Source organism: Streptomyces sp. NPDC006174, assembly GCF_040614075.1.
Classification (GTDB): Bacteria; Actinomycetota; Actinomycetes; order Streptomycetales; family Streptomycetaceae; genus Streptomyces.
Map to the genome: position 1 here is coordinate 114,823 of NZ_JBEXTJ010000015.1, position 56,412 is coordinate 171,234.

Sequence of the window (56,412 nt, forward strand, 5' to 3'; positions counted from 1 at the left end):
GTGCTTGAGCGCGGTGTCCTCGAAGACGGCCTCGATCACCGCGTCGCAGCCCGCGAGGTCGGCCGCGTCGCCGGTCGGCGTGATCCGGGCCAGCAGCTCGTCGCGCTTCGCCTCCGTCGTACGGCCCCGGGAGAGCGCCTTGGCGAGCAGCTTCTCGCTGTACGCCTTGCCCTTGGCGGCCGCCTCGGCGGAGACGTCCTTGAGGACGACGTCGATCCCGGCCTTGGCGCAGGAGTAGGCGATGCCCGCGCCCATCATCCCGGCACCGAGCACGGCGACCTTGCGGACCGGCCGCTCGGGGATGTCCTTCGGGCGGTTGGCACCGGAGTTGACGGACTGGAGGTCGAAGAAGAACGCCTGGATCATGTTCTTGGAGACCTGGCCGGTGACCAGCTCGGTAAAGTACCGGGCCTCGATGGTCAGGGCCGTCTCGAAGTCGACCTGCGAGCCTTCGACGGCCGCCGCGAGGATGTTGCGCGGCGCGGGCATGGGCGCGCCCGCGATCTGCTTCTTCAAGTTGGCCGGGAAGGCAGGGAGGTTGGCGGCGAACTTGGGGTTGGACGGGGTGCCGCCGGGGATGCGGTAGCCCTTGACGTCCCAGGGCTGCTGGGACTCGGGGTTGGCGTCGATGAAGGCGCGGGCCTTCTCCAGCATCTCCTCACGGGTGGCGACGACTTCGTGGACGAGGCCGTTCTCCAGGGCGCGCTGCGGCGTGTACTGGGTGCCCTGGAGGAGCACCTTGAGCAGTGCGTCGGTGATGCCCATGAGGCGTACGGTACGGGTGACGCCGCCGCCTGCCGGGAGCAGGCCGAGGGTGACCTCGGGGAGGCCGATGCGGGAGCCGGGGGCATCGAGCGCGACGCGGTGGTGGGAGGCGAGCGCGATCTCGTAACCGCCGCCGAGGGCCGCGCCGTTGATGGCGGCGACGACGGGCTTGCCGAGGGTCTCGATGCGGCGGAGCGAGCGCTTGATGGCGGTGCCGGTGTCGAAGGCGGCCTGGGCGTTCTCCGGGCCGACCTTGATCATGTCCTTGAGGTCGCCGCCGGCGAAGAAGGTCTTCTTGGCGGAGGTGTAGATGATGCCGCGGATGGAGTCCTTCTCGGCCTCGGCGCGGTCCGCGATGGCCGCGATGGAGTCCTTGAAGGCCTGGTTCATCGTGTTGGCCGACTGGTCGGGATCGTCGAGGACGAGGGTGACGACGCCGGTCTCGTCCTGTTCCCAGCGGATGGTGGTGCTCTCGGTCATGTCGGTGTCTTCTCCGTAAGCAGGTGTGGCCGGGAACAGGTCAGATGCGTTCGACGACGGTCGCGACGCCCATGCCGCCGCCGACGCAGAGCGTGACCAGGCCGAACCGCTGGTCGCGGCGCTCCAGTTCGTCGATGACGGTGCCGAGGATCATCGCGCCGGTCGCGCCGAGCGGATGACCGAGCGCGATGGCGCCGCCGTTGACGTTGACCTTGTCCAGGCTCAGGCCCATGTCCCTGACGAAGCGCAGGACGACCCCGGCGAAGGCCTCGTTGATCTCGACGAGGTCGATGTCGTCGATGGTGAGCCCGGCCTTGGCGAGCGCCTTGCGGGTGGCGGGCGCCGGGCCGGTGAGCATGATGGTGGGCTCGGAGCCGGAGACGGCGGCGGAGACGATGCGGGCGCGCGGCGTGAGGCCGTAGCGCTCGCCGACCTCCTTCGAACCGATGGCGACGAGGGCGGCGCCGTCGACGATGCCGGAGGAGTTGCCCGCGTGGTGGACGTGGTCGATCTTCTCGATCCAGTGGTACTTCTGGAGCGCCACCGCGTCGAAGCCACCCATGTCACCGATGGCGGCGAAGGACGGCTTGAGGCCGGCGAGCGAGTCGGCGGTGGTGCCGGGCCGCATGTGCTCGTCGTGGTCCAGGACGAGCAGGCCGTTGCGGTCCTTGACCGGGACGACGGACCGCGCGAAGCGGCCGTCCTTCCAGGCCGCCGCCGCGCGCTCCTGGGAGAGGGCCGCGTACTCGTCGACATCGCGGCGGCTGAAGCCCTCGATGGTGGCGATGAGGTCGGCGCCGATGCCCTGCGGAGCGAAGCCGGTCTCGAAGCTGGTCATCGGGTCCATGGCCCAGGCCCCGCCGTCGGAGCCCATCGGCACCCGGGACATCGACTCGACGCCACCGGCGAGCACCAGGTCCTCCCAGCCCGAACGGACCTTGGCGGCCGCCAGGTTGACCGCTTCCAGGCCCGAGGCACAGAAGCGGTTCTCCTGGACGCCGGCGACGGAGTCGGGCAGGCCGGCCGCGATGGCGGCGATCCGGGCGATGTCGGAGCCCTGGTCGCCGAGCGGGCTGACCACGCCGAGGACGATGTCGTCGATGGCGGCCGGGTCCAGGTCCGGGAAGCGGCCCTGGATCTCGTGGATGAGGCCGACGACCAGGTCGATCGGCTTGGTGCCGTGCAGGGCGCCGTTGGCCTTGCCGCGGCCGCGCGGGGTGCGGATCGCGTCGTAGACGAATGCTTCGGTACTCAAGACAGCTGCCTTTCGAGGGTGGTTGAGGAGAGATCGAGGAGGTCGTCAGGCGAGCAGCGAGCGGCCGATGATCTCCTTCATGATCTCGGTCGTGCCGCCGTAGATGGTCTGGATACGGCCGTCGGTGAACGCCTTGGCGACCTTGTACTCACTCATGTAGCCGTAGCCGCCGTGGAGTTGGAGGCAGCGGTCGGCGACGCGCTTCTGCAGTTCGGTGGCCCACCACTTGGCCATCGAGGCGTGGACGGCGTCCAGCGTCCCGTCGGAGTGGTCGACGATGCACCGGTCCAGGAAGGTGCGGGTGACGGCGCACTCGGTGGCCATCTCCGCGATCTCGAAGCGGATGTGCTGGAGCTTGGCCAGCGGCCGTCCGAACGCCTCGCGCTCCTTGACGTACTGCGTGGTGATCTCCAGCAGGTGTTCGGCGGCGGCGATCCCGGCGACCGCTATGCCCATGCGCTCCTGGGCCAGGTTGGTCATCAGGTGGATGAACGCGCCGTCCAGCTCACCGAGGAGGTTCTCCTTCGGCACACGCACGTCGTTGAAGAACAACTCGGCGGTGTCCTGCGACTTCTGGCCGATCTTGTCGAGGTTGCGGCCGCGCTCGAAGCCCTCCGCACCGCGCTCCACGACGATCAGCGAGAGCCCCTTGGCACCGCCGTCCGGCGTGGTCTTGGCGACGACGATGACCAGGTCGGCGAGGATGCCGTTGGAGATGAAGGTCTTCGAGCCGTTGAGCAGCCAGTGGTCGCCCTTGTCCTCGGCGGTGGTGCGGATGGCCTGGAGGTCGGATCCGGCGCCCGGTTCGGTCATGGCGATGGCGGTGATGGTCTCGCCGGAGCAGAAGCCGGGCAGCCACCGCCGCTTCTGCTCGTCGGTGGCGAGGCCGGTGAGGTACGGGCCGACGATGTCGTTGTGCAGGCCGACCGCGAGACCCGGCGCACCGGCCCTGGTGAACTCCTCGGCCAGGACTGCGCTGTAGCGGAAGTCGGTGGAGCCGCCGCCTCCGTACTCCTCCGGGACGGCGAGGCCGAGCAGCCCGGCGCGTCCGGCGGCGAGCCAGGCGTCACGGGAGACGATGCCGTCCTGTTCCCACTGCTCGTAGTACGGGAGCACCTCCTTGGCCAGGAAGGCCCGGACGGTCTCGCGGAACGCGTCGTGCTCCTCGGTGAAGATCTGGCGTTGCACGGGGTCTCCTAGTCGTGTGAGGTGGGCCGGAGCCTCGGTACGTCCCAGTCGGCGGCGACCGCGTCCGTGTCGGCGCCCGGTTGTGCGGGGCCGCTGCGGACGGAGACGGTGGTGGCGGAGAAGCGTGGAGCGGGGGCGGGCTGGGTGATGCCGCTGTGCTCGACGTAGGTGGAGCGGGCTGCGAGGTGCGGGTGGTGCGGTGCCTCGCGGAGCGAGAGGACGGGAGCCACGCAGGCGTCGGTGCCTTCGAAGACCTCGGTCCACTCCGCACGCGTACGGGACAGGAAGCGCTCGGTGACGGCGGCGCGCAGCTCGTCCCAGCGCGCCAGCTCCCACCGGTCGGGGAAGGCGTCGGCCAGGCCGAGGAGGCCGATGAACTCGTCGTAGAACTGGCCCTCCAGCGGGCCGACCGCCATATGGCCGCCGTCGGAGGTGGTGTAGGTGCCGTAGAACGGGCAGCCGCCGTCCAGCAGGTTGGCGCCGCGCCGGTCCTGCCAGCTTCCGGCGGCCAGCATGCCGTGGATCATCGAGGCGAGGTGGGCGGCGCCGTCGACGATCGCCGCGTCCACCACCTGGCCCGTACCGCCCGGCGTACGGGCGTGCTGGAGCGCGGCGAGGACGCCGACGACGAGGTAGAGCGAGCCGCCCGCGTAGTCGCCGACCAGGTTGGCCGGGACCACGGGCGGCCCGTCCGGGCTGCCGATCATGGAGAGCGTGCCGGTGAGCGCGAGGTAGGCGACGTCGTGCCCGGCCCGCTGCGCCAGCGGCCCGTCCTGGCCCCAGCCGGTCATCCGCCCGTAGACCAGCTGCGGGTTGCGCGCGAGGCAGGCGTCGGGTCCGACGCCGAGCCGTTCGGCCACGCCGGGACGGTATCCCTCGATCAGGATGTCGGCGCGTTCGGCCAGGTCGAGGACGCGGCCGGCGCCGCCTGGGCCCTTGAGGTCGACCAGGACGGAGCGCTTGTTGCGGTTGGTGATGTCGTACGCCGGATCGATGCCGAGACCCGCTCCGCCGGGCCGGTCGACGCGTACGACATCGGCGCCGAGGTCCGCCAGCAGCATCGCCGCGAACGGTCCCGGGCCGATTCCCGCCAGCTCGACGACGCGGACTCCTGTCAGCGGGCCGTGCCCGGTCCTAGTCATCCTTGAGCCCCCAGGGATGTGACACAACCGATGTAACATCAATGATGCTAAGAACGCGCCCCGCCCGGCACAACCCCCTGAGCCGAGCAAGCGCTTAGTTCTCTCCGGCGATCCTCTCTCATCACCGCCGGACCTTCCACGCGGCCACGCCCACGCCCCGCCCGGCCGCACGCCGCTCTCCTCCGCTAGCCTGCCTGCCACGTCTCCACCCGTCACCGCCCTCCCGGAGGTACTCGTGAACAGGCAGAACGGGGCGGCACGCCCCTTGGACGTCGTCCTTTTCGGCGCCACCGGCTTCGTGGGCGTGCTCACGGCCGAGTATCTGGCGGCGCACGCACCCGAAGGGCTGCGCTGGGGGCTGGCCGGCCGCAGCCGCGCCAAGCTGGAGCGGCTGCGCGAACGGCTCACCGCGATCGAACCCGCCTGCGCCGAGCTGCCGTTGATGGAGAGCGACGCCGACGACGAGGACGCGCTGCGTGAACTCGCCGCATCCGCGCGGGTGGTGGCCACGACCGTGGGCCCGTACATCCTGTACGGCGAGAAGCTCGTCGCCGCCTGCGCCGAGGCCGGGACGGACTACCTGGACCTCACCGGCGAGGCGGAGTTCATCGACCAGACGTATGTGCGCCACGACGCACGGGCCCGGGAGACGGGCGCCCGGATCGTGCACGCCTGCGGATTCGACTCCGTACCGCATGACCTCGGCGCGTACTTCACGGTGAAGCAGCTGCCGGAAGGTGTGCCGCTGACCGTCGACGGGTTCGTCCGCAGCAACGCCGTCTTCTCCGGCGGTACGTTCGCCTCGGCGCTTACCGCGATGGGCCGCGGCCCGCAGACGGTGCTCGCGGCCCGGGAGCGGCGCCTGCACGAGCCGCGCCAAGTGGGCCGCCGCGTCCGCACACCTGCCGGCGCACCGCACTTCAACGGGTCCACGGGCACCTGGGCGCTGCCGCTGCCGACCGTGGATCCGGCGATCGTGGGCCGCTCCGCGCGGGCGCTGGAGCGGTACGGCCCGGACTTCCGCTACCGCCACTTCGCCTCGGTCAAGACCTTGCCGATGGCCCTCGGTGGCCCGGTGGCCATGGGTGCGCTGGTCGCCGCCGCGCAGATCGAAGGCGTACGGGAGTGGCTGATGGGGCGGTACGAGGCGGGACAGGGGCCGGACGCGGAGCGCCGCGGGCGGAGCTGGTTCACCGTCCGCTTCGTCGGGGAGGGCGGGGGCCGGCGGGTCTTCACCGAGGTGTCCGGCGGCGACCCGGGTTACGACGAGACGGCCAAGATGCTCGCCGAGTCGGCGCTCTGCCTCGCGCTGGACGAGCTCCCGGAGACCTCGGGCCAGGTCACCACGGCGACGGCGATGGGCGATGCGCTGCTGGAACGGCTGACGGCGGCGGGGCTGCGCTTCCGGGTGGCGGCGGTGCGATGAGGCGCCGGACGGAGGTCTAGAAGATCCAGCCGGCCAGCGTGTAGAGCATCGCGCCCAGCCAGACGAGACCGACCACCCCGCCGAGGGCCATACCGAGCGCGATGCGGCGCTGGGCGGGGTCGAGGGGCGCGGGGCGGATGGCTGTGCGAGAGGCGTTCATGCGTTCAGCCTGCCCAGCAAGATCGATTTATGCCATCCGTACAGATACTCAATCGAATCCGGTGGCAAGCGGTGGTCCTCAGGCGGTCGCTTCCCGCAGGGTCTGCCGGGACAGGGCGTCCGCCCGGCGGGTGCTCTCCGGCTGGCGGAAGCGGCGGGCCAGGCGGAGGGTGTGGGCGCAGGCGTTGTCGAGGCTGATCCGGTGGCCGACGGAGACGAAGATGGGGTTGGTGTTCTCCTGGGTGCGCAGCGCCCGGCCCACCACCTCGTCGCCGTCCACCAGCGGCGAGAAGTCGCCGCGCCGCGGGCCGGGAGCTTCGTACGAAAAGGTGAAGGGGTTCTTGCCGACGCCGATCACGGGCAGCCCGGTGAGCACGCCGAGGTGGCTGGCGAGGCCGAAGCGGCGCGGGTGGGCGAGGCCGTACCCGTCGCAGATGACGAGGCCGGGGTCGACGGTGAGCGACTCCAGGGCCTCCAGCACGGTCGGGAGCTCGCGGAAGGCCAGCAGACCAGGGACGTAGGGGAAGGCGACCTTGCCGACGGCGGTGGCCTCGTCCACGGTCTCCAGCGTCTCGGCGTCCAGCACCACGGCGGCCGCGACGACGACGTCCTTCTCGTCGTCGTACGCCACGTCGACGCCGGTCACCAGGCCGCTCCCGGGCGCCGGGCCCGGCTCGTCCAGCACCACCAGGCCGCGCAGGCGGTCCTGGATCGCCCGGCCCTCGGCTTCGTCTGCGGGGGTCTCGTGGGCGGGAGGCGGCTGATTCGTCATGACCTGCAGCTTAGGCGGTTTCCGGGCTGCCTCCGTCCCGTAGCCTGGCGATCATGTTCGTACTCGAGTTGACCTACACGGCCCCTGTCGAGCGCGCGGACGCGCTGATGCGGGAGCACATCGCCTGGCTGGACGAGCAGTACGCGGCCGGCGTCTTCATCGCCTCGGGCCGCAAGAACCCGCGGGACGGCGGGGTGATCCTCGCCGTCGGGGAGGACCGGGAACGGATCGAGGAGATCGCCGCGGCCGATCCCTTCGCCGCGCACGGGGTCTGCGCCTACCGGATCACCGAATTCGTCGCGACCAGGACCGCACCCGAACTGGCCCCCTTCAAGCAGGAGTTGCCCGCCCAGTAGACCGTACGTGCCGCCCCTTCTCCGGTTTTCCGCAGGCCGGAACGTCTGCCGGTCAGGGTGCGCGGCCCAGAAGCGGGCAGGAGGGCGAGGGTGCAGGAGAGCGCGGAGGAGTAGCGGGGCGTGGGCGGTGACGCAGCTCACGCCACCCGCCGGTGCACGGATCGATGCGTTCCGTCGTCTACTCCAATGCCGGGAACCGTTCACCCAGCCGCGAGAGGGAGCAGGTCTTGTCCAGCCTTATCGAGCAGTCCGTGCAGGCCCGCATGGTCGCGTCCGCCCCGCGGATGGAAACCCTGCCGGCCACGCTGAGTTACGACCGCAAGGACCCTTTCGCCGTGCGCATGGCGTTCCCGGCCCCGGCGACCCTGGAGGGCACCGAGGTGTCCTGGGAGTTCTCGCGTGAGCTGCTGACGACAGGCGTCGACACACCTGCCGGAGAAGGCGACGTCCGGGTCAGGCCGTTCGGGTACGAGCGGACGGTGCTGGAGTTCCACGCGACCGAGGGCATCGCCATGGTCCACGTACGCACGGCGGAGCTGCGCCGCTTCCTGGAGCGGGCGCAGGAGCTGGTGCCGGTCGGCGACGAGTACCGCCATCTGGATCTGGACCGGAGCCTGACCGATCTGCTCGGCGGCACCTGCTGACCGGCGGACCGCCGGTGTCGTAGCCGAAGAGCGGAAATAACCGTTTGCCGGGGCGTGCGCCCCGGTTCTACCTTCGTGATGTTCCTGTTGTCGTCGGATCGGAGAGGGACGTTGCTGATCTGAGTTCCTCGCACCGCGCAGCGCCCGCCACGCCTGGTCGTGGCCACAGGCGCCCGTGTGCGATCTCAGCTCGTCGGCCGTCCTGTCGCCCTCCTTCGACGTACACGGGAGATCCGTATGTCTGCTTTTGATACCCACATCAGCTGTGCCTCGCTCTCCTTCTCCTGGCCCGACGGCTCCGAGGTCTTCTCCGGCTTCGACCTCGCCGTGGGCCCCGGCCGTACCGGACTCATCGGGCTCAACGGGTGCGGCAAATCGACTCTGTTGCGGCTGATCGCCGGTGAACTCGCCCCGTCGGAAGGCGATATCAGAGTCCGTGGCGGCCTCGGCCACCTGCCGCAGACCGTGACGCCGGCCACCGCACTGCCGGTCGATCAGGTGCTCGGCATCGCGGAGCGGCGCGCGGCGATCGACGCCGTCGCGGCGGGTGACGTACGCGAGGCGCTCTTCACCGTGATCGGCGACGACTGGGACGTGGAGCAGCGCGCCCGCGCCACGCTGGACGGCCTCGGCCTCGGCTCCATCGGGCTGGACCGCACCGTCGGCGAGATGTCCGGCGGCGAGTGCGTGCTCCTGCGGCTGGCGGCCCTCCTGCTGGCCCGCCCTGGGGTACTGCTGCTGGACGAGCCGACGAACAACCTGGACGCGGTGGCCCGCAGGCGGCTGTACGACGCGGTCGACGCCTGGACCGGTGCGCTGCTCGTGGTGAGCCACGACCGGGAGCTGCTGGAGCGGGTCGACCGGATCGCGGATCTGCGCGAGGGCTCGGTCACCTGGTACGGCGGAAACCTCTCCGCGTACGAGGAGGCGCTCGCCGTCGAGCAGGAGGCGGCGCAGCGCATGGTGCGGGCCGCGGAGTCCGACGTGCAGCGGCAGAAGCGCGAACTGGCCGATGCTCATGGGAAGTTGGCCCGGCGCAGGCGGTACGGGCAGAAGATGTGGGACACCAAGCGCGAGCCCAAGGTGGTGATGGGCCAGCGCAAGCGGTCCGCCCAGGAGTCGGCCGGCAAGCACCGCATCCTGCACACCGAGCGGCTGGCAAAGGCCCAGGAGCGGCTCGGCGAGGCGGAGTCGGCGGTGCGCGAGGACGAGGAGATCCGTATCGAGTTGCCGACGACGCGCGTACATCCGGGCAGCGAGGTGCTGCTCCTGCGCGATCCGGTGCCGCCTTACGGGCCGCCGCTGCGCGGTGAGTTGACGGTGCGCGGGCCCGAGCGGATCGCGCTGACCGGGCGCAACGGGGCCGGCAAGACCGCGTTGCTGCGGACGATCGCGGGCGAGCTGGCCCCGCTCTCCGGTGAGGCGGTGACGCCGCTGCCGCTGGGTTTCCTTCCGCAGCGGCTGGACACGCTGGACGACGCGCTGTCGGTGGCGGACAACGTGAAGCGGTCGGCCCCGGGCCTGAGCGACAACCGCGTCCGGGCCCGGCTCGCGCGCTTCCTGTTCAAGGGAGGCGCCGCCGATCACGCGGCCGGGACGCTGTCGGGCGGAGAGCGGTTCCGGGCGACGCTGGCGATGCTGCTGCTGGCGGATCCGGCGCCCCGGCTGCTGTTGCTGGACGAGCCGACGAACAGCCTCGACCTGGCTAGCGTACGGCGGCTGACCGAGGCCTTGGAGGCGTACGAGGGGGCGCTGATCGTGGCGAGCCACGACGTGCCGTTCCTGGAGGCGATCGGGATCACCCGGTGGCTGCGGCTGGACGGAGAGCTGCGGGACACGACTCCGCAGGAGGTGCGGGCCGGGAGGTGAACGGCGGGAGATCCGGGGAAAAGGCGACAGAAGCTGTCGGGTATCCCGCCTAGCGTCGCCGGTATGGATCACAGCACCGCCACGAACGGCCACCACCTCACCGAGCGCGCCATCGTCATCACCGGAGCGCACGAGAACAATCTGCGCGACGTCTCACTGGCCCTGCCCAAGGACCGGATCACCGTCTTCACCGGGGTCTCCGGCTCGGGGAAGTCGTCGGTCGTCTTCGACACGATCGCCGTGGAGTCCCAGCGGCAGCTGAACGAGACCTTCACCTCGTTCCTGCGCAACCGGCTGCCGAAGTACGAGCGGCCACGGGCGGAGTCCATGGAGGACCTGTCCGTGGCCGTGGTCATCGACCAGAAGCCGCTGGGCGGCAACATCCGCTCGACCGTGGGCACGGCGACGGACATCTGGTCGGTGATCCGGGTCCTGTTCTCCCGGTACGGCACGCCGAGCGCCGGCGGAGCCACCGCGTACTCCTTCAACGACCCGACGGGGATGTGCCCGGAGTGCGACGGAGTGGGACGCACGGTCCGGCTCGACCTGGACCGCGCGGTGGACTGGTCGAAGTCGCTGAACGAGGGCGCGCTGCTGCTGCCGGGGCTCGGGGTCGGCAGCTGGGAGTGGAACCTGTACGGCGGGTCGGGACGGTTCGACAACGACCTGCCGCTCTCCGAGTACGGCGATGAGGAGCGCGAACTCCTGCTGTACGGCTCCGGGTTCACCGTCCGGGTCGACATGCGGACGGCCTCGGCGGACATGCGGTTCGAGGGGGTGGTGACGCGGTTCGAGCGGCTCTACCTCAAGCGGGACACGGCGTCGCTGTCGGACAAGCGGCGCGCGGCGGCCGACCGGTTCACCGTCGAGCGGGTCTGCGCCTCCTGCGGCGGTGCGCGGCTGAGCGCGGCGGCGCTCGCCACCCGCATCGGCGGGCTCTCACCGGCCGACTACGGGCGGATGGAGGTGGCCGATCTCGTCTCCGTACTGGCCGGCATCGACGATCCGGTGGGCGGTCCGATCGCGGCGGCGGCGCGTGAGCGGCTGGAGCGGCTCGTGGGGATCGGGCTCGGCTATCTCAGCCTGGACCGGGAGACGACCACGCTCTCCGGCGGTGAGGGCCAGCGGCTCAAGATGGTGCGGCACCTGGGGAGTTCGCTGACCGGGCTGACCTTCGTCTTCGACGAGCCGAGCGTCGGGCTGCATCCACGGGACGTCGGGCGGCTCGGCGATCTGCTGGTGCGGCTGCGCGACAAGGGCAACACGGTGCTGGTCGTCGAGCACGACCCGGATGTGATGGCCATCGCGGACCACATCGTCGACATGGGCCCGCGCGCCGGGGCGGAGGGCGGGCATGTGGTCTTCGAGGGTCCGTTCGACCGGCTGCGTGAGGCGGACACGCTCACCGGCCGGTGCCTGCGTCAACGCACCAGCATCAAAAGCGAGTTCCGCTCCCCCGCCGGTCAACTCCCGGTCCGGAATGCCGATCTGCACAACCTGAAAGAGCTCGATGTGTCGTTCCCGGCCGGAGTGCTGACGGTCGTGACAGGCGTCGCGGGTTCGGGCAAGTCGACGCTGGTGTCGGTGTTCACGGCGGCCCACCCGCAGGCGGTGGTCATCGACCAGAGCGCGATCACCGCCTCGTCCCGCTCGACCCCGGTCTCGTACATCGGCGCACTCGACACCATCCGCAAGATCTTCGCCCGGGAGAACGGCGTGGACGCCGGGCTGTTCAGCTTCAACTCCGCCGGTGCGTGCCCGGGTTGCTCGGGGCGCGGGGAGATCTCCACCGACCTGGCGTTCATGGATCCGGTCACCACGACCTGCCAGGAGTGCGAGGGCCGCCGCTTCCACGACGACGTACTGAAACACCGGGTCGGCGGCCGGTCCATCGTGGACGTGCTGGAGATGACGGCGGCGCAGGCGGTCGACCTGTTCGAGGACCGCGCACTGCTGCGGAAGCTGCGCACGCTGGACGAGGTCGGCCTCACCTACCTCACCCTCGGGCAGCCGCTCAGCACGCTCTCGGGCGGCGAACGCCAGCGCATCAAGCTCGCCACGCAGCTGCACCGCACCTCCAGCGTGTACGTCCTGGACGAGCCGACGACCGGGCTGCACCTGGCGGACACGGGCGCGCTGGTGGATCTGCTGGACCGGCTGGTCGACGCGGGCAACACGGTGATCTGCGTCGAACACAATTTGGAGGTGCTCAAGCGGGCGGACTGGGTGATCGACCTCGGGCCGGACGGCGGGAAGAAGGGCGGCGAGCTGGTCTTCGAAGGCACACCGGAAGAGCTGCTGGCGGACCGCACCTCAGTTACCGCCCGGTATCTGCGCCGAGACCTGGGCCTGCTCGAAGGCCTGCCCGAGGAGCGTCACTGACCTGCGAAGACCCTCCCAGAGCCACTATGAGCTGCGCGCATGACGGTACGTGATCGGGCGTCGGCGGGGACGGGCTTGGCTTTGCCCTTACGGTCGCCTTAACCTACGGTCACGTAACCTACGAAGGCGTAAGTAATCTCCGTCCCCACTCCCGTCCCCAGGAGCTCCCCGTGACGATCACCTCTCCCCACCTCGGCAGTTCGAAGGCGTGGACCGACGCCCAGCTGCTGTACGCGCTGGAAGAGGTGGTGGAGAAGGAACTCAACCGCCATCTCAAGGTCGCCAAGGACTGGATGCCCCACGAGTACGTCCCCTTCTCCGACGGCCGGAACTTCCCCGGCATCTTCGAGGACGGCGAAGCGTGGGCGGCCGACCAGTCCAAGGTCACCGACATCGGCAAGATCGCGCTCGTGGTGAACCTCCTCACCGAGGACAACCTCCCCAGCTACCACCACGAGATCGCCTCTCTCTTCGGCCGCGACGGCGCCTGGGGTACCTGGGTGCACCGCTGGACGGCGGAGGAGGGCCGCCACGGCATCGTGATGCGCGACTACCTGCTCACCTCGCGCGCCGTGGACCCTGACAAGCTGGAGCAGTTCCGCATGGCGCACATGGCGGAGGGCTTCGAGTCGGACAACCGGCACTCGATGCTGCACTCGGTGGCGTACGTCGCCTTCCAGGAGCTGGCCACCCGCGTCTCGCACCGCAACACCGGCCACCAGTCCGGTGACCCGGTATGCGACCGGATGCTGGCCCGGATCGCGACCGACGAGAACCTGCACATGGTCTTCTACCGCAACCTCCTGGGCGCCGCCTTCGAGCTGGCCCCGGACCTGACCATGCAGGCCGTGCGCGACGTCGTCGTCAACTTCCGGATGCCCGGCCACGGCATGCCCGGCTTCGAGCGGGCCGCCGCGCAGATGGCGATCGGCGAGATCTACAACATGCGCATCCACCACGACGACGTGATCCAGCCGGTGCTGCGCTTCCTGAAGGTCATGGACATCGACGGACTCGGCCCTGAGGGCGCGAAGGCGCAGGAGGAGCTCGGCCTGTACATGGGCGGGCTGGACAGCGAGGCGTCGAAGTTCGACGAGAAGCTCGCCGCCCGCAAGGCGCGAATGGTGGCCCGCGGCCGCGCCTGACGGCGCCGATTCCCTCACTCCACCGCGGTGACCTGCGCGTACGCCACATCGCGCACATCGCCGCAGGGATGCTGGCGGAGCATCCGCAGCTGCGTGCGCCACGGTCCGGCCCACGCGGTGCGCCGGCCGCAGGCCACGGTCAGTTCGGCGGCGAACAGCCCCTCGGCCGGGTCGCCGGTCCCGGCCAGCCGTGCCACGACGACCAGCAGGGTCTCCGGATCACCGGCGTCCGCGCCACGAGCCGAACCGGCGCGCTCACCGACGGTCTCCGCGGTCCGGGCCGCCAGAGCGGGTCGGCCGGTGTGCAGAGCGGCCAGCTCCACCAAGGCCGCGTGCAGCGCGTCGGCGTCCGTTCGGTGGCCGGAGCCGCCCCGGCGAGGGCGTAGGCGGCGGACCGCCATGCTCCGCGCCGGTCCGGGTCGGTGAGCGCCTCGACCAGGACCGTCGCCGCTCCGGGCGCCCAGGGCAGCCACCGGACCAGCGCGTTGTACCCGAGAGCGAGGAGCTCGTCGTCGTCCGACCCGCACACCGTCCGGACGAGCTCGGCGTAGCGCGGACGGTGGCCGGGCGCCAGCTCGGCCGGCTGCGTGCGCAGTACGGCGGTACGCAGCGCGCGTCCGCCCGTCGCCGCGTCCGCCAGCACCTCCCACATCCGCTCGTCGCCGAGCAGCGCCGTACCGGAGGCCACGCAGGCGGCCCGCACATCGGAGTGCTGGTCCGGCTGCGCGTACGCGTCGGCGAGGAGGGCCGCCGCGTCGGACGGCGGCAGCAGGACCGCGGCCAGCCGGACCGTCTCCTTGCGGCTGGTCACCTTGCCGGTGCCGGGTGCGGTGCGGGCGGCGAGCAGGGCGCGGAGCCGAAAGGGGCGGGTATGCGCGGCGGCGCGGCCGGCCGCGTACAGCGCGACGCGGGCCCGGTCGTCACCGGCGTGGGCCAGCAGGTCGGGCAGCGTCTCGGCAGGCCGGTCGGTGTGCGCGAGGGCGGCCAGCGACGCTTCCGCGAGCACCACGTCCGGAGCGTCGGCCCAGGCCCGTACGGCGTCGGCGCCTGTTCCGGGAAGCGCGGCGAGCCGGCCGAGCGCCGCCGCGCGCACGTACAGCGGGAGCTTCCCGTCCGCGACCGTACGCTCCAACTCCCTCTGTACGGACCGCTGCTGGCGCGGCACCCAGTGGGTCCCGGCGGAGTCTGTGGCGATGGTCCACATCGTGCCGGCGGTGAGGAAGCGGCCCCATGGCGGAGTCTCGGTACCTCCGCGCGGACGGGTCCGGCGGCGCGACCCGGCGAGGGCCGACGCGGTGAGCGCTGGTGCGGTCAGGGCTGGTTCAGCCCTGTTCCCGGTCCTGCCTGCGCAGCCGCTCGCGCTCCTTCTCGGAGAGCCCGCCCCAGACGCCGAACCGCTCGTCGTTGGCGAGTGCGTACTCCAGGCAGGCCACGCGTCCCTCGCACGCTCCGCAGAGCTGCTTGGCCTCGCGCGTCGAACTGCCTGGGGCCGGGAAGAAGAACTCGGGTCCGGCCTGCGCGCACAACGCGGTCTCCTGCCAGTCGAGCGCGTCCTCGGTCACCGTATTGATCAGCATGGGTCACACGGTGCCCGGGCTCGATAAACGACTGATCAACGATCCATCAATCAACCGGCGCGCCGAGGGCGTGCTTCTATCCCTGCCGCGGCTGGGGCTTCATCAGCGCGAAGACCGCTCCGAACGGATCGGTGACGTTGGCCATGGTGCCGACGCCCGGCACCTCCATCGCGGGCAGCGCCTCCGCGCCGCCGAGCCGCTTGGCGGCGTCCACCACGGCCTCCACGTCCTCGACCGCGAAGTACGGCATCCAGTGCGGCCCGCGCGGCGCCTCGGCCGGGACGTCGCTCATCGTGACCAGGCCGCCGAACGACAGCTCGGGGCCGGTGCCGGCGGGATGGACCGTCGTGTAGACGTACTCGGTGCCCTCCACCTTCATCGCGTCGGTCTTCCAGCCGAAGACCTCGCCGAAGAAGGCGGCCGCCGCCGGGACGTCCGGGGTGTACAGCTCGGCCCACAGGAGCGAGCCCGGCTGCTGGATGACGCCGAGGCCCGGGTTCTGCCGCGGCTGCCAAACACCGAAATAGGCTCCGGCCGGGTCGGTGAAGCCGCCCATCCGACCGTAGTCGAGGACGTCCATCGGCTCGAAGGCGGAGCGGCCGCCGGCCTGGTTCACCAGCTGGGCGGTGGCATGGGCGTCGGGCGACTGGAAGTAGACGGACCAGGCGCTGGAGGACTGCTCCTCGGGAACCGCCATGACCCCGCCGACGCTGTGGCCGCCCAGCGTGAACATCCCGTATCCGCCGACCTCGGGGCCGCCCGGAGCGAGCTCCCAGCCGAGGAGGCCTCCGTAGAAGGCGGCGGCCCCGTCGACGTCGGGCGTGCCGAGGTCGACCCAGTTGGGTGCTCCGTCGGGGAAGGTGGGGTTGAGCATGGCGTGCTCCTTCGGCGGATCCCTCGGCCCGCGCGCGGTGGCGCGAGGGCTGTTTTCCCTGTCCCGCCGAGTCTCGCACCGGCCACTGACAACCGCAGGCCGCGCGCGGCCGACCGGGGTGTGCACGGCCTTCGGGGGCCGGGGACTTGTCAGTGGGGCGTGGGACGATGGCGGGCCACGACGAGACGACCACTTCCGACGGCGGCGAGAGCGATGAAGAGCGAGACGGCGGCCAGGTCCGCCCGCCCGGCGGCCACCGGCCGGGCCGCCCGGGAGCTGCTGGCCGAGACGGAGGCGCTGCTCGGCCGGGCCCGGGCCGTACGGCAGGACCATGCCCGCGCCGTCGATGCCGTACGCGATGTGCTCGGCCCACTCCTGGCCTCTCTGGTCGACGGGGAGCTGGCCGCCATCCCGGTCGCCCGGCTGAAGGACGTCACGGAGGGCCGGCTGCGCCTCGGCGCGCTCGAACAGGCCGGGTTCACGACCGTCGGGCAGGTCTACGGCACGGCCCGCTACGAGCTCCGGCTGATTCCCGGCGTCGGCGCGCACACCGCCGACCAGGCGCTGGCGGCGGCCGGGCAGATCGCCGACGCGGTGCGCGACACCGTCTCCGTACGGATCGACATGGACGCCCCGGACGACACCACGACCGCGCTGGTCGTCGCCCTGCACCGGCTGGTCGAGGCCGGTCCGGACGCGCGGCGTGCGGTGGAGGCGGCGCAGCGGCTGGCCGAGCAGGTCGAGCCGCTGGTGGCCGCCGCCGCACCGGCCGGGAGCCGGCTGCGGATGCTGTTCAGCGGCAAGGAGGTAAGGGGACGGGCGGCCGGCGGCGTGGCCGGGCTGCTCACGGCACTCGCGGAGGCCGCTGAGCAGGAGCTGGCGATGCTCTTCGGCCAGGTCTCGGTGGATCTGCTGCGGGCGCCGGAGTCTGCGCCCGGCGCCTGGGTGGACTTCGAGCTGCGGTCCGCCGAGTACTACAGCCTGCTGGCCGAGCTGTCCGGCAGCGGCCCGGACCGGGACGCCGCCGAGGGGTTCCTGCCGGCCGGGATCGCGGACCGGGTGCGGGCGCTCCGGCTGGACGACTCCCGGCTACGGGTCTCGCTGCGCGGCTACCAGTCGTTCGGGGCGCGGTTCGCGCTGGCGCAGAAGCGGGTCATCGTCGGGGACGAGATGGGGCTCGGCAAGACCGTGCAGGCCATCGCGGCCCTCGCCCATCTCGCGGCGCGCGGCGAGAGCCACTTCCTGGTGGTGTGCCCGGCGAGCGTGCTGATCAACTGGAGCCGGGAGATCCGGGCCCGCTCCACCTTGCGCGCACTGCCGGTGCACGGGGCGGAGCGGCTGGAGGCGTACGCGGAGTGGCGGGCGAGTGGCGGAGTCGCGCTCACCACGTTCGACGCGTTGCGGACCCTTCCCGAGGCCGCAATCGACCTGCCGATGCTCGTCGTGGACGAAGCCCACTTCGTGAAGAACCCCGCGACCCTGCGGGCGCAGGCGGTCGCCGCGTGGGCGGAGCGCGCCGACCACGTGCTGTTCCTCACCGGAACGCCGATGGAGAACCGGGTGGAGGAGTTCCGGAGCCTTGTCCGTCAACTCCGCCCGGATCTGGCCGATGTGGTGTCGTCCACGCACGGCGCCGCCGGTTCACAGGCCTTCCGGCGGGCCGTCGCTCCGGCCTATCTGCGCCGCAACCAGGTGGACGTCCTCGCCGAACTCCCGGCGCTGGTGCACGTGGACGAGTGGGAGGAGTTCAGCGCCGAGGACTTGGTGGCGTACAAGGAGGCGGTGGCGTCGGGGCAGTTCATGCGGATGCGCCGGGCCGCGTACGCCGCGCCCGCCACCTCCGCCAAGCTGGAGCGACTGCGCGAACTGGTCGACGAGGCACGGGACAACGGGCTGAAGGTGGTGGTGTTCTCCTACTTCCGCGAGGTGCTGGCCACGGTCGGCGAGGCGTTGGGCCCGAACGCGTTCGGACCGGTCTCCGGGAGCGTCCCGGCCGCGCGGCGGCAGGAGTTGGTGGACGCCTTCTCCGCCGCCGACGGACACGCGGTGCTGCTGAGCCAGATCCAGGCCGGAGGCACCGGGCTCAACATGCAGGCCGCGTCGGTGGTCATCCTCTGCGAGCCGCAGATCAAGCCGACGCTGGAGCACCAGGCCGTCGCGCGCGCCCACCGGATGGGCCAGGTGCGCACGGTCCAGGTGCACCGGCTGCTGGCGGCGGACAGCGTCGACCAGCGGATGGTGGAGCTGCTGGCCCGCAAGGACCGGCTCTTCGACGCGTACGCCCGGCGCAGCGACCTCGCGGAGGCCGCACCGGACGCCGTCGACGTGTCCGACGGTGAGCTGGCCCGGCGGATCGTGGAGGAGGAGCAGCAGCGACTGGCCCGCCCGGAGTGAGAGGCGCGCCCGAACGCTCCGGTCAGTGCTGGTGCTCCGCCGCGCCCTCCTCCTCGGCGGCCTTCTTCTCCGCTCCGCCCGCCACATGATGCGGCTCGTACCCCGGAATCGTGCCGTCCGGCTTCTTGATCAGCAGCAGTCCGGCCATCCCCATGTCCGAGTGGCTCTGCACATGGCAGTGGTACATCCAGGCGCCCGCGCCCACGCGTTCACCCGCGATGATCTGGAGGCCGAAGGAGTCGGCGGGCCCGCAGATCTTGTTGTCGATGACCCGGCTCGGGTCCTCGGGGCCGGTGAGGATGCCGGTCCGGTTGTCCGCCCAGCGGTGACCGTGGATGTGGAAGGTGTGGTAGTACTCGCCGTGCGTGATCATCACGAATTCGAGCCGGTCACCCACCGTGGCCTCGAAGTTGACGCTGTTGTGAGCCGTCTTGTTGTTGATCATCATGTCGTTGAAGACGACCGTGCACGTCTGATCGGGCAGCAGGTCGCCCTTCCTGCGCACCACGAGCGGCCCGTACAGCCCCTTGCGGATGCCGCCGGTGCCGTGGTCGGTACCGACGACGTGGTCGTGGTAGTGCCAGTAGCCCGCACTGCCCGGCTCGTACGTTCCGTCCTTCCGGCGGCCCGGCTTGTGCGTGCGCCAGGTGTACGTACGGCTGCCGCCGGGCTCGACGTGGCTCTTGTTCATCCGGGTGCCGTCGTTGGCGATGTCGTAGTCGACGCCGTGGACATGGAGGCTGGCGTCCACGTCGGTGAGGTTCTCGAAGTCGATGTGCAGCGTGTCGCCCTCGTTCAGCTCGATGAGCGGGCCGGGGATCGACGCCTTGCCCTTCTCGAAGCCGTAGCCGAGCTCGCCGTTCGGCAGCTTCTCGGCGTACATCTTGATCCGGCGCACCGCTCCGCCGTCCGGGGCCGTGCGCGGCGGGTTCTCGGCGGAGCTTGCCTCCACCGCGCCGAGCGACAACGATGTCACACCGGTGGCCGCCGCGGCCGCGCCGCCGATCAGCATCCGCCGGCTGAAGGTCCTTCGGTCCATGTCGAACTCCCCACTGGGATAAGGAAACTGGCGGAGACGGAGGCCCCGGGGCTACCCGGAACGGGCCACACCGTAGCCGGGGGCCGAGCGTTTATCCACACTCAGGACAAAGTTTGTGCGATTGCTGCCATAGCTATTGGCGGGTCACGAAAAGAGGTCTAGCTTCGTGCGCTGTCGTAGTCAACGCTCCAGTGACCACAGAAGGGTTGGGTGACCCACATGCAAGGCGCATCGCATCACCGGTCCAGATCACGACACCGACGCGGCCTCGCGGCGGCCGTGGCGGCCGGCGCACTGACCGTGTCCTTGCTGAGCGCGGGCGGTCCGGCCAACGCGGGCACGTCGCCGGACCGGGACTTGGTCGAGAAGATGGCGACAACGTTGTCCCTGCCGTCTCCGCCGGGCGCGAAGAACCTGGTGAAGGTGCTGGTCTTCCACGCCCCGGCGGCCGACGAGGCACCGTACACGGACGCCGGGATCGCGGCGATCGAGAAGATCGGGCAGACCGGTCCGGAGGCCGGCCGGTTCACCACCGTGGCCACCGCCGACCCGAACGTCTTCACCAACGGCAAGCGGCTCGGCTCCTTCCACGCGGTCGTCTTCCTGACCGGCGGCGGCGATGTCCTGGACCCGGAGCAGGAGGCGGGCCTGGAGGCGTACATGGAAGCGGGCGGCGGCTTCCTCGGCATCCATGACGCGGCGCGCACCGAGCCGTACTCGGACTGGTTCACCGGCCTGGTAGGCGCCCGCCCGGCGGCGAACAGCCCGACCGCCGTGCAGCGGGCCACCGTCGAGATCGGCGACCGGGTCCACCCGGCGACCAAGAGCCTGCCGCTGGAGTGGAAGCGTCCCGACAAGTGGCTGAACTGGACGAAGAACCCGTCCGGTGAGGTCCACACCGTGGCGCGCGTAAGGGAGTTGACGTACAAGCCGGGTGCGAGCGCCAACGGCTGGGACCATCCGGTCTCCTGGTGCCGCGACTACGACGGCGGGCGCTCCTTCTACACGGCGATGGGCGGTACGGCGGACAGCTTCGCCGAGACCGACCTCCGCGACCATCTGCGCGGCGCGCTCGCCTGGACCAACCGGACCTCGCAGGCCGACTGCAAGGCGACCATCACCTCCAACTACACGGCCGAACGCCTGACTCAGCCCAACCAGCCGGGCCAGAACGACCAGATCGGTGAGCCGCACGGCCTGGTGACCGCGCCGGACGGCAAGGTCTTCTACATCGGGCGCGGCGGCGCCGACAGCTCCAAGCCGGTCGTCACGGACTGGAGCAACCCGAACGTCGGCAAGGGCAAGGGCGAGATCCACGTCTACGACCCGACGACCAGGAAGGTCACCCTCGCCGGTGCGCTGGACGTCTTCGGCAACAAGGGCGGCGGCGACGAACTCACCAAGAACGAGGAGGGGTTGCTCGGCATCGAGCTGGACCCGGACTTCGCCTCCAACGGCTGGGTCTATCTGCACTACACCCCGCACGCGAAGATCGACCGGGACAAGCGCATGGCGACCCGTCAGGTCTCGCGCTTCACCTTCGACCCGTCGTCCGGGAAGCTGGACCTCGCCTCGGAGAAGGTGCTGCTCGGCTGGCCGGTGCAGATCCACAGCTGCTGCCACGCGGGCGGCGGCATGGCGTGGGACTCGAAGGACAACCTGTACATCGCTACCGGTGACAACAACTCCTCCGGTTTCAGCAGCGGTTACTCCGGCAACAACCCGGAGCCGAACTACAAGGGTGTCTCCTTCGCCGACGCCCGCCGCACCTCCGGCAACACCAACAACCTCAACGGCAAGATCCTGCGGATCCACCCCGAGGACGACGGCACCTACACTCTCCCGTCCGGCAACCTCTTCACCGGCAAGGAGCCGGACGAGGGCGGCGGTAAGACGCGCGGTGAGATCTATGTGATGGGCGTACGCAACCCGGCCCGGATCTCCATCGACACCTCGACCGACACGCTGTACGCCGGCTGGGTCGGCCCCGACGCGGGTTCGGCCTCCACCACCTGGGGTCCGGCGAAGTACGACACGTTCGCCGCGATCACCAAGGCGGGCAACCACGGCTGGCCGTACTGCATGGGCAACAACCAGCCCTATCGGGACCGTAATCTGCCGGACCCGTCCAAGCCGCTGGGCTGGTACGACTGCAAGACGCCGAAGAACGAGTCGCCGAACAACGACGGCCTGGTCAAGCTGCCGCCGGTGACGCCGAACACCATCTGGTACTCACCGCAGGGCGGCGGGGTCGACTACCCGCGCGACGCCAACGGCGTGCCGAGCTACAAGGCCGAGGAGCAGAAGGAGTTGCTGCCCTGGCTGAAGGGCGGCGGCCAGGCGACCATGAACGGCCCGGTCTACCGGTTCGACGCGCAGAGCGACTCGACCGCCAAGTGGCCCGCGTACTGGGACGGCAAGTGGTTCGTCGGTGACTTCTACGACGACACGCAGCCGCGCCACGCGGTGATCACCGACCCGAAGACGGTCGGAATGGGCGGACTGCCGGTGCACGCCGAGTCGTTGAAGAAGATCATCCCGGTCGGCGCGGACGGCATCCGCAACCTCATGGACTGGAGGTTCGCACCGGACGGCTCGCTGTACGTCCTGGACTACGGGCGCGGCTTCTTCACCTCCGACTCCAAGTCCGCGCTCTGGCGCGTGACCTATAAGGGCGGCGCGGCAACTCCGGCCGTCACGGAACTGGTTGGAAAGGCGGCAGCGCAGTGAGACACCCCACGTACCCCGCCCGGCGGCGGCATCGGCCGTCCAGCTTCTGGGTGGCCATGCTGGCCTCCCTGCTCATGGTCCTCGGGCTGACCTCGACGGCCGCGTACGGCAAGGGTGATGACGCTCCTGCCGCCGAGGCCGCCGACCAGGTGCTGACCTGGACGGCCGGCGACCCGATCGACCACTATCTGACCGCGCCGGAGACGGCGGTGGCCGGCAAGGCGACCATCGTCTTCGAGAACAGCACGGCCACCGGCAACACCACGAGCATGCCGCACACGCTGACGTTCAGCGTCTCGGACCCGGAGCACAACAACGACGTCCAGGTGAACATCCTGGCCAACCCCGGTGACTCCGAGGGCGGCAAGCACAGCGTGGAGGTCACGCTGACACCGGGCACGTACCTCTACTACTGCACGATCCCGGGCCACGGCGAGATGAAGGGCGTCCTCACCGTCACCGAGGGCGGTGGCGAGGAGGACACCGAGGCTCCCGCGACCTCGGCCAAGGTCGACGGCGACCAGAACGGCGACGGCGCGTACATCGGCCAGGCCACGGTCACCGTCGAGGCCACCGACGCGGGCTCCGGCGTCGACACCGTCGAGTACGCGCTCGGAGCCGACGGCGCGTGGCAGCCGTACACCGCGCCCGTCGTGGTGAACGAGGTCGGCGACCATACGGTCCGCTACCGGGCCACCGACAAGGCGGGCAACGTGGCGGCGGAGAAATCCGTCGACTTCGCGGTCGCCGCGCCGCCGACCGACGACGAGACACCGCCGGAGACCTCGGCGACCGTCTCGGGTGAACAGGACGGTGACGGCGCCTACTTGAGCATGGCCACGGTCACCGTGACCGCGTCCGACACCGGGTCCGGCGTCAACACCATCGAGTACGCGCTCGGCGCGGACGGCGAGTGGAAGCCGTACACCGCACCGGTGATGGTCCACGAGGTGGGCGAGCACACCGTCCGCTACCGGGCCACCGACCGGTCGGGCAATGTGGCGGCGGAGAAGACCGTCGCGTTCACCGTCGTCGAGCCGCCGTCGCAGGACAAGACGGCACCGGAGACCTCGGTGAAGGTGGAGGGGAACAAGAACTCCGACGGCGCGTTCATCACCAGCGCCAAGGCCACGATCACCGCGACCGACGACGACTCGGGCGTGGACAAGGTGGAGTACTCGCTCGACGGCGGCCCCTACCTCGCGTACACCACGCCTGTGATCGTCGACCGGGTCGGCCACCACACGGTGGCGCACCGGGCGACGGACAAGGCGGGCAACACCTCCGAGGCGGAGAAGGTGTCGTTCACCATCGCTCAGGGCGGCGGAGTTCCGGCGCCGAACTGCGCGGAGTTCGACGAGCGGCACACCGTCTTCGTCGGCACGGTCGACACGGGCGTCCCGAACCGGATCACCCGTAACCGCTGCACGATCAACGAGCTGATCGAGGACGAGAAGGACTGGTCCTCGCACGCGCTGTTCCTCAAGCACGTGACGGCGGTCCTGGAGAAGCTGAAGGCCGACGGCGTCATCGACCAGCGCGAGCGCAAGGCGATCAACCAGGCCGCCAAGCAGTCGGGCATCGGCAAGCCGGGACAGTCCGAGGGATACACCAAGCTCTTCGACGGCACGGCGGCCTCGCTCGCCAAGTGGAGCCACGTCGGCGGCGGACAGTTCGGGCTGAACGAGGAGGAGGAGTCCATCACCAGCTCCACCACCGTGGGCGGCATGGGCATGCTCTGGTTCCCGACCCGTGCGTACGGTGACTTCTCGCTGAAGCTCCAGTGGCGCGACGACGCCCCGGGCTCCGGCAACGCCAACGGCGGGGTCTTCGTCCGCTTCCCGAAGGTCCACGACCATCCGGAGGAGTCGCGTCCGGAGTGGGTCGCCATCAAGTACGGCCATGAGATCCAGGTCAACGACCGGCCGGACGGCGACATGTACAAGACCGGTTCGGTCTACGGCTTCGACCGGGTGGGCCTCGGCGGCGCCGGGGTCACGCCCAAGGGCACCTGGAACGACTACGAGATCAAGGTGGTCGACCAGCACTACGAGATCTACCGCAACGGTGTCCTGATCAACGAGTTCGACAACACCGGCGGCCAGCTCTTCGAGCCGCCGCGCGGTGACGACCCGGGCACCGACGGCCGGCGGTTCGCCTCCGGTTACATCGGGCTCCAGGTCCACGGGGTCACGGACGTCATCTCGTACCGCGACATCCGGATCAAGGAGCTGTAACCCGCGGGAACAGGTCTCAGGAGGCCGTGGCCGCATGCTCAGGCGTGCGGGCGCGGCCTCCTGGATGTCGGTGGCGCCACACCCAGAACACCGTGCAGGAGACCAGCGCCCAGGCGGCCAGGACCAGGTACGGGAAGAGGAACTGGTGGCCCTGGTAGTAGACGGCGGTGTGCTGCGCGTTGACGGAGGCGCCCGGCGGCAGCCAGCGGCCGATGTGGCCGAGCGCGGACGGCAGCAGCGGCCAGGAGACCGCGCCGCCGGAGGACGGGTTGCCGAGCAGCACCATGACGCCCCAGGTCGGGATCATCGCCCAGCGGCCCATCAAGGTGTTGAACATGGTGAAGACCATGCCCGAGGTGAACATCGTGAACGCCAGGATCAGCCAGGACTGGACGAACGGCAGGTTCACCGCGCCGAGCCACCAGTCCACCGCCGCCGCGATGGCGAACCCGCCGAGCAGCGCGTACGCGGCGGTGAACGCGATGCGCTCCGCCGGATTGAGGCCGTGCGCGTGGACGCTGAGCTGGATCGCGCCGAGGAAGCCCATGATGACGGCGGCCAGCGAGATGTAGAAGAGCGCGAGTCCGCGCGGGTCGCCTCGCTGGAGCGGCTTGACGTCCCGGACGGTGACCTCGACCCCGGTGGCATCGCCGACCTCGAGCCCCGCCTTGCCGAGTAGTTCGGCCACGGAGGCGCCGGACGCTCCGGCCACGTCGAGCGCCACGCCGTCGTCGGAGGCGCGGACGATCGCGAAGACCTTCTGTTCGTCCAGGGCGCGGCGGGCGTCGGCGACGTCCGGATAGTCGCGCAGTTCGAGCGAGGCGTCGAGCGCCTTCTCCATCCCGGTGACGAACGCCTCGCCGCGCTGCACTGCGGGCTGCGTGACCAGGGCCGCCGGAATGCGGTGCGGAGTCGGTTTGGCCATCGCGTACGTGTAGGAGCCGGCGAAGAGTCCGGCCGCGGCCGCCACGATGAGAACCAGGACGGTGGCCGGGAGGAACGGGCTGTTCTTGTACGCCTCCCAGCGCTCGCGCACCGTCAGCGGGCGGCCGTGGGCGCCGTGCCTCTCACTGCTCCCGCTCCCGCTCACGCCATCTCGCCCTCGTCGTCGTGCCGGGCGCGGCTGGGCTGGACCCGCTTCGGTTCGCCGGGCATCTTCGGATACTCCGGCGGGTACGGCATGTCGCCGAGCCCGCGCTCCTTCTCGTCCCGGTCCGCCAGCTCCAGCAGCCCGTCCAGCCGGAACGCCTCCTGGTCCATGTCCGCGTGGACGTCACCGAGTTCGGCGTAGCGGACCGGCAGCGTGCGGATGTCGAAGTCGCGCGGTTCGGCGTCGTCGATCTCCTCCCAGCGCAGCGGCGCCGAGACCGGCGCGTGCGGGAAGGGGCGTACGGAGTAGGCGGAGGCGATCGTGCGGTCGCGGGCGGTCTGGTTGAAGTCGACGAAGATCCGCTCGCCGCGCTCCTCCTTCCACCAGGCCGTCGTCACCCGCTCCGGCATCCGCCGCTCCAGCTCGCGCCCGGCGGCGATGGCGGCGCGCCGGACCTCGGTGAAGGTCCAGGCGGGCTCGATGGGGACGAAGACGTGCATCCCGCGCCCGCCGGAGGTCTTGGGCCAGCCGCGTACGCCGTGGTCCTCCAGGACGGAGCGCAGCTCGTGGGCGGCGGTGACCGCGTCGGCGTAGTCGGTGCCGGGCTGCGGGTCGAGGTCGATGCGGAGCTCGTCCGGGTGGTCGGTGTCGCCGACCCGGACCGGCCAGGGGTGGAAGGTGAGGGTGCCGAGGTTGGCGGCCCAGATCACGGCGGCGAGTTCGGTGGGGCAGAGCTCGTCGGCCGGTCGGCCGCTCGGGAAGGCGATGCGGGCGGTGGGGATCCAGTCGGGAAGGTTCTTCGGCGCGCGCTTCTGGTAGAAGAAATCACCCTCCACGCCGTCCACGAACCGCTGGAGCGTGGTCGGCCGGTGGTTGAGCGCACGGGTGATCCCGGGGCCCACGGCCAGGAAGTACTCGGCCACGTCCCTCTTCGTGTAGCCCTTCTCCGGGAAGTACACCTTGTCCGGGTTGGAGAGCCTCACCGCTCGTCCGCCCGCGTCCAGCTCCACCGCAGCTCCCATGACGGCCACCGTAGGCCGGTCGCACATATGCCGCACATCGGGAGACATGAGCGTGCCCGGGCGTCAGAATCGGGCCATGGACCTGCCGGTGATGCCGCCTGTGAAGCCGATGCTCGCCAAGTCGGTGGCCAAGATCCCGCCGGGCATGGGTTACGAGGCGAAGTGGGACGGCTTCCGGGCCATCGTGTACCGCGACGGCGACGAGGTCGAGATCGGCAGCCGTACGGGCAAGTCGCTGACCCGCTACTTCCCGGACCTGGTCCACGCCGTACGGGAGAATCTGCCGCCGCGCTGTGTGATCGACGGCGAGATCGTCATCGCGTACGGGGGGCGGCTCGACTTCGAGCGGCTCAGCGAGCGCATCCATCCGGCCGACTCCCGGGTGCGGATGCTGGCCGAGCGGACTCCGGCGAGCTTCATCGCCTTCGACATCCTGGCGGCCGACGACACCGCGCTTCTGAGCACTCCGCAGGTGGACCGCCGGGCCGTCCTGACGGCCGCGCTCTCCGGCGCCTCCGCGCCCGTACTCCTCGCTCCGTCCACCACGGACATCGAGCTGGCCCGCGAGTGGTTCGACCGGTACGAGGGAGCGGGGCTGGACGGGATCGTGGCCAAGCCGCTGGACCTGCCGTACCGGCCCGACACCCGCGTGATGTACAAGATCAAGCACGAGCGGACCGCCGATGTCGTGGTGGCCGGCTACCGCGCGCACAAGAGCGGCCCGATCGTCGGCTCGCTCCTGCTCGGCCTGTACGACACCGAGGGCGTCCTCCAGCACGTCGGGGTCTGCGCGGCCTTTTCCATGAAGCGGCGCGCCGAACTGGCGGAGGAGCTGGCTCCGCTGCGGTGTGCGTTCGCCGACCATCCGTGGGGTGCGTGGGCGGATGCGGCGGCGCACGAGGCCTCGCGGCTGCCGGGGACGCAGAACCGCTGGTCGGGCAAGAAGGACCAGTCGTGGGTGCCGCTGCGGCCGGAACGGGTCTGCGAGGTGGCGTACGACCACATGGAAGGGGACAGGTTCCGCCATACGACGCAGTTCCGGCGGTGGCGCCCGGACCGGGACCCGGCCGGCTGCACGTACGGGCAGCTGGAGGAGGTCGTCTCCTACGACCTGGCGCGGGTGTTCGCGGGCGGCTGATCCGGTGGGACCGCCTCCGCGTACATGAGCGGCGGTGACGGGGGCACCAGGCTGCGGCGGGGTGTATCGAGGAGAACGGGGAACGAAGCGATGACCGATGGTCCTACGACCGACCCGGCGGAGCTGCTGAAGGGGCTGACCGTCGACGGACGGCGGCCCGAGCAGCCGGTGCTGCTCGACGAGCGGGGCCGCCCGCTGGAGACCTGGCGGGAGAACTATCCGTACGAACAGCGGATGCGGCGCAGGGAGTACGAGAAGGAGAAGCGCATCCTCCAGATCGAGCTGCTGAAGCTCCAGCGCTGGGTGCGGGAGAGCGGGCAGCGGATGGTGGTCCTGTGCGAGGGCCGCGACGCTGCGGGCAAGGGCGGGACGATCCAGCGGTTCACCGAGCGCCTCAACCCGCGTGGCGCGCGTGTGGTCGCGCTGGACAAGCCGACCGAGCGCGAGAGCGGTCAGTGGTACTTCCAGCGGTACGTGTCCCATCTGCCGACCGCCGGTGAGATCGTCTTCTTCGACCGCTCCTGGTACAACCGGGCCGGTGTGGAGCGGGTGATGGAGTTCTGTACGCCGGAGCAGCACGAACATTTCCTGGAGCAGGCGCCACTGTTCGAACGGATGCTCGTCGACGACGGCGTCCTGCTGGTGAAGTTCTGGTTCTCGGTCTCGCGCAACGAACAGCGCACCCGCTTCGCGATCCGGCAGGTCGACCCGGTGCGCCAGTGGAAGCTGTCGCCCACCGACCTGGCTTCGCTCGACCTCTGGGACGACTACACCGCGGCGAAGGTCGACATGTTCCGGGCCACGGACACCGAACACGCGCCGTGGACGGTGGTGAAGAGCAACGACAAGAAGCGCGGCCGGGTGGAGGCGATGCGCAGCCTGCTGTGGCGGTTCGACTACGACAGCAAGGACGACAAGGCCGTCGGCACCCCGGACCCGCTGATCATCGGCGCCGCCGACACGCTGCTGGAACCGGGCGAGGAGCGCTCGGACCTCTCCCCGACCCCGCTGGCCAGCCGGACCCACGGGCCGGGCGACCATCCGGAGCAGGCCTGACGGCGTGGCGGGCAGGTGAGCCGTAGGGGGGAGCCAGGTATGGAGGTGGCGCCTGAGGGAATGCGGTGGTTTCTACCGGAGTGGAAAGAGATCGACGGCACGGAAGGAGGTACGGGCGTGTACAGCACCCCTCCCGTACGTCACACGGACGGCACCCCTGCGGAAATGCCCCGGACCGCGGGCGAGGCGCGCGATGTCGTGACCCGGCTGCTGGCGGCGGAGTTCGACGAGTTGTCGGACGAGATCCTCTCGAACGTGGTCGTCGCGGACGCCCTGCTGGTGACCTCGGAGATCGTGACCAACGCTCTGCGGCACGGCGGTGGCCTCACCGGCTTCTCGGCCCGGATCACCGACAGCGGGCTCCACCTCGTCGTCGACGACGCGGACCCCCGGCATCCCGTGCTCCAGGACCCGCCGCCCGGGTCGGTCGGCAAGGGCGGTTACGGCTGGTCGCTGGTCCACCGGCTCACCCGGCAGCTGTCCGTCATCTCGCACGAGGGCGGCAAGCGCATCGTCGCCGTGGTGTCGCTGTTCTGAGCCGCCGCAGCCGCCCGGCTCGGTGCCTGGCGGCTGCGGCTCAGGACAAGGGTGACGGGCGCTGCTCGGTGGACGGCGTCGCCTCGCCGACGTTCCGCCGGTCCTCCTGCGAGGCGAAGAGGTGCTGGATTCCGGTGATCCGCATGATCCGGTCCAGGAACGGCGGCGCGTCCTGCACATGCAGGTACACGCCTTGGGCCGCCGCGTCCCGGTGGACCTGGAGCAGCGCGGAGACGCCCATGGAGTCGCACAGCCTCAGCTCCGCGCAGCTCAGGTACAGGTCGCTCAACTCCGGCCGGACGGCCAGCCAGTCCCCCGCACGCACCACCAGCTCATGGCTCGTGTCGTAGTCCAGGTCCCCGGTGAGGCGCAGCCGGACCCAGCCCCTGCCCTCCTCGGCGGTGACGGTGAAGTACGGCGTGGGCAGGGCGGTCATGCGGAGGCTCCGGGTGGCTGGTCGGTGGTGGGCACGGCCTCGTCCAGGTGGAAGCACGCGCGGGCGAGCATGCGGGTGGCACGCGGGAAGTCCTTGAGCTCGGTGCCCAGGGCGTCCAGCGCGGGGCGCAGGGACCGGGCGGGCACGTTGCGGGCCGTCAGGACGGTGGCGGTCCACCGGATGAAGTCGGTGAAGAGGTCGTCGCTGTCGGTGTAAAGGGCGACGCCGAGGAACTCCACGATGTGGGCGATGTCCTCGGCGGTGCGCTCGCGCTGCGGGCCGGAGTACTCCGCCATCGCCGGAACGTTCTTCTCCAGGTACGCCAGCACCACCCGGACGAGCCGGGCTCTGGCCCGTACGACCAGGGTGTACTCCTGGTCGGTGAGGTGCGCCAGATCGTCGGTCTCACGCCGGCCCACCGCCGGGTCGGGGGCCGGGATGCCGTCGGCCAGCCGCCGGGCCGCGGCGCGCGCGTCGGGCGCCCAGGCGTCGGCGCCGAGCAGCCGGGCGTAGCGGCCGTCCGGGCCGAACGCCGCGCCGCCCGCCAGCACCGGCACGCCGACCGCCTGGCACGCGGTGATCGCGGTGTGTGCGGTGGGCAGCCGGGTGGCGAGGGACGAGGAGAGGGCCACCGCGTCCGCGCCGGTGTTGTGCAGATGGGTCACGAGGTGCGGGGTGGGCACCTGCGCGCCGAGGAAGTCGACCCGCCAGCCGCGCAGGGTGAGAACCTCGGCGAGCAGCCGGGCGGGCAGGCTGTGCCACTCCCGGTCCACGCAGGCGACGGTGATGCGGCCGCCGTAAGGGGCGGGCCGGTGAGCTGGGTGGTGCGCGAGCGCGGCGATCACGCGCTCGGCGATCGCGGTGGCCGCGTGCTCCTGGGCGACGGTCAGCCGGTCGGCCTGCCAGGCGTTGCCGACCCGGGCCTGGACCGGGGCGATCACGTCGAGCAGGACGGACTCGGCGGATGTCCCGGCGTCCAGGGCCCGCAGCACGATGTCCGCGGCCCGGTACTCGTCCCGGCCGGTCACCGCGGTCCACAGGTCGGCGCGCAGCGTGTCGAGACCGGGGGCGTCGACGGTGGTGGTCATGAGGTGTACCTGCCCCGTGTGTGGCCGTCCACCGCACTGAGATGGGTGGTCCGCGGTGCGGTGACGGCGACCACCGCCTGATCGTCGTGGCCGCCGTCGCCCAGCCACTGCGAGGTGAGCATCCGGATGTGCTCCACCATCGCCTCGCCGGGCATGCCACCGCACTCGGCCAGCGCCCGCTTCAGCCGTTGCTCGCCGAAGAGCTCATCGCCGAACGGGCCGCCGCGCGCCTCGGTGACGCCGTCGGTGTAGAGCAGGCACGTGTCGCCGGGGAGCAGAGCGGTCTCGACGGTCCGGGCCGTCACGTGGTCCAGGGCTCCGACCAGGCTGCCGTGGGTGGGGACCTCCTCGACGCGGCCGTCGTCGCGCACGACCAGGGGCGCCGGGTGGCCGGCCGAGGTGAGGCGCAGGCGCACCTGGTTCTCCGCGCGCTGGACGGATGCCAGGACCAGCGTGGCGAACCGGGTGTTGTCGGCGTTCAGCAGTGCTCCGTTGAGGAGTTGCAGCACCCGCTCGTGGTCATCGGCCATCGGCATCAGGGCCTGGAGCGTGTTGCGGATCTTGCCGGTGAGGACCGCGGCCTCCAGACCCTTGCCGCAGACGTCGCCGAGCACCACCAGGGACGGGTCGGAGGGCGTGGGGCCGGGGTGGACGTCGTAGAAGTCGCCGCCGACCCGCTCGTGCGAGCTGGACGGACGGTAGCCGCCGGCGAACTCGACGCCGTGCACCCGGTGGAGACGCGGTGGCAGCAGATCGCGCATCAGCGTCCGGGTGATGCTGTGCTGTTCGGCGTAGAGGCGGGCCGCGGACAGAGCGGCTCCGGCACGGGCCGCGAACAGCCGGGCGAACGTCTCCTCGGTCTCGCTGAACCCGCTGCGGGTGTCCGCGCGGAGCAGGATCAGCGCACCGGCAGGCACGCCGTGGCCGGGCAGCGGGGTCACGACGACCGAACCGACCGTCGTACCGAAGCCCTCGGGCATGAGCCAGTCGGGCAGTGACGTCGGGTCGATCCACCGCGACGGGACGGGCGGGAAGCCCCTCAGCGCCTCGGCGAGACCCGGTACGTCGGAGGGATCGGCCGCGATCAAGTCCTGCTTGGCGTCCTGGCCCTGCACGGCGCGGGTCACCGGCAGTCGGCGGCCCGCCGCCGGCGCCACCACGACGGCCGCGTCGGCCAGAAAGCCGGCGGCCAGCCGGGCGGTGGCGGCCATGCACCGCTCGGAGTTGAGCGAGGACAGCAGCACGTTGGACGCCTCGGCGAGGAACCTGGTGCGTTCGCGTTCGGCGGTCAGCGCCTCCTCGGCGGCGTACCGGGCCGTCTGGTCGACCAGCCACCACACCACCTCGCCGTCGCCGCGCCGGGTCGGATGGGCCTCGAAGCGCCGGCCCGCGAACTCGCCCTCGACGGCGGATCGCCGCGAACCGCCTTGGTGCACGGCGTCCTCGGCCACCGAGGCGGAGGCCCGGGCCAGCCACGAGAGGCCGTCCGGCAGCGGAGCGTCCTGCCCGACACCCGGGAGCAGGCCCGTGTCGCCTTCGATCCGTAGGGCCGTTCCGGCGCGGCCGACGACGACGATCACGGCGTGCGGCGGCCGGCCCCAGTCGGCCGGAGTGAATCGCTCCTTCGTGGGCGTGGCGGTCTCTACCTTGGGTGAAGCCATGAGCGGGGACCCGCCTGCGGCGAGTCGCACCACCTTCCGGTCGGAACGAACTGTTTCCTTCGGGCAAACATCTCGGAGGGCGGCCGAAATATCAACCCGATCCCGCGGGCGTCCACCATGCGGGTCACCTGTGGCACAGGATGATCACGTCACTCTTTCGAGGTCTTCACACATTTTCGGCTCAGGTGGCGGAGGGATCGGGGGTTCTGGGGTCGGGGATTTCCGGGTCGGGGGTGGCGGGGTCGGTGGTGGCGGTGGGGACTGCGTCGGTGGGGGTGGGGGTGGGATCGGTCGGGTCTGGGTCGGTGGGGTCGGGGCTGGGGCCGGGATCGGTGGGGGTCGGGCCGGGGTCCGTGGGGCCGGGGGTGGGATCCGTGGGGCTCGGTGTCGGGGCCGGGTCCGTCGGGGTCGGGGTGCCGGGGTCGGAGGGGGTCGGGGCAGGGGTACCGGGTTGTGTGGGGCCGGGTGTGGGCTTGGGGCTCGGCGGGCGCGTGGGCTGCGGGCCGATGACGATGCCGCCGCCTCCCTTGCCGGGCTCCTCGGACGTGCCGGAGCCGACCGGCGCCGTGGGACGGTTCACGCCACCCGGCCCGGGACCGATAGGAAGAACGCCTTGCCCGTCGGCGACCGGATGGGTGCCCTGGCGGTAGAACTCCAGCCAGGACAGCACCGTACGGAGATAGGCGCCGGAGCGGTTGTAGCTGAGGATCGCCCGGTCCAGGTCGGCCCGGACGGTCAGCTCGCGGCCGCCGGCACAGAGGTAGTGCCCGGCGGCGAGAGCGGCGTCGTAGATGTTGTTCGGGTCCTTGCGGCCGTCACCGTTGCCGTCCTTGGCCCAGTTGACCCAGGTGGACGGGATGAACTGCATCGGCCCGACGGCCCGGTCGTACGTCAGGTCGCCGTCGTACACCCCGTTGTCCGTGTCCCGGATCAGCGCGAACCCCACGCCGTCGAGCGCGGGTCCCAGGATCGGCGTGAAGGTCGTCCCGCGCGCGTCGACCCGGCCGCCCGCCGCCTGTCCGGACTCCACCTTGCCGATCGCCGCCAGCAGTTGCCAGGGAAGCCGACAGCCGGGGTCGCCGCGGCGTAAGGACCGCTCGGCGTTCCGGTACGCGGTGAGCACGGTCGCCGGGATACCTGCCTGCGACCGGGGCCTGGCGACCAGCGGAAGCGATGGTTCCGTCCCGGCCCGTGGTGGCTTCAGCGGTGCGGGCGGCCGCGGGCTCTCCAGCGGTGGCAGCTCGGTGTGGTACGCGTCGTCGCCCTCCACCTCGCTCCACACCACGTCGTCCGTGCCGGACGCGGTCCGCCCGTCGCGGGTCGCCGCTACCGTGTCCGCGTCGCCGAAACCGGGCGCCTGGGACGCGGTGAGCGCGGCCATCGCGGCGACCGCCGTGACCGTACCGGTGAGCTGGCGGCGCACCGTACCGTTGAACCTCATAGCTGGTCCCTTCTCCCGGCTGCCCGGGCCTGGCGGTTCAGCGGGTGAACGTGTCGATGGCGGCGATCCGCCAAGTGTCCCCGCGCCGGACGGCGTCCACGGCGAACATGGCGGCCGCGTAGGTGGTCTCCTCGTCCTCGCCGGTACGGGTGTTGCTCTGGTCGGCGAAGATCAGCAGCCGGGCGCGGTCGCCGTCCAGATACTCGACCCCGCTCGCGGTGACGGTCGTGGTGAGGACGAGCTTCTGCCGCGGCGCCTGCTCCCGTACCTCCGCGAGCATGTCCTGGTGCTGCTGCACGGCCCTGCCGGTCAGGTACGTCCTCGCCGCGCGGTCCGAGCGGGCGGGCGAGGCGTAGTCGTACGAGAACACGGCACCGACCGCCTCGCCGATCCGGCCCTTCACCTCGCTGGTGCGGGCGATGTCGGTGAGCGCGGTGTTCTGCCGGGCGGGCTCGTCACGCAGACTCGCGGCCGAGACGAACGCCCAGGCGGCGAAGGCTCCGAGGAGGACGGTGAGGGCGCAGAGGAGCGCGGGGAGCTGCGGGCGGTGACGGAACCGTCGCCGGGAGGTGGTTGCCGCCTTGGGCTCCGGCTCGGACTCGATGGCCTCCTTCGGCTCGCGCTCGGCTTTGGTCACGGCCTGCGGCTCGCGCTCCGCCTCCGCTGCGGCCTCCGTCTCCACGTCCGTGACGGGCTTGGAGAGAAGCTCGGTCGACGGGCTCGGGCGGGATGGCGAAGTGGCCAGTCTGCGGCGGCGGTTGACCAGGTGGCGGGTCGTCGACATGTCGGAGGTTCCTCTCGGATGCGGGGCGGCGGGGCCGGCGCGGGTACGGGCGGGGTTCAGCCCGCCGTGGAGCCGACGGGTGCCTGGCCGAGCGCGCTGAGCTTCCAGCCCACGGAGGTCCGGGTGAGGGTGCCGAGCATCCGGCTCTCCTTCACCGCCGGGTCGCCCTTGGGCGCGGTGACGGTGACGCGGAGCGCCACCATGACCCCGGCCCGGCCCGCCCGTTCGTCGAGTTCGGTCACTGCTCCGGAGAGGACCTTCGCCGTACTGACCGTCTTCGCCGCCACGATCTGCTTCGCGAACGCGTCGCGTCCGTCCACGAGTTGGCGGTGCAGATCGCCGGTGGTCGACTCCTCCCAGCTGTCCAGCCCCTTCTCCAGCGTGCGGTGGTCCAGGGTGTTCATGTTCTGCACCGCCTGCTCACCGGCCGCCAGCGCCGCGTCGCGTGCCTGCGCGTAGGAGGCCGCGTCGTCGTGGGCGGCGTCGTAGCGCTGCCAGCCGCCGAAGCCCGCCGCGCCAACCGCCACGACCGCGAGCGCCGTCGCCGCGATGACCAGAGGGTTTCTCGTCGTCCCTGCCCGTGCCATGTGGTGCCTCTCCCCTGCCGTCATATGGAGCTGATCTCGACGATCCGCCAGCGCTCGTCCCGCAGTTCGGCGGTGACGGAGAGCTGGGCGGAGGCGGTGGTGGCGGGCCGGCCCCGGCGTTCGTAGACCTGGTCGAGGAAGACCAGGAGGTGGGCGCCGGTGCCGGTCAGCCGGGTCACTCCGGCCCGTACGACGTGGGTGGTGAGCGTCAGCTGCTGGTCGGCGGCCTGCTTCTCGACCTGGCCGAACAGGGCCGCGTACTGCTGGAGCGCCTTGCCTGCCAGGACCTCCTGCGCCGCTTCCTTGGTGAGGCCGGTGGCGTCGGGGCCGTACGAGAAGATCCTGGCGAGCGCGTTGCTGACGTCGCCGGTGACCCGGGTGGTGGCCTCGGCGTCGGTGAGGGCGAGGTTGGTGGTGGCCGGAGTGTCGCGCAGCTCGCGCCCTTCGGCGAACAGGAGCCCGCCGGTCACGAGCAGGGCGAGCGTCAGGATGGCGCCGAGGACGCGAGGCCACCGGGAGCGGCGACCGGGCTCAGCGGTGGTGTCCGGTTCGACGGCGCCGAGGTGTTCCTCGTCCTCAACGGCCTTGCTCAGCACCACTGTTCGTTGGCTCATCCGCCGTCTCCCGCCGCCATCGCCGTGAGCGCCTTCACTTTCCAGCCGTCACCGGTCCGGGCGAGCGTGGCGGTGAAGCGCTTGCGCTGGGTACCTGGAGCGCCGGTGCGCGGAGTGACCGCGACGTCCACGGTGGCGATCAGCTCCGCCGTGCCGGTGCGGTCGTCCAAGGCGGTGAGCGCCGCCGAGGTCACCTTGGAGTCGGCGGTGTCGCCCGCTGTCGTGAGCGTCCTCGCGTCGGCGGCCGAGGTCCGCTTCAGCTGGTCGTGGAGCGGTCCCGTGGAGGCCTGGCGCCAGGCCCGCAGGCCGGTGGAGACACTGGTGGCGTCCTTGCCGTCCAGGCTGTTCAGCGTGGCGAGATGCCGCTTGCCCTGGGCCAGTGCCGTATCGCGGGCCTTGGCATGGGCGAGGGTGCGGTCGCCGCGCGCCTGGGCGTACGACCAGGTGCCGAGTCCGCAGACGAGCGCGGCGGCCAGCAGGACGGCCCAGCCGCCGAGGTGCCGGGTACGGAGCCTCATGAGCCGCCTCCCAGACCGAGCAGTCCGGCCATGCCGGTGGCGGGCGGTGCGGTGCCGGGCTCGGTGCCGAGCGCTCCGGGCAGCCGGTCCTTCGCGGCCGCCGCGTTGTCGCCGCTGCGCAGCAGCATCGAGCCGGGCTGGGCGGGCTCCGGGACCGGGCCGCCCTTCGGGGCGTTGGCGCTGCCTCGGACGTTGATGCCGGTGCCGGGTGAAGAGGCGCACCGGGCACTGGAGTTGAGGGCGGGCGCGGGTGAGGTGTCGAGGCCGTTGCGGTAGGTCGTCCCGCCGTAGCCGGCGGTGCAGGGCAGCGGCTCGAAGAAGGTGACCGACATACCGAACCGGGCCCCGTCCTCGTCGACCGCGCTCGATCCGGCCGCCACCACCGCCGGAAGTTTCACCAGCAGTTCCTCCAGGCCTCGTTGACGGGTCACGGCGACCTCCGACGTGGTGAGCAGGTTGGCGACGACGACACCGAAGGCCGGGTCGAGGTCGCGCAGCAGGCCACTGATCTGTACGGCGGCGTCCGGCGTGGTCGCGATCAGCCGCCGCAAGTCGCCGTCGGAGCTTTTGAGTTCCGCCGCCAGCTCTTGGGCTCCGGAGGCGAACCCCTTGAGCGCCGCGCCCTGTTCGGCCTGCGTGCGCAGCACGGTCTCGCCGTCGGCCATCAGCCGGGTGGTCGTCGGCAGCGCCCGGTCGGCCGCGGTGATGAACTCGCTTCCGCTGTCCAGCAGCACCTGGAGGTCGTCGCCGCGCCCTTCGAAGGCGGTGCCGAACTCCTCGACGACCGTACGCAGATGCTCCAGGTCGACCGAGCTCGCGAAGTCGTTGACGCTGGTGAGGACCTCGGTGGGCGGTGCCGGGAGCGTGGTGTCGGCCGCCTCGATCACCGAGCCGTTGCCCAGGTACGGGCCGACGGAGCGGGTCGGGCGCAGGTCGACGTACTGCTCGCCGACCGCTGAGAGGTTGGCGACGACGGCCTTCAGACCGTCCGGGATGGGCGGAGCGTCCTTCTCGATCCGCAGCTCGGCCTCCACACCGTCCTCGGTCAGCTCGATGGGACCGACCCGGCCCACCGAGACGCCTCGGTAGGTGACGTTGGAGTGGGTGTAGAGGCCGCCGGTCTGCGGGAGTTGGACCGTGACGGTGTAGTAGCTGCGCAGTCCGACGTAGTGGCCGAGACCGGCGTACCGGACGCCGAGGTAGCCCAGGACGAGCACGGCGATGAGAAGGAAGGCGATGTTCTTGAGCCGGATGGCGGGAGTGATCACCGGGTGCTCCCTTGCTCGGGCTGCGAGGTCCCTGACACGGCCGGCAGCGGGAGCGGCAGCGCACTGCGGGCCGCCGCCGCATCCTCCGTACCGTCTCCGCCGTCTCCGCCGTCTCCGCCAGGCGGCTCGTGCGGCGGCGGAGGCAGCGTCGGGTCGTCCGGCGTGAGGGCCGGGATGATCCGCGTACCGGGTGCGGCCGTGACGTCCAGGTAGACGTTCAGATAGTCGCCCTTCACGCCGCGCAACACCTCGTCCGTGAACGGGTAGGTCAGCGAGGCCTGGAGCGCGTCGGGCAGGTCCTGGCCGGAGTCGGCGAGCGCCTTCAGGGTCGGGGCCAGTGCCTTCAGGTCGGCGATCATGTCTGCCTTGCTCCGGTTGACCGTGTCGACGGCCACCGTGGAGAGCGTGTCGAGCGACCGCAGCATGGTCAGCAGCGAGCCGCGCTGTTTCTCCAGGACCTTCAGTCCGGGACTGAGGCCGGTGAGGACCGTTCCGACGTCCTGTTCACGGGTGGCGAGCGTGGCGGCGAGCCGGTTGACGCCGTCCAGGGCCCGCGTGATGTCGGCCTTGTTGCTGTCCAGGTTGGTGACGAGGGTGTCGACCCGGTTCAGCATCGAGCGGATCTGCGGCTCCTGGCCGGTGAGCGCTTTGTTCAGCTCGGTGGTGATGGTCTTGAGCTGGTTGATCCCGCCGCCGTTGAGGAGCAGCGAGAGGGCGCCGAAGACCTCCTCGACCTCCGGGTTGCGGTTGGTGCGCGTGAGCGGGATGCGGCCGGTCTCCGCCAGCGAGCCGCGTGCGGTGCCTTCGGCGGGCGGCGTGAGCTGGATGAACTTCTCGCCGAGGAGGCTGGACTGTTCGAGGCGCGCGTAGGCGTTGGCCGGAAGCTCGATGTCTCCGTTGAGCCGCATGGTGACCTTGGCGCTCCAGCCGTCGGCGGCGAGGTCGATCCTGGTGACGCGTCCGACGGACACGTCGTTGACCTTGACCGAGGACTGCGGTGCCAGGCTGAGGACGTCGCCGAACTCGGCGGTGATCTCGTACGGGCGCTCACCGAGGTCGGCGCCGCCGGGCAGCGGGATCTGCTCGATGCCGGTGAAGACCGGGCCTTCGGTACGGACCACGACCAGGGCGATCAGCGCGCCGGTGGCCAGCAGGGCCACGGCACCGGTCGCCGCCCGGACTGCCGTGCGCGCGCCGGTGGTGCGCGGAGAGCCGCTCATCGTTCCGCTCCCTTCTTGTCGTCCGGCTTCCGCTTCTCCGGCGTCCCGAAGACCGTCCCGACCTCCGGCAGCGGCAGCACCGGCAGCGCCTTCCGGCGGTTCGCGTCGACGGGTGCGAGCCCTGGCGGCGGACCGGAGGCCGCGTCCGGACCGACGAGCGGGCCGCCCATGGAGAGCTCGTTGAGGTTGGCCCGGCCGTTCAGGGTCCGGTTGGCCGGGTCGTACGCGCCCAGGACGTTGCCCGCCGCCAGCGGCAGTGTGTCCATCGCCTCGGCCAGCGAGGCACGTTGGTCGACCAGCGCCTGGGTGATCGGCACCAGCGCGTCGACGTTCTTCTTCAGCGCGCCCCGGTTCTCGGCGATGAACGTCTTCACCTGGCCGAGCGCCGCGCCCAGCTCCCTGAGCGCCGCGCTGAGGTTCTTCTTGTCGTCCGCGAGGAACGAGGTGACCGAGTTCAGCTGCTGCTCGGCGGTGCGGACCTCGCTGTCGTTCTCCTTGAGCATGGTGGTGAAGGACTGGAGGTAGGCGAGCGTGTCGAAGAGGTCGCCGCTGCTCCTGTCCAGGGTCTTGGCGGCCTTGCCGAACTGCTCGACGGAGTCTCCGATGGCCTTGCCGTTGCCGTCCAGGTTCTTCGCGCCGGTCTCCAACAGCCGGGCCAGCGCACCGTCGGCGTTGGCGCCGTTCGGGCCGAGCGCCGTGGTGATCTCGGTGATGGAGGCGTACAGCTGGTCGACCTCGACCGGCGTGGCGTTGCGGGCGGCGGGCAGGCTGGCGCCGTCCGAGAGGAGCGGTCCGCCGTCGTAGGCCGGAGCGAGCTGGACGTACCGGTCGGCGACGAGGCTCGGAGCGACGACGACCGCGTGGGCGTCCTTCGGCACCTTGACGTCCTGGTCCAGCCGGAGGACGACCTTCACCTGCCGGCCTTCGGGCGTGACGGACTCGACCGTGCCGACCCGGACGCCGAGGATGCGCAGGTCGGACCCGGCGTAGACGCCTGTCGCCTGCTCGAAGTAGGCGGTGACGGTGGTCCGGCGGTCCTGTTCCAGAGCGCTGACGCCGGTGGTGGCGGCCACGGCGACGACCGCTAGTCCGGCGCCGATGCCGATGATGCGTGTACGTCTCATGTCAGCGGCCGCCTTGCTTCGGTGGCATGCACCCGGTCGTCGGTGGCGTACCGGCGGGCAGGTAGTTCTGAGGCACGACCCCGCAGGCGTACGTGTCGAACCAGCGGCCGTTGCCGAGCGTGTTGCCGACGAGCCGGCTGTACGAGCCGGTCATGGCCAGCACCTTGTCCAGGCTCTTGCGGTTCTTCGCGAGGACGGCGGTGACCCGGCCGAGCGAGGCCAGCGTCGGCCCGAGCTGCTGGTCGTTCTCCTCGACGAGCCCGGTGAGCTGGACGCCGAGGCTGCGGGTGCCGGTGAGCAGCAGGTGGATGGCGTCGCGGCGGGCCTGGAGCTCGCCGAGCAGCAGATTGCCGTCCTCCAGGAGGGTCTCGAAGCTGCTCTTCTTGCCGGCGAGGGTCTTCGTGAGGCGCTTGCTGCCTTGGAGCAGCGTGGCGAGCTGCGCGTCGCGCTGGGAGACCGTACGGGAGAGGGCGGAGAGCCCTTCCGCCGCGCTGCGGACGTGCGGCGGGGAGTCCTTGAACGTGGCGGAGATCGTCTCGAAGCTCTTGGCCAGCTGCTCGGTGTCGATCTCCTCGATGGTCTCGCCGAGCCCGTTGAACGCCTGCGTGACGTCGTACGGAGAGGTCGTGCGGCTCGCGGTGATGCGGGAGCCGGGGTCCTGCGGGGCGTTGCCGAGCGGGTCGACGGCGAGGTACTTCTCGCCGAGCAGGGTCTTGACGGCGATGCCCACGGTGGAGGCGTTGCCGATCCAGGCGTCCTCGACGGTGAAGTCGACCTTCACGCGGGGCCCGTCGAGCGAGACGCCGGTGACCTCGCCGACCTTGACTCCGGCGATCCGCACCTCGTCGCCGTCGGAGAGACCGGCGGATTCGCTGAAGTCGGCGCTGTACGAGGTTCCGCCGCCGATGAAGGGCAGGGAGTCGGCGCGCCAGGCGGCGAGGGCCAGGAGCGTGAGGACGAGGAGTCCGACGGTGGCGACGGCGACCGGGTTGCGTTCCCGGATCGGGGTGAGGGTCATGCCAGGCACCTCGGCTGGGTGATGGCGATGCCGGTGGGCGGCGCGGAGCCGTCGTCGGTGGCCACCCCGCCGACCTTGGCCTCGCAGAGGTAGAGGTTGAGCCAGGAGCCGTAGGAGGTGAGGCGGCTGATCGCCTCCATCTTGGCCGGGGTCTTGTCGAGGAAGTTCTCGATCTGCGGCCTACCCTTGTCCAACTGGCCGCTGAGGCGCCCGAGTTGGCGGATGTTCTCCTTGAGCGGCGTGCGGCCGTCCTGGAAGAGGTCCGCGGTGACGGTGGTCAGAGCGCCCATGGCGGTGACCGCCTCACCGAGTGGTTTGCGGTCGCCGGAGAAGCCGGAGACGAGCTTCTCCAGCGTGACGACGAGGTCGTCGAATCCGGCCTCCCGGTCGTTGACCGTCTTCAGGACCGTGTTGAGGTTCTTGATCACCTCGCCGATCACCTTGTCCTTGGCGGCGACGGTGCTGGTGAGCGAGCCGACGTGGCGCAGGATGGAGTCGACGGTGCCGCCTTCGCCTTGGAGGACCTGGACGATGGAGCCGGCGAGCTGGTTGACGTCAGGCGGTGAGAGGCCTTCGAAGAGGGGCTGGAAGCCGTTGAAGAGCTGGGTGAGGTCGAGAGCCGGGGTGGTGCGGTCGAGCGGGATGGTGGCCCCGGCCGCGAAGGTCCGGCCGACCGGCCCGGCACCACGGTCCAGGTCGACATAGCGCTGGCCGACCATGTTCAGGTACTTGATGGAGGCCGTCACAGAGGCGGGCAGCGTACGCCCTTTCCGTACGCCGAAGGTGACCTCGGCGACCCTGCGGTCGGCGACGCGCACGGACTCGACCTGGCCGACCTTCACGCCGGCGATGCGGACGCTGTCGCCGGGTATGAGACCGGTGGCGTCCGTGAACCGCGCCTTGTACGTGATGGTGTCGCCGACGCCCGTGTTGGCGATGGAGAGCCCGAGGACGGTGGTGGCGAGGACGGTCACCAGGACGAAGACGAGGGACTTGGCGAGCGGTCCCGCGAGGGAGCGGCGTTTCACTTGAGCTTCACCTCCGCACCGCGGAAGGCCGGACCGATGAGCACGCTGCTCCAGTCGGGCAGGGTCTGCGGCTGGACTTTCAGTGACGGGGCGACCAACTCGTTGACGAGCTGGGACTCCTGGGGCGAGTTGGGCAGGCCGAGCGCGGTGTCCTGGGCGGCCGGTGGCGGAGCGGTGACGTCGGTGGCCCGGCGGTTGTCGGCGGTCGGGGCGCCGCCCTTGCCGACGTACGGCACCGAGTAACAGCGCGGGCCGCCGGTGGAGTTGTAGACCGGAGAGTCCTTGCCGGGGACGTACTTGCCTTGCGACGGAACGGACTTCACCGTCACATGCAGGCCGGGCTCGTTCGTTCCTTTGCCGAGCGCCTTGTCCATGGCGGGCACGAAGCCGGCGACCGTGCGGAGCGTGCACGGGAACGCGTCGGCGTACTCGGCGAGGAGTTCGAGCGTGGGACGGCCGGAGGAGGAGAGCCGGATGAGGTTCTCCTTGTTCTCCCGGAGGAAGGAGGTGACGTCCCGCGCGGAGGCGGTGGTGGTGCCGTACAACGCGGCGAGCCGCGCCTCCTGTTCGGCGATGGTGCCGCTCGTGGTGGTGGCGTCGGTGAGGGCGTCGAGGATGTCCGGTGAGGCGTCCGCGTAGAGCGTGCTGACCTTGACGAGCTGCTTGATGTCCTCGTTGAGCGTGGGGAGTTGCGGGTTGAACTTCTTCAGGTGGGCGTCCAGCGTGGTCAGCGTCTCGCCGAGCTGGTCGCCGCGGCCTTCGAGCGCCTGCGAGACGGCGCTGAGCGTGGCGGAGAGCTTCTCGGGCTTCACGGCCGTCAGCAGCGGCAGCACGTTGTTCAGCACCTCCTCCAGCTCGATGGCGTTGCTGGAGCGGTCCTGCGGGATCACCGCGCCGGCGCTCAGCGTGCGCGCGGAAGAAACGCGCGGCGGGACCAGGGCGACGAAACGCTGGCCGAAGAGGGTGGTGGGCAGCATCTGCGCGGTGACGTCGGCGGGGATCCGGTCCAGCTGGTCCGGGTCGATGGCGAGGGTGAGGCGGGCGCCGCCGGCGTCGGTGGCGATGGACCTGACCTGGCCGATGACGACTCCGCGCAGCTTCACGTCGGCGTTCTCGTGCATCTCGTTGCCGACCGGACCGGTCCGTACGGTGACCGTGGCGTCGTCGGTGAACTCCTTGTCGTACACCGCGACCGAGACCCACACCAGGACGGCGGGGACCAGGAGGAAGGCGACTCCGGCGACTCTGCGGCGGACGGTTCGCGTGGCACGTGGACTCATCAGCCGGCCACCTTCACCGTCGTCGTGGCGCCCCAGATGGCGAGCGAGAGGAAGAAGTCGGTGACGCTGATGAGCACGATCGCGTTCCGCACCGACCGGCCCACGGCCACGCCCACTCCGGCGGGGCCGCCGGTGGCGTGGAAGCCGTAGTAGCAGTGGGCGAGGATCACCAGCACGCTGAAGATCAGCACCTTGAGCACCGACAGCAGCACGTCGTCCGGCGAGAGGAAGAGGTTGAAGTAGTGGTCGTAGGTTCCTGCCGACTGGCCGTTGAAGAGGATGGTGATGTAGCGGGAGGCGAGGTACGAGGAGAGCAGGCCGATCGCGTACAGCGGGATGATCGCGACGACGCCGGCGATGATCCGCGTGGTGACGAGGTACGGCATCGACCGCACGCCCATCGCCTCCAGCGCGTCGACCTCCTCGTTGATCCGCATCGCGCCGAGCTGCGCGGTGAAGCCGGCGCCGACGGTGGCGGAGAGAGCGAGACCGGCGACCAGAGGCGCGATCTCGCGGGTGTTGAAGTAGGCGGAGATGAAGCCGGTGAAGGCCGAGGTGCCGATCTGGTCGAGCGCCGCGTATCCCTGGAGGCCGACGACCGTGCCGGTGAAGAGGGTCATCGCGACCATCACGCCGATGGTGCCGCCGATGACGCCGAGACCGCCGCTGCCGAAGGCGACCTCGGCCAGCAGCCGCTGCACCTCCTTGAGGTAGCGGCGCAGGGTGCGCGGGATCCAGACCAGGGCCTTCACGTAGAAGGTGAGTTGGTCGCCGGAACGGTCGAGCCAGCTGAGCATCGCCATCCGTCTCAGCCGCCCTTCGCGGGGACGATCTGGAGGTAGATCGCCGTGAGGACCATGTTCACGAAGAACAGCAGCATGAAGGTGATGACGACGGACTGGTTGACCGCGTCACCGACGCCTTTGGGACCGCCGCGCGGGTTCAGGCCGCGGTGGGCGGCGACGATGCCCGCGATGAAGCCGAAGATGAGGGCCTTGAGCTCGCTGACGTACAGGTCGGGCAGCTGGGCGAGGGCGGAAAAGCTCGCGAGGTAGGCGCCCGGTGTGCCGTCCTGCATGATCACGTTGAAGAAGTAGCCTCCGAGCGTGCCGACCACCGAGATCAGGCCGTTGAGCAGGACGGCGACGAGCATGGTGGCGAGGACGCGCGGGACGACGAGGCGCTGGATGGGCGAGACGCCCATGACCTCCATCGCGTCCAGCTCCTCGCGGATCTTGCGGGAGCCGAGGTCGGCGCAGATCGCGGAGCCGGCGGCGCCGGAGATGAGGAGCGCCACGATGATCGGGCTGGCCTGCTGGATCACGGCGAGGACGCTGGCGCCGCCGGTGAAGGACTGGGCGCCGAGCTGCTGGGTGAGCGAGCCGACCTGGAGGGCGATGACCGCGCCGAACGGGATGGAGACGAGGGCTGCGGGCAGGATCGTGACGCTGGCGACGAACCAGAACTGCTCGATGAACTCGCGTAATTGGAAGGGCCTGCGGAAGATGGCGCGGCCGACGGCGATACCGAGCGCGAACAGTTTCCCGGTCTCCCGCAACGGTGCGAGCAGCCGGCTCGGGCGGCGCTGCTCGGGGCTCTTGGAGAGGATGGGCGGGGCCTTCTCCGGCGGCTCGGGCGGCCGCACCGGCATCGGGGCGGTCACGCTCTCGCACCTCCCGCGGCCGGGGCGTAGCTGTTGAGGATGGCCGTACGGGCGGCCTCCGGCAGCTGGCCCATCATCGCCATGACCCGCTCACGCCGGCGCAGCGCTCCTTGGCGTACGGGCATGCCCGGCGAGGGCTCCAGCTGCGGGACGACGGTTCTCGGCACGGCGATCGTGTCGGCATGGCCGAGCGAGTCGTTACGTTGCTGCTCGGCGGCGAGCGTGGCGGCGTCCTTCTCCTCGGACATCCCGATGGGCCCTTCGCGGCGTCCGGCGAGGAACTGCGAGACGACCGGCATGTCGCTGGTGAGCAGCACCTCGCGTGGGCCGAAGGTGACGAGGTTGCGGCAGAACAGCATCCCCATGTTGTCCGGGACGGTCGCCGCGATGTCGAGGTTGTGGGTGACGATCAGCATCGTCGCGTCGATCTGCGCGTTGAGGTCGATGAGGAGCTGCGAGAGGTACGCGGTGCGCACGGGATCGAGTCCGGAGTCCGGTTCGTCGCAGAGGATGATCTGCGGGTCCAGGACGAGAGCGCGGGCCAGGCCGGCGCGTTTGCGCATGCCGCCGGATATCTCGCCCGGGAGCTTGCCTTCGGCACCGAGCAGGCCGACGATGTCGATCCGCTCCATGACGATGCGGCGGATCTCGGACTCCTTCTTGCGGGTGTGCTCGCGCAGCGGGAAGGCGATGTTGTCGAAGAGCGACATCGAGCCGAAGAGCGCGCCGTCCTGGAACATGAGGCCGAAGAGCTTCCGCGTCTCCATGATGTCCCGCTCGGAGCTGTTCACCATGTCGACGCCGTTGATGAGGACGCGTCCCTGTTCCGGCTTCAGGAGTCCGATGATGGATTTCAGGAAGACGGTCTTTCCGGTGCCGGAAGGGCCGAGCATGACACTCACCTCACCGGCGGGCAGGGTGAGGCTGACGTCCTGCCAGATGTTCTGCTTGCCGAAGGACTTCGTCAGGCCTTCGACGACGACTTCGATTCCCATCGACCCTCCTTCGACGTGGTGGTGACTTCGGTCATCTGTCAACGCTCCGGCTCTCGGAAAACAAGCAGGTACGGAGGGGTTTCGGGCCGCTCATCCGGGACGCTACGGCTCGGTAACCTCAGTTCGCAATACTGGATACGGAACTTTCTGCGGCGTGATCGCGGCGCCTGGATTACTTGTTTCCGAGTGAGTGATCGGCGCGCCAAACCTGTTAATCGATGATGAGTTTTCCGCTCGGTGGCGGACGTCTTTCCCTACCGAAGAGCCCTTCCGGCCGTCGCTCGGCCGGAAGGGCTGCGGAGTTGGTTCGGATCACCGGAGGATCACCGGCGGTACGGTCACCGCTCGGGCTTCGGCACCTTCGGCGGGCAGTCCGGGCCATCGGGGTTCGTCGCCACACAGAGCGGTGCCTGGGTCATCTTGGTGTAGTTGTCCGCCTTCTTGCCGACGCTGGAGATGGCCGAGGTGAAGAGCGGATCGAGGTCCTCGCCGACGCCGCATCCCTTGAACGGCGGGATGTGCGCGTAACCGGTCAGATTGCCGCCGGTCGCCACGAGGTAGCCGGCCGGCGGATAGCTCTGCCCGTATCCCTTCAGGACCTGCTCGAAGGGCCGCTCGGTGCGGCAGTCCGGGCCCACGTCCAGAGGGACGCCGTTCACCTTCACGTCGTACAGGCGCATGGAGAGCTGAGCGGTGACCGTGGATTCCTCGGGGTAGGTCGGGGTGTTGGTGACCGTGTGCGTCTGGACGACGGCCGGCGGGCCCACCTGCTCCAGCACCATCGTGGCGGTCGTCGGCATGAACCCGTAGCTGAGGAAGGTGGCCTGCGTCGGCGGGAGCTGCCGCTTGCCCTCGTACTCGAAATCGACCTCGGAGGTGACGTCGACGGTGGAGGCGCAGGAGTCGTTGATGTACCGCTTGTTCAGGACGACCTTCATGAACGCGGGCCCGAGCGCCGCCGCACCGTCCAGCTTCACGGCGTTGGCGTACCCGGCGGCGTACGTCTCCGCGGTGGTCATGACCCACTCGGGCGGGATCTCGATCGGGCAGCTTCCGGGGTCCGCCTCGTCGAGGGCTTCGAGCCGCTCCTCGGTGAGGTCGTCGATCTTGCGGTGGGCGTCCGGGTCGAGGCCGGGGGCCGGCGGGGACGGCTGCTCGGGCGGTTCGGCCGGCTCCTCCTTCCCTGGCGCGGGCTCGTCCGGGCCGGGCGTCGGTGCCGTCGGTCCTGCGGCTTCGCGGACGGTGATGTCGGCGAGCGGTCGCTCCTCGTCGTCGGCGGGCTCGCAGACCACGGTGAGCTGTGGAGGCGAGGTCGGTGCGCCGTCCTCGGTGAAGGAGGCGAGGGTGAGGCTGAGCGCGGCCGGAACGATGGTCGCGCGTCCGGGGCTGCCGAACGCGACGGTGGGGACGTCTCCGGTGGCGGCGAGCACGACACCGTCCTCGTCCTCGCCTTCCGGTGGCAGCGGGACCGCGGGGGCTTCCAGCTGCTGCCAGGAGGCGTCGGCGGTGTGTTCGCCGATGGTGTTCCGTACGGTCAGCTCGGCGACGGCCGACAGGGTGGACGCCTCCAGCGCGGTGAACTGCGCCAGCGCCGACCGTGCCAGGCTTACGTCCACGGAGACGTCACCGGGGCGGATCTCCTCCTCCGTACGGACCGAGACGGGCAGCACCGCCTTGACCGTGACGTCCGCCTTCTCCGCGCCGGACGGAAAGGAGCACGTATAAGGAAGCGTGACTTCGGACGTCTGATCGGCCGCCACCGATTCGGCGCTCGGAATGAGCGCGGTGGCGACGACGAGCGCCCCGCCCAAGGCGAGATGGAGCGGGCGTCTCGCCGCGGCGCGTGCATCGAGGGTCATACGGATGGTGTCCTTCCGGCGCGCGCGGGCCCATCGTTCCGATGGCTGCGAAATGAGGTCCACTTCTCGGCCACGGCCTTTCGGGCGGACCGGGAATGATCCTCCTACCGACCGGTACGCTACGCACACCGTCGGCACCTGGGAAGAGCCGGGAATGACGCCGCTTCACGGGAGCACGGTTTTTGGCAAGCGATGACAATTCCGGCCCGCGGAGTTATCGGCGAGTGAGTGGAGAGACGCGCGGTGCCCGGCCGTCGAGGGCGCACGGCCGGGCACTGCGCTCATGTGCTGAGCATCAGAGGCGGACGGGATCAGCCGCTGATGACCGGGGACTTGCCGGAGGCCGTGTTCTTGATGGTGTAGAGGCCCTGGAAGCTGGCGGTGGTGCCGACGATGCCGCAGCCGCCGCCGACCTTGTTGGCGATGGCCAGCGTGAGACCGCCGCCCGCCGTGTTCAGCGTGCCGTTGCTCCCGCCGGCGCTCGGGTTGTTGTACTTGGCCGCCACCTTGCCGGTGACGTTGAAGGTGCACGGGCCCAGCAGGCTGCTGCCGGTCACCTTCGCCTTGATCGCTCTGATCTCACCGGTCACCTGGCCGGTGGAGTTGGTGCCGGCGCCCGCCGCGTAGTCGAGACCCCAGATCTGCCACGGAACCGTGGTGGTCACGGTCCACGTGGAGCTGAAGGGGCCGGTGCAGGGCGAGTTGAACGAGATCGCCGAGATGGACGCGAGCTGCGCCGGAGAGCCGGCCACCGGGGACGTGGGGGCGGAGCCGGACGCGGCGGAGGTCGCGCACTGGATCTTGTTGCCGTTGTTGTCGGTCAGGACGGTCACGCCGGCGCTGCCGGTGAAGGCACCGGTCGGCGTGATGGTCCAGCTGGTCGGGGCGGCGATGGCCGACGGAGCGGCCAGCGCGACGGATGCCACAGCGGCACCGATCGCGGTCAGTACACCGGATCGCTTGATCATGGAATGACTCCCTTTTCTTGTCCCGTTGGGGATACGAGTGGACGTGCGCACGGAAATGCGGGCGGCACGCTTCGAACTGGACTGGAGAAGGCGCGGATCCTTTTGTGGGCCGGCTTCTGTCAGGAGCGTCAGATGGCTCTCGTACCACCTCCTTCTTCGGGTTCCTTCATGCCCTCGGAGGAATGGAGGGCATCGGCGACTACCGCACGGCGGAGTGCCAGAATTCCGACAGCTTCTTGCCCTCGTCCGGCGCCAGGCCGGCCGGGTCGTAGGGGCTGCCGAAGTAGGTCGAGGTGTTGTTGAGCTTCACGCCGTTCTTGCCGGCGGCCGACGGGAGACCGGTTTTGAGGTTCACCGCCCAGTCCAGGAGTCCGGCTCCGCAGCCGCTGGCGCCCGGTACGGCGAACGTGGTGTCGCCCTGGTCCGCGCCGGCGAAGGTGTAGCGGCCCATCTCGCCCTCGTCGTCGCGGGTTCCGTCGGCCGCGAACCGCTGGAGCGAGAGGCTCGGCACGTTCAGGTTCTGCGGCTTCAGGAGCACCGGATTGGCGGTGGTGCCGATGTAGCACTTGTCGCCGAGGAACGGGTTCTTGAGGTGGATGCGGACCGGAATCGTGAGAATGGGTTCACCGGTGGAGAAGGCCGCCACCATATTGAAGTCACGTGGCGCGCCCGCCGGTTCGATGGTGGCCGTGATCCGGTTGAGGTTGTTGTCCGTCAACTGGCGGCAGATGGCGGAGACGAACGGGATGGCGCTGGGACACATCAGCCCGAGCAGTCCGCCGGGGACCTGGGCCGCGTCGGCGGTGAGCGCTCCTTCGGGCGGTGCCACCAGGCTGCTCGTGCCGTCGCTGCGCTGGATGACGCCGAGTTGCAGATCGCTGTTGCCGGTCGGCACCTTGCTCTTGCCGAGCGTGATGGAGCCGGTGACCGAACTCGACGCGATGCAGGTGGCGATGGTGTTGATGCCGTCCGCCGCGAGCATGGCGGGCGCGTCCACCGGGCAGCGGTCGAACGGCGCCCAGTCGCCGTTCAGTTCGGTCGCCGCGGCGGCCGAGCCGGTGGAGAGCACGGCGCTGAAGGCGGTGAATGCCGCGAGCAGCCCTATGCGGGTGCGGTTGGAAACGGATCTCATGTCGTCCCCTCTGATGGGCCGCCACATTGCGGCCTGGTGCGCGAAGTTGACCGGTTCTCCGCGCATGCCCGCACCGCGACGGATTCGTCGGCGGTGATGGAGCCGCGGGGTGGACCCGGGGAGAAAGATCTGAGCGTCAAATTTCGGGCAGATTTCATGGCCCAATTGAACGAAGCGTGATGTTACTCGCGGGAAACACAGCGACACAATCCGTCCGTCCAAGAATTTTTGCGCGGCCCTGTTTTTGATCCGCAGATGAGTAACCGGGGGTCACCCCCTTATCAAGGAATGCGCATCCGGAGGCGTCGCCATACGGTCCGGCCGCCGGATCCCGGCCTCGCGCGCCTGCGGTGAACTCCCCGGAGCCGACGTCACGGGACGCGACGCCGCCCGCCTTGTCACAGCCCATGTCGCGCGTCTTGTCACGCGTCTTGCCACGCGTCTTGTCACCACCCGAGCAGGCGGCCGAAATTCATTGTCCGAAAGCGCGCAGTAGCGTCCGACCTGCACGGAAGTCCCACCGCGTCGACACGATGCGTGGCCCCTGCACTCCGATCTTGTCCAAGTGGTGTGCAGTGCCTGTTCCTTGGTCTATCTTCGTCGCGGACTTGGTCCGCACCTGTCGGTTCGTGGGAGCGCTTTCCCCCACCGTCTCACCCCACCACCGGGCGCCGAGAGCAGAGGGGACATGGCATGGCACACCTCGTACAGCCGTTGGACACCGATGACCCCCTGGGGCCGCTCCCCCAGGAATTCGCCGCGATCATGCGGCCCGAACTTCCCAGCCTCATCAAGGAAATCGGTGTGGAGGTCACTCGCGCCTACCCGGAGTACGCCCGGCTGCTCGACGGCCCCAACGGCCAGGCCATCCGGGTCGGCGTGGAGCAGAGCCTGGCCTCCTTCGTCGACCTGGTGGCCGAGCCCACCGCCTCCACCACGCTCCGGGACGACATGTGCCGGCGGTTCGGCCGCTTCGAGGCGTACGAGGGCCGGACCATGGACACCCTCCAGGGTGCCTACCGGCTCGGCGCACGGGTGGCGCTGCGGAGAGCCAAGAAGGTGGGGCAGAGCTACCACCTCTCCCCCACGCTCATGCTGAGCTTCGCCGACGCGCTCTTCGGCTATGTCGACGAGCTGGAATCGCTGTCCCGCGAGGGCTTCCTGGAGGTCCAGTCGCAGTCCGGAGAGCAGAGCGAGGCGCTGCGCCGGCGCCTGCTCCACCTCATCCTCGCCGGACGTCCCGCACCGCGCAGCGCCATCGCCGACCTCTGCGAGCAGACCGGCTGGACGCTGCCCGACGAGGTCACCCTGGTCGCCGTCCGCGCCCCGGCCACGCTCGACCGGCTCGGCGCCGACCGGGACCTCCTGCTGGATCTCAGCGACCCGCAGCCGCACCTGCTGGTCCCCGGCCCGGTGGACGAGGCCCGAAGATCCATGCTGGAACAGGCCCTGCCGACCGGCCGCGCGGCGATCGGGCTGACCGTTCCGACGGGCCTGGCCTGCGACTCGATCAGGTGGGCCCGACGCGTGCTGGAGCTCGTCGACTCCGGCGTCATCGACGACGCCCGGACGATCCGCTGCGAGGACCACCTCATCACCCTGTGGCTGCTCTCCGACCCGGCCCTGCTCGACCAGCTCGCCCAGCGGGAGCTGGCCGCCGTGGCCGGGATCAGCACCACCCGCCGCGAGCGGCTGATCGAGACGCTGCGGATCTGGCTCGACACCCGGGGCACGGCGGCCCAGATGGGCGAACTGCTCGATGTGCACCCGCAGACCGTGCGCTACCGCATGCGCAGCCTGGAGACCATCTTCGGTGATCAACTCGTCGACCCCGAAAGCCGTTTCGCCACCGAGGCCGTACTGCGTGCGTTACGGCTGCGCACGCGCTCGGCCGACTCATCCTCCTGATCCGGATCACGTTCGGCGCGACAGGTCAACTTACCCGTGCGTAAGGCGAAATAGACGGTCAGTCCCAAACGGTTGCGACACGGAGACGTCTCCGACGAGAAACCCGGAACCGCGTCCCGTACACAAGGAGGAGTCTGCCGCTCATCCGGCGGCAGCACTCACGTACCGCCTCCTGGCCGACCATCCGAGAGGGAACCACCCATGACCGCCTCGCACCTCCTCGTCCCCGTGCCGATCCCGGACCGGGTCGCGGCGCTGATCGGCTCGTGCATCCCGCCGCACATCCTGGAGACGGAGTTCGAGGCCGACTGCGCGGCCCGTGAGGTCCGCAGGTTCCGGGGCCCGCGGCTGGGCATCGAGGACCAGGCGGACCGCGAGCAGGCGCTGGCGGAGCTGGCCCGTGCCAACAAGATCCTGGCCGCCCACCACCCACGGCTGGCGGTGGGTCCGGGCTCGTTCGCGTGACCGGCCGGCGGCCACCCCTCCGGCCGACCGGGTGAGGCCGTCGGGGATAGTGATCGCCCAGCCGTTCGCTCCCCCGGAGATCCCATGACCGCCCGCCACGCTGTCCACCGCCCCTCCCTCCTCCTCGTCACCGATCTCGGCTACGAGGCGCGCGGCCGCCGCTACTGCGACGAGGACATCTTTCTGGCCTCCCGGCTCCGCGAGGCCTTCGACGTAGCGCTCTGCCACCCCAGGGAGGCGGCGGCGCTGCTGGACCGCTTCGACCTCGCCCTCGTACGCAACAGCGGTCCCGTCCTGCACTACCGGGAGGCGTACGACGCGTTCCGCGCACGGGCGCTGGAGCTGCGGGTGCCGGTCTACAACCCGCTGGACGGACGCGGCGACATGGCGGGCAAGGAGTACCTGGTGGAGCTGAGCCGGGACGGGTTCCCGGTGATCCCGACGGTGGACCGGGCGGCGGATCTGAGGCTGCTGCCCGAGGCCCGGGAGTACGCGGTCAAGCCGAAGCTGGGGGCGGACTCGGTCGGGCTGCGGTTCGTCGCGGCGGCCGGGGTGCGGGCGGAGCTGGAGCGGGAGGACGAGGGAGCGCTGCTCGTGCAGCCTCGGATCGACTTCCGTTACGAGGTGTCCTTCTACTTCGTCGACCATGACGTCCAGTACGCGCTGTACGCGCCGGATCCGGAGCGGCGGTGGGTGCTGGAGCCGTACGCGGCGAGCGCCGAGGACCTGGCCTTCGCTCGGCGGTTCATCGCGTGGAACTCGCTCGATCACGGCATCCAGCGGGTCGACGCCTGCCGTACGGCGGACGGTGAGCTGCTGCTCGTGGAGCTGGAGGACCTCAATCCGTATCTCTCGCTCGACCGGGTGGACGAGGAGGCCCGGGAGGCGTTCGTGGCGCGGCTGAAGACGTCGATCGCCTCGCTGATCGGCTGACGCCCATCCGGACTGTTCCCGCATGCGGGCGGCGGAGGGCGGTGTGAGGGTACAGAGGTGACCACTGCCAGCGAGCAAGCCCCCGCCGCGCAGAGTGCCGCCGCGCCGCCGCCCGTCCTCGACCGGCGACGGCGCAACATCGTCTTCGCCACCATCGTGCTCGGCATGCTGCTGGCGGCGCTGGACCAGACGATCGTGGGCACGGCCCTGCCGACGATCGTCTCGGACCTGGGCGGCGCCGAGCACATGTCGTGGGTGGTCACCGCGTATCTGCTCGCCGAGACGGTCGCCACCGTCCTGGTCGGCAAGTTCGGTGACCTGTTCGGGCGGAAGCTGGTCTTCCAGGTTTCGGCGATCGTCTTCATCACCGGCTCGTTCCTCTGCGGCCTCGCCTCGGACATGCTGCTGCTGATCATCTGGCGCGGCATGCAGGGCATCGGCGCGGGTGGCCTGATGGTCACGTCGATGGCGCTGATCGCCGATGTGATCCCACTGCGCGAGCGCGGCAAGTACCAAGGTGCGATCGGCGCGGTCTTCGGCATCTCGACGGTGATCGGACCGCTGCTCGGCGGGCTCTTCACCGACCATCTGACCTGGCGCTGGGCGTTCTACGTCAATGTGCCGATCGCGATCGTGGTGGTGATCGCGGCCGCCCGCAACATCCCGTCCGTGAAGGCCGCCGGACGGCCGGTCATCGACTACGTGGGCATCGCGCTGGTCGCCGTCGGCGCGAGCGCGCTGATCCTCGCGACGAGCTGGGGCGGGAACGAGTACGGCTGGGGCTCGCCCATGATCATCGGGCTGTTCATCGGCGGGATCATCGCACTGACGCTGTTCTGCCTGGTGGAGACGCGGGCGAAGGAACCGATGCTGCCGATGCGGCTGTTCCGGAACCCGGTGTTCACCGTCTGCTCGATCCTCAGCTTCATCGTGGGCTTCGCGATGCTCGGCTCGATGATCTTCCTGCCGACCTACCTCCAGTACGTGGACGGCGACTCGGCGACGCTCTCGGGCGTGCGCACCCTGCCGCTGGTCGCCGCGCTGCTGGTCGCCTCGATCTTCAGCGGCACGGTGGTCAGCAAGACCGGCCGCTACCGCGTCTTCCCGATCGTCGGGACGCTGATCATGGCGGCCGGGCTGTTCCTGCTGTCGCGGATGGGGCCGGAGAGCGGGGTGTGGCTGGAGTCGCTGTACATGGTGGTGCTGGGGCTCGGCATCGGGCTGGCCATGCAGGTGCTGACGATCGCGGTGCAGAACACCGTCGACTACGCGGACCTGGGTACGGCCACCTCGGGCGTGACGTTCTTCCGTACGCTCGGCAGCGCCTTCGGCACCGCCGTGTTCGGGACGATCTACGCCAACGCGCTGAAGCCCAACCTCACCGACGGGGTCGCGCAGGCGGTGGCGGCGGGCGGCGAACCGGCGGTCCTGGCCAGGGCCTCAGAGAGCCCGCAGGCCCTGCACGCGCTGCCCGTCGGCCAGGTGGAGCCGCTGGCCCAGGCGTACGCGCAGACCCTGCACACCGTGTTCCTGTGGACCGTGCCGGTGGCGCTGATCGGCTTCGTCGTCGCGCTGTTCCTCAAGGAGGTGAAGCTGCGCGACTCGGCCCGGCTCGCCTCGACGGACATGGGTGACGGCTTCGCCCAGCCCGGCAGCGGCGACTCGGAGAAGCTCCTGGAGATCGCGGTGGCCCAGATCCTGCACGGCGCCGGTCCGGACACGGCCCGGCGGATCGTCAGGGAGTCTGATACCCGGCTGGACATGGCGGGCGCGTGGGCGGTGATGCAGGTGGACCTCTTCACCCGGATGGTCGGCCATGCGGGACTGAAGCTGATCGCGGCCCGGCACCGCCTGCCACCGGAGGTGCTGGTGCCCGTCTTCGACCGGATGATCGAGGAGGGCTATCTGACCGGGGACGGCCGCCTCTTCTCGCATACGGCGGCGGGCGCGCGCGAGGCGCGGGTGATCTCGGACGCCTGGGGCCGCTGGCTCAACGAGCGGCTCGCGGAGGACGGCGCCCGGCCCGACGACGGACAGCTGCGGACCGCCGTGGACCTGATCGCCAAACGGCTCCTGGCGGAGGACCTGGCCCAGGAGCTGTCGCCGGCTCCGCACCCGGGCGGGTCCACGCGGGTGGGCGCGCCGGCCTGAAGGCCCGGGTCAGACGTGGTCCCAGGACCGCGGGCGGGTCTGCGCCTCCCACTCCGTACGGAGCAGGGCGAGGAGCGCGTTGTCGTGGCGGCGGCCCCGGTGCAGGCAGGAGGACCGGCGTACACCCTCCTGTGTGAAACCCGCCTTCTTCAGGGTGGCGAGGGAAGCGGCGTTGCCGGTGTGGGTGACGGCTTCCACGCGGTGCAGGGGCAGCTCGCCGAAGGCCAGGTCGGTCAGGGCGGTGAGCGCGTCGGCGCCGTGGCCCTTGCCGCGGTGCTCGGGGGCGAGCAGGAGGCAGGCATCGGCGGTGCCGTCGACGAAGTCCTCCTCGTGGAGGGCTATGTGGCCGATGGGGGTGTCGTCCGGGAGCAGGATGAGGAAGTCGTCGCGGGTGCGGTCCTCGGCGTAGGAGACGAGCCGTTCGCGGAGCTCGTGGAGAGGTCCGGGCCAGACCCCGATCTCCTGGGCGGCGACCGGGTCGGCGCGCCAGTGCTGGATCAGCTCGGCGTCGTCCGGCTCCATGGGGGTGAAGGCCAGGTGCTCACCGCGCCAGAATCGTTCCCGCCCGGCGTACGGGGCCTCCAACTCGTCTTCGTTCATGCGCGGAGCGTACGTGCCCTCCCGCCCCGGTGGGAAAGGGTTTACGGGGTCGTACCGCCGGCCCGGTCTCAGTCGACGAAGACCGCCGTCGCGTAGACCCAGGCGCCCTCGTGGCGGACGAAGCGGCTCTGCTCGTGGAGGGAGTCGGGCCGGCCGCCGTCGGTGTAGTGGGCGCGGAAAGTGACGGTCCCGGTGGTGTGGAACGCGCTGCCTTCGGTGGTGTCGAGGATCTCCAGCCCGGTCCAGCGCATCGCGGGTTCGAAGTCGACGCCGGGCGGGCGGGTCTCGGGGTGCCAGGTGCGCAGGAGGTACGCCGCGTCCTGGACGACGAAGGCCGCGTACCGGGAGCGCATCAGGGCCTCGCAGGTCAAAGCGGCGGCGCCGCCGGAGTGGA

At 70.5% G+C, this 56,412-nt stretch carries 51 protein-coding genes (2 of these 51 cut by a window edge); 16 read left to right on the forward strand and 35 right to left on the reverse strand.

Going from position 1 to position 56,412, the window contains the following annotated elements; translation table 11 throughout:
• The 4 genes in view from ABZ267_RS28830 to ABZ267_RS28845 are tightly spaced (at most 45 nt apart) and all read right to left on the reverse strand, a layout consistent with a single transcriptional unit that may run on beyond the window.
• Window positions 1–1,245 carry the 5' portion of a 3-hydroxyacyl-CoA dehydrogenase NAD-binding domain-containing protein gene (locus ABZ267_RS28830; RefSeq protein WP_356752537.1) on the reverse strand. 930 nt of this gene lie to the left of the window's left edge, so 1,245 of the gene's 2,175 nt are visible here — the first part of the coding sequence; the start codon lies at window positions 1,243–1,245; its stop codon lies beyond the left edge, outside the window.
• A 40-nt stretch (window positions 1,246–1,285) separates the two neighbouring features.
• Window positions 1,286–2,500 (reverse strand): acetyl-CoA C-acetyltransferase, encoded by a 1,215-nt coding sequence (locus tag ABZ267_RS28835; protein WP_356752539.1) that lies wholly within the window; start codon window positions 2,498–2,500, stop codon window positions 1,286–1,288.
• A 45-nt stretch (window positions 2,501–2,545) separates the two neighbouring features.
• Window positions 2,546–3,688 carry an acyl-CoA dehydrogenase family protein gene (locus ABZ267_RS28840; protein ID WP_356752541.1) on the reverse strand — a complete coding sequence of 381 codons (1,143 nt, stop codon included), beginning with the start codon at window positions 3,686–3,688 and terminating at the stop codon, window positions 2,546–2,548.
• Between the two features lie 8 nt (window positions 3,689–3,696).
• Entirely contained in the window at window positions 3,697–4,830 is a 1,134-nt protein-coding gene (locus ABZ267_RS28845) for a CaiB/BaiF CoA-transferase family protein (protein WP_356752543.1), read from the reverse strand.
• Window positions 4,831–5,065: 235 nt separating this feature from the next.
• Between ABZ267_RS28845 and ABZ267_RS28850 the strand changes: the two genes are divergently transcribed.
• Window positions 5,066–6,256: a saccharopine dehydrogenase NADP-binding domain-containing protein gene (locus ABZ267_RS28850; RefSeq protein ID WP_356752545.1), complete on the forward strand. Its 1,191-nt coding sequence runs from the start codon at window positions 5,066–5,068 to the stop codon at window positions 6,254–6,256.
• A 16-nt stretch (window positions 6,257–6,272) separates the two neighbouring features.
• On the opposite strand, the gene ABZ267_RS28855 is transcribed toward ABZ267_RS28850, so the two are convergent.
• Together ABZ267_RS28855 and ABZ267_RS28860 are read right to left on the reverse strand one after the other, a co-directional pair.
• On the reverse strand, window positions 6,273–6,416 hold the full coding sequence (locus ABZ267_RS28855) for a hypothetical protein (RefSeq protein ID WP_356752546.1): 144 nt from the start codon (window positions 6,414–6,416) through the stop codon (window positions 6,273–6,275).
• A gap of 78 nt (window positions 6,417–6,494) precedes the next feature.
• Complete coding sequence (locus ABZ267_RS28860) at window positions 6,495–7,187, reverse strand: endonuclease V (protein WP_356752548.1); 693 nt, start codon at window positions 7,185–7,187, stop codon at window positions 6,495–6,497.
• A 53-nt stretch (window positions 7,188–7,240) separates the two neighbouring features.
• On the opposite strand from ABZ267_RS28860, the gene ABZ267_RS28865 reads away from it, so the two are divergent.
• The 5 genes from ABZ267_RS28865 (at window position 7,241) to ABZ267_RS28885 (ending at window position 13,583) form a co-directional block, all read left to right on the forward strand.
• Entirely contained in the window at window positions 7,241–7,543 is a 303-nt protein-coding gene (locus ABZ267_RS28865) for a YciI family protein (RefSeq protein WP_356752550.1), read from the forward strand.
• A 227-nt stretch (window positions 7,544–7,770) separates the two neighbouring features.
• Window positions 7,771–8,187, forward strand: a complete 417-nt coding sequence (locus ABZ267_RS28870; protein ID WP_356752551.1) for an SsgA family sporulation/cell division regulator — start codon at window positions 7,771–7,773, stop codon at window positions 8,185–8,187.
• Window positions 8,188–8,424: 237 nt separating this feature from the next.
• Complete coding sequence (locus ABZ267_RS28875) at window positions 8,425–10,056, forward strand: ABC-F family ATP-binding cassette domain-containing protein (protein WP_356752553.1); 1,632 nt, start codon at window positions 8,425–8,427, stop codon at window positions 10,054–10,056.
• A 63-nt stretch (window positions 10,057–10,119) separates the two neighbouring features.
• Window positions 10,120–12,438, forward strand: coding sequence for an excinuclease ABC subunit UvrA (locus ABZ267_RS28880; RefSeq protein WP_356752555.1), 2,319 nt, complete (start codon window positions 10,120–10,122; stop codon window positions 12,436–12,438).
• Window positions 12,439–12,608: 170 nt separating this feature from the next.
• Window positions 12,609–13,583, forward strand: a complete 975-nt coding sequence (locus ABZ267_RS28885) for an acyl-ACP desaturase (RefSeq protein ID WP_137228637.1) — start codon at window positions 12,609–12,611, stop codon at window positions 13,581–13,583.
• Window positions 13,584–13,597: 14 nt separating this feature from the next.
• On the opposite strand, the gene ABZ267_RS28890 is transcribed toward ABZ267_RS28885, so the two are convergent.
• From ABZ267_RS28890 to ABZ267_RS28905, 4 genes are all read right to left on the reverse strand, one after another.
• Complete coding sequence (locus tag ABZ267_RS28890) at window positions 13,598–13,780, reverse strand: hypothetical protein (RefSeq protein WP_356752558.1); 183 nt, start codon at window positions 13,778–13,780, stop codon at window positions 13,598–13,600.
• Window positions 13,723–14,787: a hypothetical protein gene (locus tag ABZ267_RS28895; RefSeq protein WP_356752559.1), complete on the reverse strand. Its 1,065-nt coding sequence runs from the start codon at window positions 14,785–14,787 to the stop codon at window positions 13,723–13,725. Before ABZ267_RS28895 ends, ABZ267_RS28890 begins: the two co-directional genes overlap by 58 nt.
• A 118-nt stretch (window positions 14,788–14,905) precedes the next feature.
• Window positions 14,906–15,160, reverse strand: coding sequence for a WhiB family transcriptional regulator (locus ABZ267_RS28900; protein ID WP_356752561.1), 255 nt, complete (start codon window positions 15,158–15,160; stop codon window positions 14,906–14,908).
• Window positions 15,161–15,236: 76 nt separating this feature from the next.
• Window positions 15,237–16,034: a VOC family protein gene (locus ABZ267_RS28905; protein ID WP_356752563.1), complete on the reverse strand. Its 798-nt coding sequence runs from the start codon at window positions 16,032–16,034 to the stop codon at window positions 15,237–15,239.
• A gap of 213 nt (window positions 16,035–16,247) precedes the next feature.
• Between ABZ267_RS28905 and ABZ267_RS28910 the strand changes: the two genes are divergently transcribed.
• The gene (locus ABZ267_RS28910; RefSeq protein WP_356752565.1) at window positions 16,248–18,428 is read left to right on the forward strand and encodes a DEAD/DEAH box helicase; all 2,181 of its coding nucleotides are present in this window, start codon (window positions 16,248–16,250) and stop codon (window positions 18,426–18,428) included.
• 22 nt (window positions 18,429–18,450) lie between these two features.
• On the opposite strand, the gene ABZ267_RS28915 is transcribed toward ABZ267_RS28910, so the two are convergent.
• Complete coding sequence (locus ABZ267_RS28915) at window positions 18,451–19,467, reverse strand: multicopper oxidase domain-containing protein (RefSeq protein WP_356752567.1); 1,017 nt, start codon at window positions 19,465–19,467, stop codon at window positions 18,451–18,453.
• A 219-nt stretch (window positions 19,468–19,686) separates the two neighbouring features.
• On the opposite strand from ABZ267_RS28915, the gene ABZ267_RS28920 reads away from it, so the two are divergent.
• Both ABZ267_RS28920 and ABZ267_RS28925 read left to right on the forward strand, forming a co-directional pair.
• Complete coding sequence (locus ABZ267_RS28920; RefSeq protein ID WP_356752569.1) at window positions 19,687–22,197, forward strand: ThuA domain-containing protein; 2,511 nt, start codon at window positions 19,687–19,689, stop codon at window positions 22,195–22,197.
• Window positions 22,194–24,434 carry a family 16 glycoside hydrolase gene (locus ABZ267_RS28925; protein WP_356752571.1) on the forward strand — a complete coding sequence of 747 codons (2,241 nt, stop codon included), beginning with the start codon at window positions 22,194–22,196 and terminating at the stop codon, window positions 24,432–24,434. Before ABZ267_RS28920 ends, ABZ267_RS28925 begins: the two co-directional genes overlap by 4 nt.
• Window positions 24,435–24,450: 16 nt before the next feature.
• Here ABZ267_RS28925 and ABZ267_RS28930 read toward each other — a convergent pair whose 3' ends face one another.
• Window positions 24,451–25,524, reverse strand: a complete 1,074-nt coding sequence (locus ABZ267_RS28930) for an ABC transporter permease (RefSeq protein WP_356752573.1) — start codon at window positions 25,522–25,524, stop codon at window positions 24,451–24,453.
• Window positions 25,521–26,546 (reverse strand): non-homologous end-joining DNA ligase, encoded by a 1,026-nt coding sequence (ligD, locus tag ABZ267_RS28935; protein ID WP_356752574.1) that lies wholly within the window; start codon window positions 26,544–26,546, stop codon window positions 25,521–25,523. Before ligD ends, ABZ267_RS28930 begins: the two co-directional genes overlap by 4 nt.
• A 76-nt stretch (window positions 26,547–26,622) precedes the next feature.
• Between ligD and ABZ267_RS28940 the strand changes: the two genes are divergently transcribed.
• The 3 genes from ABZ267_RS28940 (at window position 26,623) to ABZ267_RS28950 (ending at window position 29,277) form a co-directional block, all read left to right on the forward strand.
• Window positions 26,623–27,684 carry an ATP-dependent DNA ligase gene (locus tag ABZ267_RS28940; RefSeq protein WP_356752576.1) on the forward strand — a complete coding sequence of 354 codons (1,062 nt, stop codon included), beginning with the start codon at window positions 26,623–26,625 and terminating at the stop codon, window positions 27,682–27,684.
• A gap of 90 nt (window positions 27,685–27,774) precedes the next feature.
• A complete protein-coding gene (gene ppk2 / locus ABZ267_RS28945; RefSeq protein ID WP_356752578.1) occupies window positions 27,775–28,740 on the forward strand; it encodes a polyphosphate kinase 2 in 966 nt (321 codons plus the stop codon).
• Between the two features lie 117 nt (window positions 28,741–28,857).
• Window positions 28,858–29,277: an ATP-binding protein gene (locus ABZ267_RS28950; protein WP_356752580.1), complete on the forward strand. Its 420-nt coding sequence runs from the start codon at window positions 28,858–28,860 to the stop codon at window positions 29,275–29,277.
• A 40-nt stretch (window positions 29,278–29,317) separates the two neighbouring features.
• Here the strand turns inward: ABZ267_RS28950 and ABZ267_RS28955 are convergent, their stop codons facing one another.
• From ABZ267_RS28955 to ABZ267_RS29050, 20 genes are all read right to left on the reverse strand, one after another.
• Complete coding sequence (locus ABZ267_RS28955) at window positions 29,318–29,713, reverse strand: STAS domain-containing protein (RefSeq protein WP_356752582.1); 396 nt, start codon at window positions 29,711–29,713, stop codon at window positions 29,318–29,320.
• Window positions 29,710–30,801: a cobalamin-dependent protein gene (locus ABZ267_RS28960; protein WP_356752583.1), complete on the reverse strand. Its 1,092-nt coding sequence runs from the start codon at window positions 30,799–30,801 to the stop codon at window positions 29,710–29,712. The genes ABZ267_RS28955 and ABZ267_RS28960 overlap by 4 nt, the downstream gene beginning before the upstream one ends.
• The gene (locus ABZ267_RS28965; RefSeq protein WP_356752585.1) at window positions 30,798–32,462 is read right to left on the reverse strand and encodes a PP2C family protein-serine/threonine phosphatase; all 1,665 of its coding nucleotides are present in this window, start codon (window positions 32,460–32,462) and stop codon (window positions 30,798–30,800) included. Before ABZ267_RS28965 ends, ABZ267_RS28960 begins: the two co-directional genes overlap by 4 nt.
• Before the next feature lie 181 nt (window positions 32,463–32,643).
• The gene (locus ABZ267_RS28970) at window positions 32,644–33,903 is read right to left on the reverse strand and encodes a lytic transglycosylase domain-containing protein (RefSeq protein ID WP_356752587.1); all 1,260 of its coding nucleotides are present in this window, start codon (window positions 33,901–33,903) and stop codon (window positions 32,644–32,646) included.
• A 37-nt stretch (window positions 33,904–33,940) separates the two neighbouring features.
• On the reverse strand, window positions 33,941–34,687 hold the full coding sequence (locus ABZ267_RS28975; protein ID WP_356363523.1) for a hypothetical protein: 747 nt from the start codon (window positions 34,685–34,687) through the stop codon (window positions 33,941–33,943).
• Window positions 34,688–34,743: 56 nt separating this feature from the next.
• Entirely contained in the window at window positions 34,744–35,274 is a 531-nt protein-coding gene (locus ABZ267_RS28980; RefSeq protein ID WP_356752589.1) for a hypothetical protein, read from the reverse strand.
• Window positions 35,275–35,294: 20 nt separating this feature from the next.
• Complete coding sequence (locus ABZ267_RS28985; RefSeq protein ID WP_356752591.1) at window positions 35,295–35,888, reverse strand: hypothetical protein; 594 nt, start codon at window positions 35,886–35,888, stop codon at window positions 35,295–35,297.
• A complete protein-coding gene (locus tag ABZ267_RS28990; protein ID WP_356752593.1) occupies window positions 35,885–36,406 on the reverse strand; it encodes a hypothetical protein in 522 nt (173 codons plus the stop codon). Before ABZ267_RS28990 ends, ABZ267_RS28985 begins: the two co-directional genes overlap by 4 nt.
• Complete coding sequence (locus ABZ267_RS28995) at window positions 36,403–37,674, reverse strand: MlaD family protein (RefSeq protein WP_356752595.1); 1,272 nt, start codon at window positions 37,672–37,674, stop codon at window positions 36,403–36,405. The genes ABZ267_RS28990 and ABZ267_RS28995 overlap by 4 nt, the downstream gene beginning before the upstream one ends.
• The gene (locus ABZ267_RS29000) at window positions 37,671–38,894 is read right to left on the reverse strand and encodes an MCE family protein (protein ID WP_356752596.1); all 1,224 of its coding nucleotides are present in this window, start codon (window positions 38,892–38,894) and stop codon (window positions 37,671–37,673) included. The genes ABZ267_RS28995 and ABZ267_RS29000 overlap by 4 nt, the downstream gene beginning before the upstream one ends.
• Window positions 38,891–40,018: an MCE family protein gene (locus tag ABZ267_RS29005; RefSeq protein WP_356752598.1), complete on the reverse strand. Its 1,128-nt coding sequence runs from the start codon at window positions 40,016–40,018 to the stop codon at window positions 38,891–38,893. The genes ABZ267_RS29000 and ABZ267_RS29005 overlap by 4 nt, the downstream gene beginning before the upstream one ends.
• 1 nt (window position 40,019) lies before the next feature.
• Window positions 40,020–41,036 carry an MCE family protein gene (locus ABZ267_RS29010; protein WP_356752600.1) on the reverse strand — a complete coding sequence of 339 codons (1,017 nt, stop codon included), beginning with the start codon at window positions 41,034–41,036 and terminating at the stop codon, window positions 40,020–40,022.
• On the reverse strand, window positions 41,033–42,064 hold the full coding sequence (locus ABZ267_RS29015) for an MCE family protein (protein ID WP_356752602.1): 1,032 nt from the start codon (window positions 42,062–42,064) through the stop codon (window positions 41,033–41,035). Before ABZ267_RS29015 ends, ABZ267_RS29010 begins: the two co-directional genes overlap by 4 nt.
• Window positions 42,061–43,344: an MCE family protein gene (locus ABZ267_RS29020; protein ID WP_356752604.1), complete on the reverse strand. Its 1,284-nt coding sequence runs from the start codon at window positions 43,342–43,344 to the stop codon at window positions 42,061–42,063. The genes ABZ267_RS29015 and ABZ267_RS29020 overlap by 4 nt, the downstream gene beginning before the upstream one ends.
• Window positions 43,344–44,147 carry an ABC transporter permease gene (locus ABZ267_RS29025; protein WP_109162633.1) on the reverse strand — a complete coding sequence of 268 codons (804 nt, stop codon included), beginning with the start codon at window positions 44,145–44,147 and terminating at the stop codon, window positions 43,344–43,346. The genes ABZ267_RS29020 and ABZ267_RS29025 overlap by 1 nt, the downstream gene beginning before the upstream one ends.
• Before the next feature lie 5 nt (window positions 44,148–44,152).
• Window positions 44,153–45,007, reverse strand: a complete 855-nt coding sequence (locus ABZ267_RS29030; RefSeq protein WP_356752606.1) for an ABC transporter permease — start codon at window positions 45,005–45,007, stop codon at window positions 44,153–44,155.
• A complete protein-coding gene (locus ABZ267_RS29035; RefSeq protein WP_356752608.1) occupies window positions 45,004–46,002 on the reverse strand; it encodes an ATP-binding cassette domain-containing protein in 999 nt (332 codons plus the stop codon). The genes ABZ267_RS29030 and ABZ267_RS29035 overlap by 4 nt, the downstream gene beginning before the upstream one ends.
• A 338-nt stretch (window positions 46,003–46,340) precedes the next feature.
• The gene (locus ABZ267_RS29040; protein WP_356752610.1) at window positions 46,341–47,861 is read right to left on the reverse strand and encodes a DUF6801 domain-containing protein; all 1,521 of its coding nucleotides are present in this window, start codon (window positions 47,859–47,861) and stop codon (window positions 46,341–46,343) included.
• Window positions 47,862–48,172: 311 nt separating this feature from the next.
• Window positions 48,173–48,829: a hypothetical protein gene (locus ABZ267_RS29045; RefSeq protein ID WP_356752612.1), complete on the reverse strand. Its 657-nt coding sequence runs from the start codon at window positions 48,827–48,829 to the stop codon at window positions 48,173–48,175.
• A 199-nt stretch (window positions 48,830–49,028) separates the two neighbouring features.
• Window positions 49,029–49,961, reverse strand: coding sequence for a hypothetical protein (locus ABZ267_RS29050; RefSeq protein ID WP_356752614.1), 933 nt, complete (start codon window positions 49,959–49,961; stop codon window positions 49,029–49,031).
• A gap of 693 nt (window positions 49,962–50,654) precedes the next feature.
• On the opposite strand from ABZ267_RS29050, the gene ABZ267_RS29055 reads away from it, so the two are divergent.
• The 4 genes from ABZ267_RS29055 to ABZ267_RS29070 all read left to right on the forward strand — a co-directional run bounded on the left by ABZ267_RS29055 (window position 50,655) and on the right by ABZ267_RS29070 (window position 55,418).
• A complete protein-coding gene (locus ABZ267_RS29055; RefSeq protein ID WP_356752615.1) occupies window positions 50,655–51,869 on the forward strand; it encodes a helix-turn-helix domain-containing protein in 1,215 nt (404 codons plus the stop codon).
• A 201-nt stretch (window positions 51,870–52,070) separates the two neighbouring features.
• On the forward strand, window positions 52,071–52,334 hold the full coding sequence (locus ABZ267_RS29060; RefSeq protein WP_356752617.1) for a hypothetical protein: 264 nt from the start codon (window positions 52,071–52,073) through the stop codon (window positions 52,332–52,334).
• Window positions 52,335–52,418: 84 nt separating this feature from the next.
• A complete protein-coding gene (locus ABZ267_RS29065) occupies window positions 52,419–53,267 on the forward strand; it encodes a hypothetical protein (protein ID WP_356752619.1) in 849 nt (282 codons plus the stop codon).
• A gap of 57 nt (window positions 53,268–53,324) precedes the next feature.
• On the forward strand, window positions 53,325–55,418 hold the full coding sequence (locus ABZ267_RS29070; protein WP_356752621.1) for an MDR family MFS transporter: 2,094 nt from the start codon (window positions 53,325–53,327) through the stop codon (window positions 55,416–55,418).
• Between the two features lie 9 nt (window positions 55,419–55,427).
• Here the strand turns inward: ABZ267_RS29070 and ABZ267_RS29075 are convergent, their stop codons facing one another.
• Window positions 55,428–56,018: a GNAT family protein gene (locus ABZ267_RS29075; RefSeq protein WP_356752623.1), complete on the reverse strand. Its 591-nt coding sequence runs from the start codon at window positions 56,016–56,018 to the stop codon at window positions 55,428–55,430.
• A 68-nt stretch (window positions 56,019–56,086) separates the two neighbouring features.
• Window positions 56,087–56,412, reverse strand: partial view of a YchJ family metal-binding protein gene (locus ABZ267_RS29080; RefSeq protein WP_356752625.1) — the 3' portion only. Its footprint extends 118 nt past the window's final position; 326 of the gene's 444 nt are visible here — the last part of the coding sequence; the start codon falls outside the window, past its right edge — the gene reads right to left on this strand; the stop codon is at window positions 56,087–56,089.

Excerpts from the sequence above, each read along its gene's own strand:
- ABZ267_RS28875 (WP_356752553.1), top strand. The coding sequence starts at position 8,425 with ATGTCTGCTTTTGATACCCACATCAGCTGTGCCTCGCTCTCCTTCTCC.
- ABZ267_RS28970 (WP_356752587.1), bottom strand. The coding sequence starts at position 33,903 with ATGAGGTTCAACGGTACGGTGCGCCGCCAGCTCACCGGTACGGTCACG.
- ABZ267_RS29000 (WP_356752596.1), bottom strand. The coding sequence starts at position 38,894 with ATGAGCGGCTCTCCGCGCACCACCGGCGCGCGCACGGCAGTCCGGGCG.
- ABZ267_RS29045 (WP_356752612.1), bottom strand. The coding sequence starts at position 48,829 with ATGATCAAGCGATCCGGTGTACTGACCGCGATCGGTGCCGCTGTGGCA.
- ABZ267_RS29075 (WP_356752623.1), bottom strand. The coding sequence starts at position 56,018 with ATGAACGAAGACGAGTTGGAGGCCCCGTACGCCGGGCGGGAACGATTC.
- ABZ267_RS29060 (WP_356752617.1), top strand. The coding sequence starts at position 52,071 with ATGACCGCCTCGCACCTCCTCGTCCCCGTGCCGATCCCGGACCGGGTC.
- ABZ267_RS28860 (WP_356752548.1), bottom strand. The coding sequence starts at position 7,187 with ATGACGAATCAGCCGCCTCCCGCCCACGAGACCCCCGCAGACGAAGCC.
- ppk2 (WP_356752578.1), top strand. The coding sequence starts at position 27,775 with ATGACCGATGGTCCTACGACCGACCCGGCGGAGCTGCTGAAGGGGCTG.
- ABZ267_RS28920 (WP_356752569.1), top strand. The coding sequence starts at position 19,687 with ATGCAAGGCGCATCGCATCACCGGTCCAGATCACGACACCGACGCGGC.
- ABZ267_RS28980 (WP_356752589.1), bottom strand. The coding sequence starts at position 35,274 with ATGGCACGGGCAGGGACGACGAGAAACCCTCTGGTCATCGCGGCGACG.
- ABZ267_RS28900 (WP_356752561.1), bottom strand. The coding sequence starts at position 15,160 with ATGCTGATCAATACGGTGACCGAGGACGCGCTCGACTGGCAGGAGACC.
- ABZ267_RS28915 (WP_356752567.1), bottom strand. The coding sequence starts at position 19,467 with ATGGACCGAAGGACCTTCAGCCGGCGGATGCTGATCGGCGGCGCGGCC.
- ABZ267_RS28855 (WP_356752546.1), bottom strand. The coding sequence starts at position 6,416 with ATGAACGCCTCTCGCACAGCCATCCGCCCCGCGCCCCTCGACCCCGCC.
- ABZ267_RS29020 (WP_356752604.1), bottom strand. The coding sequence starts at position 43,344 with ATGAGTCCACGTGCCACGCGAACCGTCCGCCGCAGAGTCGCCGGAGTC.
- ABZ267_RS28880 (WP_356752555.1), top strand. The coding sequence starts at position 10,120 with ATGGATCACAGCACCGCCACGAACGGCCACCACCTCACCGAGCGCGCC.
- ABZ267_RS29050 (WP_356752614.1), bottom strand. The coding sequence starts at position 49,961 with ATGAGATCCGTTTCCAACCGCACCCGCATAGGGCTGCTCGCGGCATTC.
- ABZ267_RS28865 (WP_356752550.1), top strand. The coding sequence starts at position 7,241 with ATGTTCGTACTCGAGTTGACCTACACGGCCCCTGTCGAGCGCGCGGAC.
- ABZ267_RS28905 (WP_356752563.1), bottom strand. The coding sequence starts at position 16,034 with ATGCTCAACCCCACCTTCCCCGACGGAGCACCCAACTGGGTCGACCTC.
- ABZ267_RS29005 (WP_356752598.1), bottom strand. The coding sequence starts at position 40,018 with ATGAGACGTACACGCATCATCGGCATCGGCGCCGGACTAGCGGTCGTC.
- ABZ267_RS28985 (WP_356752591.1), bottom strand. The coding sequence starts at position 35,888 with ATGAGCCAACGAACAGTGGTGCTGAGCAAGGCCGTTGAGGACGAGGAA.
- ABZ267_RS28940 (WP_356752576.1), top strand. The coding sequence starts at position 26,623 with ATGGACCTGCCGGTGATGCCGCCTGTGAAGCCGATGCTCGCCAAGTCG.
- ABZ267_RS28955 (WP_356752582.1), bottom strand. The coding sequence starts at position 29,713 with ATGACCGCCCTGCCCACGCCGTACTTCACCGTCACCGCCGAGGAGGGC.
- ABZ267_RS28895 (WP_356752559.1), bottom strand. The coding sequence starts at position 14,787 with ATGTGGACCATCGCCACAGACTCCGCCGGGACCCACTGGGTGCCGCGC.
- ABZ267_RS29025 (WP_109162633.1), bottom strand. The coding sequence starts at position 44,147 with ATGGCGATGCTCAGCTGGCTCGACCGTTCCGGCGACCAACTCACCTTC.
- ABZ267_RS28960 (WP_356752583.1), bottom strand. The coding sequence starts at position 30,801 with ATGACCACCACCGTCGACGCCCCCGGTCTCGACACGCTGCGCGCCGAC.
- ABZ267_RS29035 (WP_356752608.1), bottom strand. The coding sequence starts at position 46,002 with ATGGGAATCGAAGTCGTCGTCGAAGGCCTGACGAAGTCCTTCGGCAAG.
- ABZ267_RS28975 (WP_356363523.1), bottom strand. The coding sequence starts at position 34,687 with ATGTCGACGACCCGCCACCTGGTCAACCGCCGCCGCAGACTGGCCACT.
- ABZ267_RS28845 (WP_356752543.1), bottom strand. The coding sequence starts at position 4,830 with ATGACTAGGACCGGGCACGGCCCGCTGACAGGAGTCCGCGTCGTCGAG.
- ABZ267_RS28990 (WP_356752593.1), bottom strand. The coding sequence starts at position 36,406 with ATGAGGCTCCGTACCCGGCACCTCGGCGGCTGGGCCGTCCTGCTGGCC.
- ABZ267_RS29055 (WP_356752615.1), top strand. The coding sequence starts at position 50,655 with ATGGCACACCTCGTACAGCCGTTGGACACCGATGACCCCCTGGGGCCG.
- ABZ267_RS29065 (WP_356752619.1), top strand. The coding sequence starts at position 52,419 with ATGACCGCCCGCCACGCTGTCCACCGCCCCTCCCTCCTCCTCGTCACC.
- ligD (WP_356752574.1), bottom strand. The coding sequence starts at position 26,546 with ATGGGAGCTGCGGTGGAGCTGGACGCGGGCGGACGAGCGGTGAGGCTC.
- ABZ267_RS29010 (WP_356752600.1), bottom strand. The coding sequence starts at position 41,036 with ATGACCCTCACCCCGATCCGGGAACGCAACCCGGTCGCCGTCGCCACC.
- ABZ267_RS29040 (WP_356752610.1), bottom strand. The coding sequence starts at position 47,861 with ATGACCCTCGATGCACGCGCCGCGGCGAGACGCCCGCTCCATCTCGCC.
- ABZ267_RS28910 (WP_356752565.1), top strand. The coding sequence starts at position 16,248 with ATGAAGAGCGAGACGGCGGCCAGGTCCGCCCGCCCGGCGGCCACCGGC.
- ABZ267_RS28965 (WP_356752585.1), bottom strand. The coding sequence starts at position 32,462 with ATGGCTTCACCCAAGGTAGAGACCGCCACGCCCACGAAGGAGCGATTC.